The sequence below is a fragment of the Bifidobacterium moukalabense DSM 27321 genome (assembly GCF_000522505.1).
GTDB classification, from domain to species: Bacteria; Actinomycetota; Actinomycetes; order Actinomycetales; family Bifidobacteriaceae; genus Bifidobacterium; species Bifidobacterium moukalabense.
Window position 1 is genome coordinate 346,030 of sequence record NZ_AZMV01000002.1, and the last position, 54,050, is coordinate 400,079.

Here is a 54,050-nt window from a genome sequence, read left to right on the forward strand (position 1 = left end):
AGGCGTTGATGCAGCCGGAGGCGGAGTAGCCCACACCGCCGACCACGGCACCGGCCTCGTCGGTGATGATGTCGCCGAACAGATTGTCGGTCAGGATCACGTCGAAGCGGGACGGATCCGACACCATGAAGATGGTGGTCGCGTCGATGTGCAGGTAATCGTGGCTGACTTCCGGATACTCCTCGGCCACCTTGTCGACGATGCGCTGCCACATGTCGCCCGCGTTGACGAGCACGTTCTTCTTGTGCACGAGCGTCACATGCTTCTTGCGCTTCATGGCCAGCCGGAAAGCGTAACGCACCACGCGCTCGACACCGTAGGCGGTGTTGATGGACACCTCGGTGGCCACTTCGTTCGGGGTGCCGCGGCGAACCGCTCCGCCGGCGCCGCAGTACAGGCCTTCGGTGCCTTCGCGCACCACCACGAAGTCGATGTCGCCGGGATCGGCGAGCGGCGAGGTCACACCCCTGTACAGCTTGGACGGTCGCAGATTCACGTACTGATCAAGATCGAAGCGGAGTTTCAGGAGCAGGCCGCGTTCCAGAATGCCGGCCTTGATGCGCGGATCGCCGACGGCACCCAGCAGAATCGCATCGGTCTGCTTGATGCGATCCTCTTCCTCTTCCGGAAGGATCGCGCCGTCACGCAGGTAGCGTTCCGCACCCAGATCGAAGTGCTCATACTCGAATTCGGCGACGCCTTCGGCCGCCTTCTCCAGAGCCTTCTGGGCCCATGGGGTCACTTCCTTGCCAATGCCATCGCCCGGGATGACGGCGATGGTGTACTTCTTCGTTGTTTCACTCATAGCACGCGACTCTACTCAGCGATTCATTCTTCGAGCCAAAGCCGCTCAGCAAGTGGACACCCCATCCGTCACGGGGCGAATCCTGGTGCCGATCCGAGTGCGGGCTGGCCTGCGATCAGCTGGTGATCCCCATCACGCTCAGGCACCAGGCGTTCTCGTACGAGACCTCCTCCCACTGCTTGTAGCGCCCGGAGGTGCCGCCATGACCGGCCTCCACCTCGATTCTCGCCACGGCGTCCACGCCGGCATGCTGCAGACGGGCGAGCCATTTCATCGGCTCCACGTACAGCACGCGCGTATCGTTCATCGACGTGGTGATGAAGATCTTCGGGAACACCGCCACGCGCACGTCGTCCGCGGACTCCGGCGCATTCTCATACGGCGTATACCCCTTCATGTACCGGTACACATCCGCATTGTGCAGCGGATCGCCCCACTCATCCCATTCGGTGACGGTCAACGGCAGCGACGGATCAAGAATCGATGTCAGCGCATCCACGAACGGCACGTCCGCCTCTATGCCCGCATAGCATTCCGGCGCCATATTGGCCACTGCGCCCATCAGCAGGCCGCCGGCCGATCCGCCGTTCGCCACGGTACGCGCCGGCGAAGCCAGGCCCGCCCGTTGCAAAGCCTGCGTGGCATCCACGAAATCCTCGAAGGAATGCTTCTTGTTGAGCAGATGCCCCTGCTCGTACCAGGCGCGCCCCATTTCGCCACCGCCGCGGATATGCGGCACGACATACAGCACGCCCCTGTCAAGCATGCTGATGCGCGACACCGCAAAGCCCGGATCGGAGCTGATCTCGTACGCACCATAGCTGGTGATGAACATGGCCGAATCGCAGGTCGGCACGTCGCGCCTCCACACGAGCGATACCGGAATGCGTTCGCCGTCACGTGCGGTGATCCATACGCGGCGCTCCATATAGTCCCGCGGATCGAAACCGCCCAACACGGTGGCGCGTTTCAGAAGCCGGTCCTCGCCGGTGGCGGGGTCGATATCGTGCAGTTCGCCCGGCCTCGTATAGCTGGAGAAGGAGTAGCGCACGCGCGGCGCATCGTACGAAGGGTTGCCGCCCACACCGATCGAATACAGCCTGCGGGTCTCCCCCGGCATGTCATCGGCCGTCGCGCCGTCGGAAGACGTCATGGCCTTGCGTGAGATGCCGTGCACTGCGGACCCCTCGCCCTGCGCCGCCTGCAGAACATCGGCATGCCCGTGCAGATTGCGTGCATGGGGGCCAGCGGTATCGTCGGCATCCATGATGTCGGTGCCATAATCCCGGTCCAGCGCGGCCCATACTTCGGCACGCTCCTCGTTGACCTCATCCACGGATTCGTCCACATCCCAATCGTCTTCGAGCGCATGCGGCACGAGCTCGGTGAAGCGCCACGGCCGACCGGCCAGAAAATCCTCGGCAGCGGCGGTCTTGGTCATCACGGCCACATGCGGCAGACTTTCCGCGCGGTATTGCAGCGCCACAAAATGCCGATGGATCGCGATGCCTTCAATGCCGAGGCCATGCGCACCCTGCAGGATGGCGGGGTTGCACGGGTTCGAATATGCGGTGCCGATCGGCCGTGCGGAGGCTCCCGGTTCGACGTCGTCGCCACGCTCGCAGCCGTACGGCGATCCGACGGCCACGCACACGCCCTCGCCCAGGCGATAGGGCGGTTCATGCGAACGCATGTCGATCACGTCGATCTCGAAATTCGGATTCAACGCATTGTGGTACACCACGGCAAGCGGAATGTCCTCGCCATGCTCGCCGGCTCCCTCGAAGCATGCGAAGCTCACGTCGTATTCCACATCGGCTTCACGCGGAATGAACGCCCGGAATTCGCCTTCGGGCGTATCGGTGGGCAGCAGCAGCACTTCCGTGGTGGTCTTGGAGCCGGTGCCGATCACGATGTTGCGTTCGTCGAATGACAGCCCGATGCCCACCCAGAAGCGCTCATCGGCCTCGCGGAACACTTCCACATCGTCGGCGACCGGCGTTCCCACATGGTGACGCATAATCGCGCACGGGCGCCATGCGTCGTCAAGCAGGGTGTAGAAGACCCATTGCGCATCCGGCGTGAAGCATGCCCCGGCGATCCCTTCGAACACCTCCGGCAGCTCCTCTCCGGTTTCAAGATCGCGTATGCGGAAATCGTAGCGTTCGTCTCCACGGGTATCGACACCGTAAAGCAGCCAACGGCCGTCCTTGGAAATATCCATGCCGCCGATCCGGAAAAAATCGTGACCCTTCGCCTCGACGTTGGTATCGAACACGATTTGTTCGCCGTCGATCGGCACACCGGCCTCAATGTGCGGCGGATCCCAATCGTCGTCGCCTCGGATAGGCAGACGGCATTGCACACCATATTGTTCGCCCTGCTTGGTGCGTGTGAAATACCAGTAGCCGTCCATGCGCGTCGGCACCGACATGTCGGTCTCCTGCACATGCGACTTGAATTCCTCGAACAGCGTGGTGCGCAACGTTTTCAACGGTTCCATGCGCATTGCGCAATACCGGTTCTGTGCGGCCACATATTCCCGTACTTCCGCAGAATCCTTGTCGCGTAGCCACTCGTAGTCGTCAACGAACGTATCACCATGGAACACGCGCTCCTGCGGCACTCGCTTGGCCACCGGCGCACCGGCGTCAACGCCGTTTTCAAATTCAGTCATGAACGCGATTATACCGTTCCGCAGCCACGGCACAGACCGTAGACCGCATGGCACAGGCCGTGGGCCGACCGCAGCCACACCCACCCTCTTCACCCCGATCCTCTCTCACCCAAACCACCGACACTCACGGCCCCTCAATGTCGGCAGATTGGGAGGGAAGGGAAGCCTACTGGTCGAGCTGCTGCTTCAGGTATGGCATCATGGTTTTCATCAGATTGGACCCGGTGGTGCCGGCGAAGATGGGCACGTCGGTGACCGGCATCGGCTGCGTGGCCGCAAACCCCGCCACGGTGCCCAAGCCTCCCGCGGATTCGCGCGGCGAAAGCTGCCTGATGCCTACCGCAAGCACGCGTCCCGGGTACCGCTTGGCGATGGTCGCGTACGTGGTCGGGTCCTTCTGGCCGTCATCGCCGATGAGAATGAACTTCATATCGGGGAAATCGGCCATCAGTTGTTCCGCATACTCAAGCTTGTGCTGTACGCCGGAAGGAATGAAGGTCTTCGGCCGCGGGTCGAGATCGCGCAGCAACAGCGGTCCCTCCGGGAATCCGTGGTAGGTGATGAAATGCCGGATCGAGCTTTCCACATTCCATGGCGACGTCGACAGGTAGAAGAACGGCGCATCCGGGAACATGTCGGCGATGCGGTTGAACAGCAGGTTCATGCCCGGCACCGGCACTTTTTTCTTGGGATCGAGCAGCAGCAGATTGTAGGCCGCCTTCATCAGGCTCGGCGCCTGCGTGACCATGATGGTGTCGTCGACGTCGGAGATCACGCCGACCTTCGTGCCGCTCGGTATCGTGAAAAGACTTGCGGTGACCGGCTTGCGGCTGCGCACCCGGTACGACACGTTGTGGATGCCCGGTTCCAGCGAATGTTCGGCGACCAGATCAAGGTAGCCTGCGGAGTCGGATGCCGCGAATTCGCTGGAGACGTCACGGGACCTGTCGACCTGGTCGTACACTTCGGAGATGCCTACCTGCACCGTTTCCAACGGCACGTCGTCGATGGCGATGCGCACTTTCGTATGCGGCGACGGAATGGTGAGCATACCGCGGATACCGCGGGTCAATCGTCCGGCCTGACGTTTGAACGGGCCGAAAACGGTACGGCAGATCAGTCGCGAATAGTGTTCGGTTCCGTAGCCGACATACGGTTCGACGCGCGGGTACCAGTTGAGGCGTCGCACCAATGCGGTGGAAAAGCGCAGCCAGATGCCGAAGCCATGCGTGATGGCACGGCGGCAGAACCGAATCAGTGGCGGCTTGATTTCGATGCGTTCATGCCGTGAGGCGGCATCGAAGGTGGTGACGACCTTGCGTGCGGGAATCGGCACGGTGGGCATGTCATCACTATCGTCCGCATCGATCTGACGCTGTGGCAGTGGCTGTGGCTCGTTCATATCCCCACTATAAAAGGCTCGGGAGAACAAACCATTACCCTAACGCGAAAATCAGGGAACTTTCAGGGTACTTTAAGCCTGGCGCATCGGCAAAAAACGACGGCCGACGCTCAACTATTCGGTAACGATTTTCGCGTATTCCTCGGGGCCGAGCAGATCCGGTTCGTCATCCTCGAGTTCGATCTTGAAGATCCAGCCTTCGCCGTACGGATCATTCGTGATGATGCTCGGATCATCCGATGCCTCGGTGTTCACGTAACGGATCGTTCCCGCCACCGGGCATACCAGAGGGGTCACGGCCTTGGCGGATTCCAGCTCCGCCACTTCATCGCCCGCTTCGACCTGAACGCCTACCTCCGGCAGATCCACATACACGAGCTCACCGAACTGTTCGGTGGCGTATTCGGTGATGCCCGCCATGGCCGGTTCGACGGAGGCATCGATCCATACGTGCTCTTCGGAGTATTCGAGGTGTGCAGGCACTTCGAGGTTCAGCTTGTTGTCGTTATCTTCGCTCATGTGCCTAGCGTACCGCACCGGACGGCATGTCGCCCACCACCTGCACGACTGTGCCCTCAGGGCAATTGTCGTAGATCCACTTGGCGTCCGCCTCGTACATGTTCACGCAGCCATGCGAACCGTAGTGCACCGGATCGCCGTGCGCGATGCCATAGTCGTTCCAGCTTGCCGTATGGAATCCCTCGCCGCCGTTGAAGTAGCCGACCCATTTCACATCCTTGGAAAGGTAGCGCGAGCCGTCATCGTTCAGACCGGTCATATCCTGCACACTGTACTTCAGATAGATGTAGTAGGTGCCCAGATCGGTTTCATGCTTGCCGGCGGTTCCCGTGCATACCAGGAAGGTCTTGACCGCCTGACCATTTCGGTACACGGTGGCGGTCTGCGAAGCGCGGTCCACCACGATGCGATATTCCGACTTCTTCTGCACGGTATCGAACGCGTCCACGTCGCTGTCGACGGGAATCGTCGCACCTTGGCCGCTTTGCAGGGCGCTCACCACCTTCGGCGTAAGGGCGGCCACGTTCTTGACCTTCACCCCGTCCACGCCCTTGACCATGGTCACCAGCACCGTACCGTCGCTGTCGACGGCGTCTTCCTGCGAGACCTTGTCCTGATTGAGCTGATTCGGCACTTCCTGACCAAGATATTTTCCGATGGCCTGTTCGTCGTAGGTCAGGGAGATCGTGCCCTTGTCCAGGTCGGCGTTCGGCTTGATCCAGGAGGCGACGGCGTCGACCGGCAGTTCGAAGGTCTTGCCGTTGCCGTTGTCGAGTACGATCTTGTTGTTCAGCCGGATGTTCGCCTCGTTGGCGGCCTGCCGTGCCGCACTCACGCTGACCGGCATATCGACGTTCTTGTAGCTGATGGATGCGGTGTTGTTGCCGCCCGGCACATTGATGGCGTCCCGTACGGCGGCCAGCACCTTGCTGGTTTCAGGAGCCCGCCCTTCCTGGCCCTTCACGGTGGTGAAGGCCTGCTCGTCGGCATCGTAGGTGATGGTGGAGGCGACCGCACGCTCATCCTCGTCCACGAACTTGTCGGTTACATACGTGGCGAGATCAAGCTCGTTGGTTTGCGCCGCAAGCGACACATTGCTTCTGTCGAATGGGTTCACGGCATTGATGTAGCCGAGTTCGCCGCCATCGTCATGCTTGGCGGCAAGCAGATTGGAGACGGTTTTGTTGACGTCGACGGTCACGCCGAGATCGGTGAGCTTCGCCGCGGCGGTGTTGCCGTCATTGTCCGTGATGGTGATGGTGGTGCCCTTCACCGCATTGGTGACGGTGTCCTTCAGCTGTTCCTTGGTCTGCCCTGCAACGCTGGACCCGGCGAAGGTCACGCCCGGGGCGGCCTTGTCCTGAAAATACCAGCGAGCGGCAAAGAATCCGGCGACCGCAGCGACCAGCAACACCCCTATCAGGCTAAGGGTGAGGATCAGAGGCCACCTGCTTTTCTTCTTCGCTTCCGGCATGACGAACTCTTCGATGGGAGTGAACACCGCCGGTGTTACCGGAAGCGGTGCGCTCACGACGGTATCGTCTCCCGCCAGGGCTTGCTCACGCTCGTCAGACATGCTGCTGTTCCTTATGGTCTTCTTCCCCTATCACAACAACCCCCAACTATACGCCGTGCGATGACCAATTGCGGCGGCACGTTCACGGCAGCTCATGTCCGAGCCATTCCTCGATCATATACCTTGCGATTGTTGCCTTGCCGGGGGCCTCCATACGACCTGCAATCAGTTCGTTCATGTATTCGTCACGGGTCACCCAACGTGCGGAGAGCGTCTCCTCACCATCCACCCGTATATCGGTGGTCACGGCAAGCCCTTTGAACGCCATCATCAGCGATGAGGGGAACGGCCATGGCTGGGAGCCGAGATACCGCAGCTCCCCCACTTCGATGCCGACCTCTTCCTTGGCTTCACGGCGGCAGGCATGCTCCAGATTCTCGCCGGATTCCACGAATCCCGCGGAGACGGAGTACAGTCCGGCATTGCCCCACGCGCTGTTGTGCTGCAACAGCAGACGGTCCGTGTGGTCGATGATCGCCGTGATCACGGCCGGTTCCACACGGGGAAACAGCAATCGCCTGCCGTCCGTCTCGTTGGTGCAGCGTTGGGCCCAGCCTCCGAGTGCCGGTTCGGTCGATGCGCCGCAGGTCGGGCAATGACGCTGGCGCGTATGCCACATGCCCAGCGATATGGCGGTGGTCGCCTGCCCTGCCTCACGGGCGTTGGCATGTGGTGCGAAGGCACGCAGATCAACCCAGTCGAAACGTTCCGCGGCGGATTCAAGCAGTGATGGCCCGGTAGCGGCCGTTTCGGCGGCATCGCCTTCATCGAAGGCGTCATCGGCACCTTCGTGGGCGCTGTCGGCCACGGGGGTCTCAGCCGCATGCACGCGGGTCACGTCAACGGCCACCACATGTTCGTCGCGCCGGCCTCCGTACGAGCCGAGGAAGATGGCGAGCGCCGCCGGATGCGAGCGCAGTTCGGCCGCGACGTAGCCTCCCGGCAGCTGTGCGAGCCGCATGTTCACGTTGGTGTAGCCGGCGATTGCGCCTTGTCCGTGCGGCACCGCCACTTTGCCGTCCTTGATGAGGATGACTTTCGTGGCCGGCTCCGACAGTATGTTCGCGAATAGGTCGGGCTCGCCCCTGCGGCTCACCTCATAGTCGATGTCACCTTGTGCCAGTGGCAGGAACGGCAGTGCCTGCGTCAATGCCAAAGGAGAAAACACGCTCATCGCTTTCCCTTCTCCGATCACGCTATCCTACGAACGAGCTGCCGCAGCGCCTCGGCCACCGCTTCGGGATGCTCATACGCACTGAAGTGCCCGCAATCGCCGATGATGGTGAAGTCCACGTTCGTGCCGGTCATCGCGTCCGCCACCGGACCCATCACTTCGGGCGGGCTAGACGGATCCTTGTCGCCGCAGATCACCGCGCTTGGCGTGCTTACCTTCGCCAGCACATCGTTGAGATCCGGGCGCCCTGCGGCCATGCGTTCGCGCCAGGCGATGCCGTCGGCCGGCTGCTCGTTGATCCACAGTGTGAATTGGCGGGCGTATTCGGCGGATTGCTTGATGCTGGAGTCTGTCTCGTTGGCCACGGCGAATCCCATCACCGGATCATGCGTACCGGTGGCTTCGCATTCCTCGGCGATGGCGACGCGTCTGCCACGCGTTGCCGTCGAATCCGCATCGGCTTTCGTGTCGCACAGGGCAAGGCCGGCCACCGCTTCGGGATGCAGTCGCTGAATGTCGAGTATCAGGTAGCCTCCCATGGAGAGGCCCACCCAGATGGCCTTTTCGTAGCCGGCATCATGAATCAGGTCCACGTATGCGTCCGCCATGCGGTCAAGGGCATGGGGGAACGTGCCGTCCGCATCCCTGCCTCCGCTGGCCTCATCGCTCGGAATCGGGCCTTCGCCCGCACCGGGCATGTCCGGAGCCCAAATCGGAAAGCGTGCCATGCCGTGCTCGTCTCCGATCCGTGCAAGTTCGGCGGCGCACCGGTCCCACATGCGGTGATCCACCGGGAACCCGTGCACCAGCACCACGGGAATCCCCTTCCCTTCGCGATATACGGTGTTCTTCAGTTCGATTCCCATTGCATACTCCAATCCGTCTCGCCCGTCGGCGTCTCAGCCGTCACCGGCCGGCCCAGGCCAGCGCCTGCCTCACAATCGTTCCATATCCGTTGCCCATCTGCCCGATGAACGTGTCAAGCATCGCACCGTTCGGATCGACCCATTCCACGTCCAACGTCTCGTCCTGCGGCTTGCAATCGCCCGCGATCGGCACCACGTAGCACAACGCAATCGCATGCTGCCGGGCATCGAAGAAATCCGAGATGCCGGGGGTGGGGAAGAATTCCGCCACCGTGAACGGCTGCAGGCTGGTCGGCAATACCGGCAGGGCGATGTCTCCCAGATCCTTGGCGACGTTACGGGCGATCGCCTCGCGAATCGACTCATGGTAGAGCACACGTCCGGCGATCAGCGTCCGTTCGACGCTGCCGTCATCGGAGACTCGCAGCAACGATCCGACCTGTGCCACGCGACCGAGCTCATCGGTGCGCACCGGCACGATCTGCACGTAGGGAATCGGCATTTCGCCGCGCATGCGGTTGATTTCGTCGGAGCTGAGCCATCCGGGCGGATTGCCCATTCCACGGATGAAATCCTCCGGCGTGATGTCGTCGAATTCACCGCGCCTACGTCCGGCATCGAAATCGCCCTCGTCGGGCACCTCATCATTCATCACTGGCATGCCTCCCATTATCGCGCACCCCGCGTAACGTTCAAGCGTTTTGCCGTTCCTCCCATAGCGGACAATGGAATGCATGGCGAATGCCGCGGGTTATATACTGCACACACACGAATGTAAGGAGCAGCTATGGCAACGCATGCAGTCACCTCTGAGAACTTCAACGAGGTCATCGAAGGCAATGATCTCGTGTTCGTGGATTTCTGGGCCACCTGGTGCGGTCCGTGCCGCGCGTTCGGCCCAACCTTCGAGAAGGCGAGCGAGGCGAATCCCGACATCTACTTCGCCAAGGTGGACATCGACCAGAATCCCGATCTTGCGCAGGCGGCCAAGGTGCAGGCCGTTCCGACGCTGATGGTCGTCAAGAAGCAGCAGATCGTGTTCCAGCAGGCCGGTGCCCTGCGCGCCTCCGATCTGGACGATCTGATCGGCCAGGCCAAGGCGTTGGATGTGAGTGCCGGCTCCGATTCCTGATGATCGAGCGCTTGGGGTAAAATGCTCTTTTAGATGTGCGCATTCCGGCGAAGCCCTTGCGGCCGCGCGCAGAATCCGAATTCGTCGAGGCACATGAAGTCGCTTTTTAGGAGCAGAATGGCTAACCACAGCAAGCATGGCCGTCCGTTTACCCTGAGCCTGCCGAACAGGTCCCAGTGCGTGAAGATCGTCGCAACGGTTGCGGCGGTGGGGCTGCTGGCTACCGGTGGCATTGTTTCGCATAATTTCTATGCGTCATCCACCCAGGCGGAACCGACCGCACGCGTCACCGCCTACTCCGCCACCGATGCCGAGGCGTCCCGCGGCAACGCCCGTGAGGCGCTTGGCGGCGACACCTCATATGTCACCGTGAAGATCAACGGCAAGTCCCGCGTGGTGCCGGGCACCAACTTCACCAATGTCAAGTCCGTGCTGGAAGCCGGCAACATCACGCTTGAACCGGAAGACACGGTCTCCCCGTCGCTGACCACCAAGGTCGACGAGAAGACCGTGATCACCGTCAACCGTGCAGGCGCCTCCGTCGAGGTCGCCGACTCGTCGATCGCGTTCAATGTCGTAAAGAAGGAGACCTCCTCACTGCCGAAGGGTCAGGAGAAGGTCGAGACCGAGGGCGAAGAGGGCGTGATGGAATCCACGAACCTCGTGACCCGTTCCGGTGACACCGTCGTCTCCTCGAACATGATCAGCTCGTATGTGAAGAAGGCCCCGGTCGACAAGGTGGTGCTCGTCGGCACCGGCTCCACGTCCACATCATCGTCGTCGTCCTCCTCTTCGTCCAGCAGCACCGCTTCGGTCGGCACCACCGTACCGGCCGGCGACATGCAGCAGTGGGCTCATGACTATCTGATTTCCAACGGCTATACCGAAGCCGATTTCACCGCGACCGTGTACATCATCTCGCATGAATCCGGCTGGAACGTGTCCGCCACGAACCCGAGTTCCGGCGCATACGGCCTGCCGCAGGCGTTGCCCGGCAGCAAGATGGTCAGCGCCGGTTCCGACTGGGCCACCAACTATCAGACCCAGCTCAAGTGGTTCTGGGGTTATTGCGCCTCACGCTACGGTTCCATTCAGGGAGCCTACAGCTACTGGCTCGCCCACAAGTGCTACTGATTCGGAACCCGTGTGGCGCATGGAACCATACGTCACACGGGTTCCGATCTCAAAAAAGCGCAAGTCCCGTACGTCCGCGCGTACGGGACTTTTCGTATACCGGCCACGGATCCGGTCACCTTACGTCAAGCGGCATGATCCCACGGTTACTCGGAAATGCCTGTCGCGCTGAATTCGTCAATGGCCTTCTGAAGCATCTTAAGCTGATTGATGTATACGTTCGGATCGGCGGAAGCGGACGTGGTCGCCGTCTGCTGGGCATCGTTCAACGCCGCGAACAAATCCTGGCGGGCGTTCAGGTCGTTGGAATGCACGGTACCGAGCACGTTCTGGCCATCATTGACCTTGTTGACCAGCTCGGCCTTCGCCACGGCGACATCGCGGGCGTTTTTTGAACGCTCCACTGCGGTCTTGGCACTCAGAATGGCTTCGACCTTGTCCCCCAACTTGCGGGTGGCCTCGGTGATGCTTTCATCGCTGGCCTGGTTGTCCTCGGCTGAGGCTGACGCGTCGCAGCCGGCGGTGAGCTTGGTCTTTTCATTGCCCTTGTCGACTGCGGCGCGCAGGTCAGCCACTGTCTGTGGATCCTGTACCTGGTTCTTTGCGATCAACAGATCGTCGGCCGCGCCGTCGATGGTCTTCTTCAAACGTTCCGTATTGGAATGATAGATATCGACGGACTGTTGGCAGGAGCTCAGCACCTCCTGGCTGTCGACATGTTGACGGAAGTTGAGCGCAAGGCCCGTCACCACCGTGGCGACCACGGCGATCGCAGCGGTACCGACCAGCTCGCGGCGATGCCGGTATACGAATCCCTTCGGCTTCACTTCTGCTATTGAACCTCCGATATTACCAACCGAGAGTCCCCTGGAAACGTCCTCTTCGGCGAGCCGGTCCTCTTCGGTTAGGGGAAAATCATAAGTCCTCGCGGTACCCGCACCGTGATTTCCACTTGGAGCATGCACTTCTGGCCATTCCCCGAACTCATTTCCCGACATACTCCGGTATTCCCTTCTAAAATTTCCACTGTCCTCTCGCACATTATACGGATGCCGTGCCACAAAGGGGGAGACCAGTAAACATCCGACGGACATATTTAGGGGAGCGGGCAAGTATGTTTAGGGGAGAGACAGACGTGCCTGGATAAGAGTATTATACGTATGTGAGAGGGTGTTGGCACCACCCTAACGTATGTGGGTTTCAGAAAACAATTCGAGGGGAAAGCATGATCACGGCCAAGAAGAAGCTGCTCATAGTCCAAGAGGCTATGGGCGGTTGCGGTCGTAACGTCGTGGATATCGTCAACGGCATCGACCACGACAGGTTCGACGTGACGGTCGCCTACGGGACAGACCGACTTGATGATTATTACCGCAAGGCCCTGCCCGAGATGGAAAAGCATGCGACACTCATCCCCATCCCCGAACTGACCCGGGATATTTCCGCATCGAACGACATCAGAGCATGGTTGCGCGTACATGAGCTCATCAAGCAGATCAAGCCCGATATTCTGCACTGCCATAGCTCGAAAGCGGGCATCATCGGCCGCTCCGCAATCATTGGCAGCCATGTGGCGAAGGTATTCTACACACCTCACGCCTACTCATTCCAGGCTTGGGAATTTTCCGAGTCCAAAAAACTGCTGTTCGTGATGCTCGAGCGAATGTTCAGCCACCTGCTCACCACCCGTACGTTCAACGTTTCCGCCGGCGAGTGTGATATCGCATTGAGGTATGGGATCGACAATCCGAATAAGTTCAAGGTCGTCTATAACGGCATTCCCGATATTGAATTGCCTTCGCACGATGAAGCGTTGCGGGCGCTGGGATTGTCCGGCTTGCCGCAGGACTCGATCGTAGTCGGTTCGACCGTGCGCCTGGCCGCGCAGAAGGACCCGATGACATTTGTGAAGGTCGCCAAGATGGTGGTCGAGCATAATCCGCGCGTGCATTTCGTTTGCGTGGGTGATGGAGACCTGCAGGATGATGTGGCGAGGTTCGTCGAAAGCAACGGCCTTGCCGACCACGTGCACCTGCTCGGCTACCGTGATGATGCGGAACGTATCGTCACGGCGTTCGACGTATACCTGCTGACCTCACTGTATGAAGGACTGCCGTATTCATTGGTCGAGTCATTGCGTGCGGGTGTGCCGATCGTGGCGACGAATGTGACCGGCAGCAACGAAGTGGTAAGACCTGGCGTGAACGGCTACCTGTTCGAGGTGGGGGATGTGGAGGACGGCGCACGCCAGGTGGAACGCATCATCTCCGAGCGATCCCGTGGTGGTGGGTTTTCCCCTGATGCCGTTCGTGGCACCTATCTCGACAGGTTCACATCGGCATGCATGCTTGACAGCGTACAGCAAAGCTATCTGAACTGAAACGGCGAACGGCGCACCGTACGGATAGGGTTAATATACAACCCTCATCAACGAAAACAAGCAATGCGGCAATCCCTCCAGTTCCGCCATATCCGAGAGGATATCCCCGCAAAGGACTTGTCTCCCCTGACCCCTTATAATTCCCCTTAGCAGCAAAAAGAGAGGACCACAGATGCAGAGCATCTGCAAAGAGGGGCGCGCCGTGATTCAGACCAAAACTGACTTGCAGCGATTCCTATCCCTGGAAAAAACCGCGTACCTATATGGCGACCGCCGCGACACGCTCATCGCATACCTCACCAACGACCCAAGAGTTCAGATCTGGCGATACCAGAAGCGACTGCGTATATGCGAATACCGATATAACAACCGCCACAAGACGCCACTGCATTTTCTTGCCTTTCTTTTGGCACGCAGAAAGAAGAACTATTTAGGAAGCCGACTCGGCATTTGAAATCTCCGAAAATGTTTTCGACGAAGGACTTCGCATCTACCATTACGGCAACATCGTCGTGAATGGAGATTCACGCATCGGTAAGAACTGCGTATTGCACGGTGCCAATTGCATTGGCAACGCGGCGACGGATTTTACCGCTCCCCAGCTGGGCGACAATATCGACATCGGCGTTGGCGCGTCGGTCATTGGCAATGTAACCATCGCCGATGGAACTCGAATCGGAGCGGGAGCCGTCGTCACACGTTCGATCCTGGAAAAAAAATACCACCATTGCTGGCATACCAGCCAAGACGCTACATTAAGCCATATCGGAGAACACATGACTTTCACCAAAGTTTCAGCCCTTACGCCGCACAAGCGGATGCTTGTATGCGCACTGGCCAATGCATGTATCGCGGTCATGGCCGTTCTTCTACTCGATGTTTTTTCCCCGCTATATCCCGCAAATCTACGCTTGATGCCTGATCAGGATTTCTTCCAGCTCGTCGGCAAGGTGTGGGCAGAGGGTGGCGTGCCCTACCGAGATATCTGGGATCAAAAGGGGCCGTTCATTTTCTTCGTCAACATGCTTGGTTGGAAACTTACCGGCAACGGCTATGGCATCGTCATTATCGAATGCGTCTTCATACTCGCCACGATGTGGCTTCTCTGGTTGATCATCGGCACAGTGAATGGTCATGAGCACCATCCCGGCAATCGCAAACCCATCTATTCATACATTATCAGCATGCTGGTGCTGTGGATCTGCGTGCTATGGATTGCGATATGTCTGCCAGGATCATGGAATATGACCGAGTTGTTCTGCCTGCCGTTCCTGGCTGCAAGCGCATGGCTGCTGTTGCGTTCCCTGTTCGCCTATCAGGGCCATCCCACGGGCCAAGGTGCTTGGCGGGTCCCCAGTTCATGGGCATATGTCCATGGATTGGCATTTGGTGTGTGTTTTATGACCCGTCTCAGTAACGCCGTAGGCGTATGCGTGGGTCTGCTGGTATTGACCGCACTATTGATCATACGGCGTCTTTGGAACAATCTAGGCATTTGCATTCTGGGATTCCTGGCCGGGGTGGCGACGTTCTTCATACCGTTTGCCGTGTATTTTGCCGCACATGACGTATTCTACGAGTTCATGTACGGCACGATACTGTACAACCTGCACTATGCAGGTGGCCTGGCCGCCGCAGGCATTCCCAATCTTTCAACCCTTGTCTTGGTGTTCGCAGTGCCGTTCGCCATGTTGCTGGCAGGCATCATTCGCCTGATCCGACATGCATCAATCACCTGCTACTCGATCTTCCTTGTGCTTTGTGCGATGATGTTCGCTGCTTTGTTCTTCAAGATGTTCACCATCCAGACCGGGTCCTATCTCCATTACACGGTAATCGATGTGGTTTTTCTTCCCTCCGTGCTGATACCGGCCGCAGCCTTTCTACGTAATAAGGTGTCACGCATCGTGGCACTGGTATGCGTGACGGCCGTATTACTGGGTTATGCCGGCATGCGCACCTATCAGGTCACGACCTGGTCGGAATTCGACAACACTTGGGTCGCTCGATTGGTAAAGCAATCCCAAGGATCCATAGCGTTCTACAACATGAATGCGATGGCATACACACTCAACGATGTGAAACCTGCCTACCCCTATGCGGTTTTTCAGGACTGGCAGGCCGAGTTCAGCGATGATCTGCGAGCCACAATCATTGATTCCTACGCACAGCCTCGTACCGAGATGCTCGTGGTGCAGCAGTATGGCACTCTGACGCCAATAATCGACGACATACTTGACACGAAATATCAATTTGTTCGTTCTGTAACGGATGCCTCCGGCACCTATGATATCTATCGATGCAGGCACTCGGTCTAAGGCAGTTTCCCCCACCTCAAGAAAACATCATGGGAGACGTTGGGCGCGCCTCCCAATGCATCATCTGACATCGAAATTCCACATATTGTCAACGCGGCGGGATACCCGTTGCATGAGTGAAGAGCGCATCACCAATCCGGTGATCGGAGTCACCAGAACGGTATTGATCATCATAGACAGCACTGTTAGGACAATGAACAACACAATGACGGACACTCCATTGACTGCTATCATCGCCGGACCGGTCACCGATGGGATGCACAAGTTCACCGCATACCAGAACGTCGCGGCAAAAACCTGATTGCCATGCAACAAGTAGACTCCGAACATTGCAGGAGCAATCAACGGCGCCAGCCTTCGCATATCACAAGATCTTGAAGGCCGTCGCACCACAGCGTAAAATATGCACGTTGCGACAGCCATGGGAAGGACAGGAACACCTCCGAGCATAGAGTGTCCAGACCATTTAAACCATTGCGCTACAAAACCTTTGGACACATACTCCATTGAGAAAAGCAACAGCAATAACACCGCGCCGCCAATCACACAACTCATTTTTTAATCTTATGTGAGACACTTGAATACGATCCGCGTATAAACGAATCCAAGCACCGATCATATAGATAACTACCACATACAGCAGATTATTCCAATACGCCGAAAATTTGGAGAACAATTGCCATATACTTACTGCTGTAAGACCAAGAATTACCATCATATGCTGACGAGCACTAAAAACGAGAAATAAGAATATTTAGCACTGGAGAAATAAACAACAGGAATATATAAGCCGTAGCAAACCAATACACAGAATTCCATACAGGAAACACAGATTGGAAGATAGTGGTAATCTCAGGCAAGCCTTTCCAATGCGAAATAATAGAAACGGGGAACGCTTGCATAAACATCAATAAGTAGTAACTTATACATAATAATAAACTATAGACAATAACTTGAATATCGGTTTTAATTACACGAGACAACCTAAATGATTTATCGACCATGAAGTAGCCAGTGATGAGCAGAAAACAACAAACACCAGTCTGACCGGTTATCTTATCAGCCCAATACACTAAAATGCGAAGGAAACTTCCAGTGCATTCAGAACAATTATAGTATAGATAATGACAAAAAAAATATCAAAAATAGCGAGAATATACGCAGTATCTCAATATTTATATTTCGTTCAACTTTTTTTTATTTCGGCACCCATACCCTCATCGCCTTTTTTCATTATTTTTTTACAATAAATTCATTGCAATTAAATAAACATCAGGTTACAAAAACTCGCTTGATACGCAGAATTCAACAGCATGACTTTCCACAAGAAACTTCAAGCCCTTAACTCTCTCCCAAGTGTGCTTTTCCCTACATAGCCTACTCCATGGATAATACATATGACACGAACACTTAATCCACATTCCTCGCCTAAAACACCGTAAATTCAGTCAAGCATGTAACGTGTCGCAGTTCATCCTACCGTATAATAAATAACGGTATTATCGAGATTAGCTACGGCGCGACCGGCATAATTTGCCATCACCAGTCCGCATCGTGGTGCAGTTGGCCAGCAACACCTATGAACAAAAACAAGCAATTCGTCATCAACCTTACAGCCTCTCTGGTGAACTTCGTCGTCAACATGGGCATCGGATTCGCCATTACGCCGTTCATCGTCGGCAGGGTGGGAGCCGAAGCCTATGGCTTTACAGGATTGGCCAACACCATGGTGGGGTATGCGACATTATTTACCATAGCGTTGAACTCCGTTGCGGGCCGCTTCATCACCGTGGCCTACCATCAGGGAGATAAACGCAAGGCGGATGCCTATTTCTCTTCGGCTCTAGCCGCAAATCTCGTCATGACCTTGGTGCCGACCGCGATTGCCATCCCGTTGATCATCAATCTTGAACACGTCATTCGTATTTCCCCCCATCTGGTAACCGATGTCAAATGGCTATTCTGCTTTGTCTACCTCAACTACGTAGTGGCCACAATGTCATCCGTGCTATCAGTGGCAACGTTCATCAAAAACAAGCTGTATCTGTCCAGTTTGGCTAACATCGCGTTCTCCGTGGTCAGAATCACCGTCATGGTGGTGTGCTTCGCTTTGTTCCCTACCTACGTGCTGTTCGTTGGACTCGGCACCTGTTTGGCACAGCTCACGTTGGCCATATTGAATTACATGTTCACCATTCGTCTCACGCCTGAGCTGCGCATCAGATGGAAGGCCATTTCACTTCGTGCCACATGGACGATGCTGTCCAGTGGCATATGGAATACCGTGATCAAACTGCAACAGATCCTGCAAAACGGGCTCAGCCTTCTTATCGCGAATCTAGCCATCAGTCCATTGCATATGGGCTACCTATCCATCGCCCAGGTCGTTCCCAATGCCCTCATAACTCTTACAAACACCATTTCCGGTTTGTTCTCTCCCGAACAGACCAGACTCTACGCGCAAGGCGACCACAATGCATTGCTGGATGAACTCAAAACAGGAATGCGCATCACAGGATTGTTCACGAACGTTATCGTGGTGACCCTGCTGATCAACGGCTCGGCTTTCATCGCCCTATGGCAGCCTAGTCAGGACACCCACATGATCTATATGCTCATGATGTTGACTTTGAGCGGTTTTTTTCTTCACCGGCATAGCGAGTACGTTGCAGGCGGTGCCTTTGTTGGTGAATCGGTTGCGCAATTACTCTCTCAGCTGGTTGGCATGTGGCATCATCTCGCTTGTCGTCACATTGGTGTGTGTCAAATTCTCCAATTGGGGCATCTATGCCGTCGCAGCCGTACCACAATTCATCGATATACTTGCGAACATCACCGTTGTACCCGTATATGCCTCTATCTGTCTACGGCTGTCTTGGCTGCGATTCTACCCCGTATATGCGCAATATCTCGCTTCCACCATGCTGGCGATTATTCTCAGCAGCTTCGCCAATACCATGCTGAATATTCCGCAAACCAATTGGATTGGTTTACTACTAGCATGTGCAGTAACCGCATTGCTCACATTCGCATCAGACCTGCTTCTTCTGCTCGGAGAACGGGAAAGAATGGTACTTCTGCACAAACTGATGCAATGGAAAAAAACTCCAAGACTCTCGATGAATCTTCATTGCGCATCCTCTTCCACGACGCTCTTGCCGCCGTATGTCTTGCGTTTCCAGAACAGGAATGGGCAGATGCGCGTCCCTATATAGTTGACCTGGTCCTTAAGGGGCAGGTATCGTATGATGCTCCATGGAATTGTGCGGAACAGCCGGAACAGTGCTTTCAATCTCATACGTACCTGCTTGTCCGACCAATCTAACTGTCTTGCCCGATATATCGAGTCCTTGAGCTGGCTGAAAAATACAGGGACCAAATCGGTAACGCCCTCGGCCAACAGAAAACGCACTTTACCGATCAATGCCTCGATGATATCGAGGGATCGCAGGGTGTATTTCGTATGCATGATACTGCCTGCACGCTCAACATAGTGGTACAGACGATCCGGCAACAGTACCGCAATACCCACACGAGCGAGGATTCTATAGGTCACGAACTCGTCCTCATGCAATTTTCCCAGGGGATATCGGATGTCTTCCCACAACGAGCGGCGGTACAGCTTGTTCCAAGCCACTACATTATCCGCACCATTTTCATCGCCGCGTTGTCTCATGCAATCCATACCCGGGCATGTTCTTCGTACATCCGTCACCGGCGCATATTCCCTGCGATGAACGGGAACCATCTGGGCAATGGCATTGCCATCAGCATCCTCATGGAATACGGAGCACATGGCAAGATCAGCGTGGACATCCTGCACGGCACCAATCATGGTGGAAACATACTCCGGATCCACATAATCATCACCATCCACGAATGCGATGAACTCGCCACCAGCCACGTCCAACCCAGCGTTACGAGCGGAGGAAAGACCCCCATTGGACTTATGAATCACTCGAATACGCGGGTCTCTGCCGGCCCACGTATCGCATATCGCCGGACACCGGTCCATACTGCCATCATCCACCAGAATAATCTCCAGATGACGATACGACTGATTCACCACGCTACGAACGCATCGGTCAAGATACTGCTCCACCCCATATACGGGCACAATGACACTCACCAAATCCATCGCATACTCCCTCATCACAGATATCACTTCCATAGCAACGTCATATTGGCAGCGGATACGTTCTAATGAAACGCTTCATAGCCACACGTCCGAATTCATGCAGATATACATCCCTGCATGGTGAGGCAACTGGCGCAATGCTATGGAATACGGTCACGCTCTCTTTCCGTTCCTCATATAGAATTCCTGCAATTGGGCAGCCACGTCGAACATTTCATATCCTGCGGCCTTCACTTCGGCACTCCGGTCTCTCCGCTCAGCCGCATGGCTGATCATGTCATCCAATCGTTCCGCCCAAACCTCTGGCCCACTTTCCAACCGTTCGAAGCTCATGAGCTCACACACCCGGGCGGATTCCGGCACCACGGCGGCGGAACCGAGACAAGGCAGACCGGCACATTGCGCTTCGACGTACACAATGCCCAACCCTTCAGCCACCGAAGGCAGTACGAAAGCGTCCATGGCCTGGTAGAGTTCAGCAATATCAGTGCGCTGGCCAAGCAGTCGCACACAGCCATCCAGTTCCCTGTCGGCAATCCGCCGTTCGATGTCATCGCGCAAAAAGCCCTCACCAACCAGAATCAGCGCGGAATCCGGATTGATCGCGTGATACCGCTCAAATACTTCCAGCAGAAACAACGGATTCTTCTGCGGTCGCAAACCCCCGCAGAATCCGATGACCGAGGTATGGTCCGCGAATCCCAACTCACGGCGTAGTCGTTCCCGAGTGGCGGCGTCATAGGCGAATCGCTCAGTGTCAATGCCATTACGAACCCAAGTGTATGGCTTACTTGGAAACATGAAATTCGCCGCCATATCCGAGCAGGCGAAATAATGCGTGGGATATCGGTCGATGTCTCGGGCGATGGCGCGACCGCGCATATCCCACAGCAACGCCCGCAACGGGTTTTCGCGATGCTGGTATTCCTCGATGTTATGGGAATGCAGAATACGTAACCCGATACCGGCACGTTGAGCGTATTTCAACGGCAACGCGTAGGGGAAATTCGCATGCATATGCACCCCCGCGATCTCCGGGTGGTGCCGGAAAAAACGCGGTAGACACGTGCGCGATCGAATCAAGGAATCCCGTTGCGGCACCAGAACGCGGTATATGGTTCCTCCCATGGATTGGATCTCATCCTCAAAATGCAGCGGACCGTCATGATAACCCTGCAAGAAATCAAACTGCACCTTGGTCCGGTCCATGTGCCGGTACACATTCATGACAAAAGTCTCAATACCACCCAAGCCGGTTGTCATACCCCATTGGAGAATGTGAATGGGCCGTGGTCCCATAATCATGCCTCCCCTGCACTATCAATCAGCGAATACAGTCGTTGCATCTGACTTTCATAGTCGAATCGTTCGTTGCGCAGATTGGCGGTCAAGGTGCCACGCAAAACCGGATCTCCAAGCAATCGGCTGATTCCTTCCGCCAATGCGGTTTCGTCAAGGTGGACCAGGATTCCATTACGTCCGTCGATAATCTGCTCTCGAGAGCTCGGCACATCAGACGCGACAATCGGCTTGGCTACAAGCCGCGCCTCCTGCAACGCAAGGCTATACCCCTCGTATCGGGATGGCTGCACATAGACGTCAGCCGCCTTGATGTAGGGGTAGGGGTTATCCACACGCCCCTTAAGAACAAAGCATTGCTCAAGTCCATATGAATGAATCATCGCTTCCAGTTCGGCCCGTTGAGCGCCTTCGCCAAACACCAGCCAAATGAAATCCACTCCCTGCTGCCGCAGCCGCGCAGCGGCTTTCACCGCGATATCGATGCCCTTCTGTGAATGAAGGCGCCCCAATGTGACCAGTTTGTTGGAATGCTTGGCAAAATCGTCGGGCAACGCTTGGGAGGCCTTGCGCCTGATGCAATCTGCGTCCAACACGTTATACAGCACCTCGGCCTTGTCCGCATATGCGGGCGCCAGCTCATCGAATCTACGCTTCACTGATTCGGATACACAGAATACCTTGTCATAGCATTTCAGATACGGCATGGCCAACGGCAGCCACTCCATACGTTCGTCATGCATCCAGATCGCATGGAAGTCCGCATCCAATTGAGCTCCAATGGTGGTAGTCAATGATCCGTAACCCCGAAAATCAAATACCGCATCGAAATGTTCCTTCGGCAAATCGTCAATATGGGAAACGGCACAGTCATATACCAGATTGCGTCGTTCATCACTGCCAAGCGTCAGCAGCTTACGTCCGAATCGATATGTGACACGTTGAATCGCAGTGCAGTCGGAAAAATCATTGAGTCCGATGCCGTACGCAAAATCTGAGGTGAAATGGCAGTGGCGGACCGTGACCTGATCCGGAATCATCCTCAATAGAGGACCCTCACGTTCAGGAGTCAACAAAGTCACTGAAAACCGACCGTAGTCCAATCCGCGCAGCAGACGCACCAGAGCAATCTCCATGCCGCCATCTCCAAGACCACACAAAAAAAACGATGCGTTTAAGAGATGCCTCAGTCAAAGCGTCCTCCCTTCATACGCTTCCAGACAGGGTAAAACAACGACGGGCACAAGGCTCCGCCGAGGATACGCACCCAATATCGTGGTGACCGCTGTCTCTTCAATGCATGCCACCAGTATTTGCGCAGAATCGTCCCGCATTCGTCACGATGTGTCGCATCGCTGACGTCATAGGTACGTAGCAACAACTCCTCCGCCAGAATGGCGTAGGATGCCCCCACCGAAGACCTTGATTCCTGCGGGACTATCGCCATCATGCGCTCATGCGCTTCCAGACAGGTCGCCATGGACTCCAGATCCACCCTATGAGAGACGGACTCGGGGTTATTTCGGTAGTTGTACAGGCACCGGTCAGTACTTACCGTCACTGTGGGCAGCAGCGCATATTCCACATTGAACAGCAGGTCTTCGCACATGCTGATCCTCGAATCGAACTGAAGATCTCCCTGTTCAATTAGTGCACGCGAGAAAAATTTATTCCACACGTACCCTTTCACCCCGGAATATGCAAGAATGCAATCCAATACATCCTTCCTGGAAAGAATTCCGGCCTTGATCCGATAGTCGGCCGACCGCCCCTGCACAGTGTCGGGAGTATCCTCAACAGATACGCTCCGGTAGTTGAATATGGCCATCTGCGCATGTTTGTCGTGAACCAATCCAAGCAGTTCCGCGACGGTTCCCGCTTCAAGCCAGTCATCCGAGTCCACAAACTCCAGCCAATCCCCATCCGCCGCATTGATGCCGGCATTTCTCGCCATGGAGACGCCAACGTTAGTTTGGTGAATCACCATGACACGGGAGTCCTTGTCGGCCCACGCATTGCATAAGTCGGCACTGCCATCGGTGGAACCGTCATCCACCAGAATTACTTGGATGTTGGCATATGTCTGCCGAAGCAGACTGTTGACGCAGACATTCAGATAATCGCCAGCGTTATACACAGGCACGATAAGGCTGACCAAAGGATTGCCCGCACTCATGAACGGTCTCCGACCACTCGCTGCAGCATGCGGTATGACATAGGCGCCAAGGACAACAGTGTATGTTTGATTTTTCTTGAGACCGGAACCGTCCCGTCGTGCAATACCGGCCAGAGGTGCCGTCTCATGTCACGTGCGATCCGTCGATATACCTCATGCGAGGCATCACTCTGAAAGATGTTGAACAGCACATCAGCACGCCCTTGCAGGCGGAAGTAATTCAAAGCTTTCCGGTTGCGGTATCCATGCCTGGCCAGGTAGTCACAGCACAGGTCGGCAATTTGAATTTCATCACATGAATGGTCATTGAACGAGTCCATATGCACGATGGAGCCTTGCCGGATGCGGTAATGATATAGCGGTTCCACCCGCACGAAGATCTTATTCATTTGCAGGAAGACCTGCGCGAGCACATAGTAGTCCTCACTGTTCAATCCTTCATGGAAGCGAACGCCTTGGTTTTTGAAAAAACGAGCGTCGAACATTTTGCCCCATACCGGCCCCGCCAATGACAGATGATAAAGGAACTGAATCAGGGCCTCTTCACTGTCCACATCCCCTTCAGGCGTACTCCGCTTGTCGGCAACGATACTGCCATCCTCCAAATCATGCATGCATGAGCACATCACCACATCCGCGCCGCTTTGCTTGTGCCAATGCAGCAGTTCGGATACATAGTTCGGCTCCACATAGTCATCGCTGTCCACAAATGTGACCACGTCGCCAACGATGACGTCCAGTCCCGCATTCCTTGCCGATGCCAGGCCGCCGTTCTTCTTATGAACCACACGAATGCGGGAGTCACGTGCAGCCCACTCGTCGCACATCCGGGGACAGTCGTCCGGTGAACCATCATCCACCAAAACGATATCCAATAATTCGTAGTCCTGCCCCACCACGCTCCGTATGCAATGGTCGAGGTACGGTTCCACTCCATAGACGGGAATGACCACAGATACCACTGTCTGATCCGTCATCAGTCAGATCCTCCTTCGTTCAAATCGAATGAACGCAACAGCCGCCGCCAACCATCAAGAACCGTCGCCATATCATACCGTTCAGCATTGCTGCCACTCATGGCCGAATATTCGATACGTCTGGTCCTGTCGTCAATCAGCTTGTTGATGGCTGTGACCATGGCATCGGTATCCCCCAACGGTACGACCGTACCGTTGATGCCATCTTCAATGATTTCCGACGGTCCGGTCGGGCAATCGAAACTTATCAACGGCAAACGATGCGCCTTGGCTTCGAGCAACACCATTGGCAACCCCTCGAAACGGGATGTCATCACGAACATGGCGGACTGCCGGTAATACGAATCCATGTCGTCAACCCGTCCCTTGAGAACCAGCCGGTCATCCAGGTTCGCCTCGTGAATCCTTCGCTCCAGGATCGGCCTATCCTCACCTTCTCCGAGAATCACCCACCGCCAATCCGGATGGTTCGGCAAGACCTTGCCTGCGACCTCGACCAGCAAATCGAAGCCTTTTTGATATGTCAGCCGCCCGGAGCTGAGAATCAGGTGGGAATCAGCATCGTAGGAGGCCTCGGTCGGAGGCAGTATGGGATTCGCGATAGCCATGATCGGGCATTTCAGCTTGAGATTGCTTTCATAAAGCTTTCTGTCGGTTTCAGTCAATGTCACGATGGCATCCGCACGATGTGCCGCCCACCGACGGGTCAGTTTGCGGTAAGGTACGCCGGGATTCTGCAGGTAGTTGAAATGTTCCCATGACACCACCTTCACGCCGGTACGACGCTTGATCGGCAGCGAGTACATATCCAGGATGCCGTCGATATCAACCAGCACATCGACATGCTGGCCATCAACGATATTCCGCAATCGCTGGCAGGTATCAAAATAATGCTGAATGCCATGTGTGGCCGTAGGGTATATTTTGAATCGGCGAATATTCGGATCAATCGAGAAGAACGGACTATCATGCTCCTCGAACAGGCTAACGAATGAGATCTCATAATCGGTTTTTGCCGAAAGCTCGTTGGCGATCATGATGGACACGTTTTCAGTGCCACCCGATCGAGTAATGTCACCGGAGAAAAACTCGATATGCATCAGGCCTCCATCTTTCCGACCACATTCGCATGCCTGCCGATGCGTCCCTTGATCCTATCGACGTCTCGTTTCCACTGTGCCAGCTGCTGATTGCGAGAGAACACCAGTAGGTGCAACACCGGGAAGGTGGCCGCCTCGTGGCGAACCCACGAACCAAAATCCGGTTCGAACAGCGCGGATGCGAGCACATAGCCCAGGAAAATCGAAATGGCCAGAAACTGCGTTTCATCCTCAATCTCGTCGAGTTTGCCGAACAGGTGCGCCAAGTATACGGTCACAGCGACCTGGAAGCAGAAGAACGGTAGATATTGCACGCCCTTGATCGCCAGTTCGAACGGAATCATCATGCGGACCGCATTGATCAGATAATTCAGCAGGAACAGTGGCAGATTCGTGGAATTATCTCCACCAACCCAGTTCTTGATAATGGTGACGCTGTCGACGTCACCCTCTCGACTGCTCAGACTGTAGTCGCGGATACCCATAATCTGTTCGTATTCACTGTGCATGGCTACACTCGCCACCACCATCATCACGCACACCAACAGATACATCGTTACCGTCGTGATGACGATCTTAACCGCAGGAGGAAGCCTATGATTCCTGCGGAACACTGCCAGAATACAGTAAATGGCAAGCACGAGTGCGGCGATTAATACATAATACGAGCGGAATACCTTACTTTCGAAATACAGGATTATCGCCGCACAGGCAATCTTTACAGCGGAGCTTTTGATTGGCATCAATAACACCAGATACACCGCCATGAAGAACAGGAACTGAATAGCATCCTTGCCGATGTTGAACACATAGATATTCAGCAAGCCAACGCAGGCCAGCAGAAAGATGGTCTGCACCATGTCGAGTTCAGGAAGCCTGAGCACCATAAAAAACACGACTAAGGTCAGCAGCATGCCAAGGAACCAGCTCCACTGGCTGATGGAGGTGAAACCGAAGATATTGATAGCCCTGAAGAAGTTCGCCGCGACAACATAGGAACCACCCCAAGCCTCCATGCTCATGTCTTCATTGACCATGCCGACGATGCGGTTATTGTCGTAGAAGTACTTTGCCGGAAGCATCATGGTCAGCAGTTTGGCCGCCAACATCACAACGAAGATAAGGGCCAATACAGCGTTTTTGTTACGGTTCTCCCACCAATCGCCCTTATTCCCAAGCTCAAGCTCATTGCTCATGAATCGTGATCACCTCAAACGCATGCGGATTCGGCCAACGCGTCCATATAGAACCTTTGCAGCCATTCGGCATTGGCCTTGATGTCGAATCCCGCCTTGGTCACCATGCCCGCACCTTCCGTGCGATCGGTTCCGGCATATTCGGCATGCTGGTCCAGAATCCGTTTGGCCCATTCCTCAGGGGTGTCATTCAGCCCGACTGCCTGCACATTCCCCGTCACATCGCACTGCAGGGGAACGCGATCGGAAATGGTGCAGGGCAGGCCGGACGCCTGCGCCTCGATCATGGTCACCGGCAAGCCCTCATACAGGCTCGGCAGTACGAAAGAATCCATGCCTTGGAGCAATCGATTCACATCGGTGCGCACGCCAAGGAACGTCACGGCATCGGCCAGACCAAGTTCATTCACCTTGGCTGTGATCTGGTTCTTCAACTCGTCGTTCAGCTCGCCGCCGCCCACGAGCCACAGCACGCTGTTCGGATGCCGTTTATGCACTTCGGCGAAAATATCGATCAGAAACGTATGATTCTTCTGTGGAAAGAACCGCCCCACATGGCCGAGTACGAAGGTACTCGGATCGGTGACGCCGAATTGCTCGCGCACCTGCGCGGCGATGGCCGAATCATACCTGTAGGCCGCCGTGTCGATGGCGTTGCGCTGCTGAATTACCTTGCCACGGTTCTTCTCGTTGAACAGCCAATCCCCCGCTTCCGTGCCGCATGCGAACATGTGCGTCACATACTTCGGCAGGCGCATGCGGAAGTATTCGCGGAAGATGGATTTCAGGTTGAAACCGACCGGACGGTTATGCGCGTGCGCAATACGGACCGGAATGCCCTTTTCGGCCGCGATCCGCAACGGAAAATAGCTACGTTCCTCGAGGTTCGAATGGATGAGCCGGTATTCCGGATGTTGTTCCAGGAAATTGCGGAATTCACGCTTGTAACGTTCGAAATACTGCGGGTACATCGGGCACATGCGGTAGATGCGCCCGCCAAGCGCTTCGATCTCATCCTCGTAGGCCGCACGGTAGTCGCGGTTTACCAGGAAATCATAGATGACCTTGCTGCGATCAAAATGGCGCAGATAGTTCATCATCATGGTTTCGGCACCGCCACGGTCCATCACCGTGTCAAGCACCAGCACTCGAAGCGGGGTATCCTCAGCCATGACGGACCTCTTCCTTGATCAGCCGCTGGTCCAAACGGACCACGGTATCGGAGGGAACGTTCTCGGCTATCACACATCCGGCGCCGATCACACAGTTGTCTCCAATGGTGGCGCCCTTGAGAATCGTCACGTTGCTGCCGATCCAGCAATGCTCGCCGATTACCACCGGTGCGGTGGAATAGCCTTGGCCCTTGATGGCTTCCTCCTCGTCGGCGAAACGGTGGTTGTGATCGTACACGCGTACGTTCTCACCGAAAATCGTTTCGCTGCCGATATGGATCTCCTCGATGGCATGCACCGCACAATCGTTGTTAAAGAAGACATGGTCTCCGATGGTGATGGTGCCGCCCATCTCGGCGGTCAGCTGCAGTCCTTTACGGAAGTGCAATGATTTGCCCCAGCGGATGGATTTGCCGTAAATGACCTTATAGAGGAACTTCAACAGTACCCCGGTAAACCGGTACCATAGCTTCACCACCACCATCGGAATCCCCTTACTACGCAGATACGGGCCAGTTATGCAAACTGCTCTTATTTCTTGGAGTGAGTGGCACGCGACTTGGACTTCTTCTTGGAGGAAGGGCCATCTTCGTGGGCTTCGTAGTAGTAATGGTCGGAACGGCCGGCGTTGTCCATTGAAACCATATTCAATACCACGCCACGGATGGCGGTCTTGGACATACGGAATTCCTTCACCACTTCACGCAATGCCTTCTTCTGTGCGACGCCCTGGCCCACGACCAATAGCAGCATGCCACCCCGTTCCGCGAATACGGCGGCGTCGTTGGCTACGGTCATGGGAGCGGTATCGATGATGACATAGTCGTAACGTTCGGCGGCCTGCTCAATCAGCTGACGCATGGCATCGGATCCCAGAATGATGCCGGACGGTGTCTTCTGCTCCTCCGAGGGCAACACATGCAGGAAGGATTTCCAGTACGGCTGGATGGCTTCCTTGGCGGAAACCTCGCCGGCCAGCAGTGAGACCAGACCAATACCGCTGTTCAGCCCCAAGGCGGAGGCCAAGGATGGATGACGCACATCAGCGCCGATAAGCAGCACGCTCTTGCCCTTTTCGGCGAACGAAGCAGCTATGTTCACCGATATCGTGGTCTTGCCCTCTCGAGGGCTGGCGGAGGTGACGATGATGACATTCGACTGGTTCAAATCCTTCGGAGTGACGAAGGAAATATTCGTGGTCAGACGGCGGATTTCCTCTGCCGCACGATCCCGGGGCTTGGTGATGACGGCAGGAGCGCCATCGGACATTATGTGAGTCTTCGGCACGGAGGCAAGCACAGGATTACGAACGATGGATTGCACATCAGCAACGCCATTGACGCCTTTATCAAGCATTTCACGGATAATGGCACCCAACATCGCGATGACCAATCCTGCGACAATGCCGATGGCGAGGTTCGCCTTCACGTTCGGGGAGGAGGCGGAGCTAGGCTCCACTGGCGCCTGGATAACAGCAAAGGAGACATTCGCATCGGTACCTGCCATCGTATCGGCTTGCTTCTTCAGCTGCTTCACCAGCTCATTGACGATACGCACGGCTTGTTTCGGATCGGAATCCGTGGCATAGACATAGACGATGGACGAGGTATCGCTAGACACCGCCGAAACGTTGGAGCGCAACTGCGATGTCGTGGTATGGAGTCCCAGGTTGTCTATGGTGGATTGCAATACTTCATCGGACTGTACAAGATTCGGGTACAGGCTGGTCAACGACGTGTCGTTCGAGTACTGCTGTCCCGTGGTGGCCGTGTCTTCGCTGGACAGCGAAGAACCACGTTGCGCCAATACCTCAGTGCTCGCCGTATATACCGGTATGGTGGTGAACGTCTTCCCCGCGACAACACCCACCACCGCGCAGAACAGTACTATTTCCACAACCCAGTGCTTCTTGATGGCTCTCAGCACGTCCGATATAGTCATGTTCCCTCTCATTCTCACACCGAAGCGGTCAATCCACCCTATTCGCCGAGAGACGCTCAGTCCTTCGTAGGCTATCTTACCGACAACTCTGACAAGAGCAGACCCCTATCTAAAGATCGAAAATCCCCCTCATTCATCTCTTTAGTATGCACCCTTATGGCTGAGCACGGCACCGACGGTGCGGAACAACAGCACCACGTCACCCAGCACGGACCAGTTCTGCACGTAACTCACATCCAACGCCTCGGATTCCTCGGCGCTCAAGTCGGAACGGCCGGATACCTGCCACGGTCCGGTGATGCCGGGTTTGACAAGCATCCGTGTGGCATACAGCTGGTTGTAACGCTCGTACTCCTCCGGTAACGGCGGACGCGGCCCGACCACGCTCATGTCGCCTACGAACACGTTGAGGAACTGCGGCAGCTCGTCGATGGAAAAGCGTCGGATGAAATGGCCGACTTTCGTGATTCTTGGATCATCCTTCATCTTGAAGATGAAGCGATCCTCCTGACCGGTCTGTTCGGCCAGCTTGGCCTTCAGCTCATCGGCATTCGTGACCATGGAACGGAATTTGATCATCCTGAACGGCTTGCTACGCCGGCCGATGCGCGTCTGCGTGTAGAAAATCGGTCCGCCGTCAGTCAGTTTGATGGCGACAGCCACCGGCACAGTGATGATCAGCGACAACAGAATCGCGATGAAGGAGACGACCAGGTCGAATGCGCGTTTGGCGATGTGCATTGCCGGTGTGTACTGCGGCAGCCGCATGGTGATCACGGTGTTGCCCTGGATGGAGCGCACTGTGGTCTCGTGGCCTGCGGTGTCGGCCGCGGACGCAATCAGGGCGATCTCCAATCCCAGCGATTCCATGCGTACCGAGAATGTATTGAAATTGTCCGATGAACGGTACAGCACATCCGAGATCATCACCGTCTGCGCGCCCATATCCACCATGATTTCAGCCAGATAGCGGTCACTGTACTGAATGACCGGAATGTTCTCCTGCCAATTGTCTTCGATCTGCCGCCGCATCGCATCCGCGTCGGAATCGGCGACGATACGGCCATCCTGGTCCATACGAATCGGGCATACCGCCACCGGACGGTAGTTGAGCTGCTGGCGCTTGCGCAGGAAGCGCAACGTCCTGCCGATGCCTTCCGGCGAACCGACCAGCACGGTGCCGTACGAATACGCGCCTTTGCGCCGCCCCTGTGTGATCAGCGCACGCGAGACCACACGCTCCACCATGGTGAACAGCCAGCCGACGAGCACCGTCAATGTCAGGCCGCCAAGCGTCAGGTTCAGTTTGATTACGAAATTCACCGCGCATAGTACAATCCAGCTGAACACCATGCCTTTGAACAACAGCAGGTTCAGCTGGTAGCCGTCGCCCATCACATGACGGTGATACACGCCCGCGTAGTACAGGCCGATGATCCACGCCAGCGCCGCGCCCACCATGTACAGCATGTCATTGATGATGCCGTCGAACTGAAAATCCAGGCGATCGGCTTGCAGATGGCCCATCTCGCCACGCATGTTCAACACGGCGACACCGGCTAGGATGAACATCACCGCGTCGCACAGCATCAGACCCAGGTTGAGGAAGAAACGCCAATACAGCACCCGCGACAATTGGCTTTGTCTCAGATCGTTCATCTGTCTCTGCGTTCTCACGCCCACAGCAACACTCAAGATGGCCCCTCCTCTCCCCGTACGACACCTTTTCTCTACCCTATCTCATAAATCATTTCGGGATACGGCAAGCATGTAACGATTATTATCGTACACACACATCCCCCCGAAAATAAGATATATCCACAAGGCAGGGTGAAAATAATGAATCACCCGTCATTTCTCCGTTTGAAGAGTGGAAATCATAATTACGTCGCTTCCGGCGCCTTATTTGCGCCGCAAAACGTCTAAAAAAGTAAATCGAGTCGCACCCGATATGCCATGACCCGTTTTTCGGTCCGGCACTGTCGGGCTACGACTCGATCCAGTAAGGCTCCGTCGCCAAAGACGTTTCGGCTGTCAGATAATCAGACAGCGAAATCGAACGTCAGGCTTCCTCCGATTCGGCCTTCTTGCGGCCACGCTTCTTCATCACACCCGCCTTGGCATCAGCCACGGAGAACATCGCCACGCGTTCCTCGGAATAGAAGGTGCCCTGCATGGACTGGTAGGCCACCTGCCCCTCCTGAACCTCGTCGAAGTTGAAATACTTGAGCACGGAGTCAAGAACCACGGCGTCTTTGATGTTCACGGAGGCGGTCTGCTTGCCTTCCGGTTTGCTGAACTTCACGGCATTGGCGTCGGACTGCTTGCACGGCTTGACGGCGAACTGCCTGGTCTTGTCGTTGATCAGCAACTTGACATACGCCGGGTATCCGAGCGCGATCGCAGTCGCCTTGTTGAAACGTACCACATCATTGGTGACCAGCATGGTAAGCTTGCCGCGCGGCGCAGTCATATTGACTTCCTCAAACCCTTGTAATACCGACATGTTTTACTCCTATTCGAAAAAACAGTTGCAAACAAATTTCATATTCAGTGTACTGCTTGATAACGGTAATTCAAATTCGAATAGGATTTATTTTTAGACCTAATACGATCCCGTTCCACGGAACACCACCAGCACCGTTTTTGCGAGAATGGCCAGATCACCCGTAATGGACCAATTCTCGATGTAGGAGACATCCAAATACTCGCTTTGCTCCTGGGAAAGATCGGAACGCCCGGAAACCTGCCACGGTCCGGTGATGCCGGGCTTGACCAGCAGTCGCGCCGAATACAGCGATCCGTAACGCGCCACTTCCTCGGGCAGTGCGAGGCGCGGCCCCACCAGCGACATGTCTCCCTTCAGGACGTTGAAGAATTGGGGAAATTCATCCAGCGAGGTCTTTCGAATAAAATGACCGACTCGGGTGATGCGCGGATCGTTCTTCATTTTGAAAATAAAACGATCGGACTGGCCATTTTCTTCCGCAAGCTTTTGCTTCAACACTTCGGCGTTGGTAACCATGGAACGGAATTTATACATCTTGAACGGCCGACCATGCACCCCGATACGGGTCTGCGAGAACAATACCGGACCTCCGTCATCCAATTTGATGGCGATGGCCACGCCCAGCATCAACGGGGAGAACACGACCAGTGCAACCACCGAGCAAATGATGTCAAGCACGCGTTTAATCACGTATGCGGAATTGGTGTACTACGGCAGACTCGCCAGCAGCACGGGCTGTTCCGCGGTATTGCGCAGGTAGAGACGATGGCAGCTGATGTCGGCCAACGATACTGACAACGCCAATTCCATACCCAAGGATTCGATGGCCAGAGACATGCCATGCAGCATCTCGGAATCACGTGATAGCACGTCGGCGATATACACCTCCTGCGCACTGAGGCTTTCAGACGCGTGAGTGGAAGAACTTATTCACTCTGCTCGGAAGTACCCCCTTTGGGTGTGTCAGTGGACACGCCTGGTTTCGGCTGTTCGCTGGAGCCCGAAAGTTGGTTATTCGTCGTCTCGTTATCCGTCGGCGTTTTGGTGGCGCTTGGCGAAGGCGATTCGGATTCGGTGGTTTTGGGTGACGACGGATCAGGCACGGTCGTGGTAGATCCACGCCTGTAGGTATTCGTGCCACCATTCGTATTGGTATTGGTCTGCGACTGGGCGTTGGCCTGGTTCTGTGCGGCGATGGAGGCGTTCACGCCATCGGAGGCGGTGGTTATGCCGCTGACGGCGTTCTGCATGGCCTTGGTGTCCGTGCTGTTGCCATCGATCAGTGCCTGTGCGGTGCTGATGGCGTTTTCCAATGCCACGCGCGTGGCATTGTCGGCCACCTTGTACAGGCTGCCATCCAGCAGTTCCTGTGCGGTATCGATGGCATTCCGCAGATTCGTGCGTGCTTGGTCGATGGCGTCCTGCTTCGTTTTGGCGGCCTTGCTGTCGGTCACGGCCGTGGTTGCCGAAGTCAACGCTTTGGTGTTCTCCTTGATGCCGCTGAGTTGCTTGCTCATCGAACGGGCATGCTGGCGCAATACCGAGTCGGACTGTGACGCCTCGCAGCCGCCTACGGTCTTCATGTTTTACGCATCGGCGATCGCATCATTGAGCTTCGTCAGCGTCTGTGCATCCATCACCTGACTGGCGGTAGTATCCTGCAATGCGGTCGCCTTCTTCAGTGCCGCAGCCATGCTTGTATTGGCAGAATCATACTTTTTCTCAGCCCGCTCGCATGTGGTGACGGCCGCACGACGTTCCTGTGAGGTCTGGCGGTTGTGCCACAGGAGCAGACCGATCACCGCCACCACCACAACGATCGCCGCGACCACTCCTGCGATGATTTGCTTGGTATGGGATTCTTTCGGCGTGGCCGGAACGAGTTTCAACGGATCATGTTCCGGATCCTTGGAGATGTCTTCGATGGGGTCGGCCACCTTGGTCGCGGCATCCGCGGTGTTGCTGACGGACGGCATATCGAACAGCGGAATGGTGGATGGTGCGTCCACGATGCTGCGCAGATTCGCCAACGGCACGGTTTCGGAAGCATCCGCAGTACCGGCAACGCCCGCGGTTTCAGCGGCGGGAGGCGCAGCGGTCAGAACGGCCGTATCTCCGGCGCTCGTGTCAGATTCGTCTTTGCCGCTGGAGGAAACAACCCTTCTGCCTGTGGGGAATGGCTCTTCGGCAATGGGCTCCGACTCGGGAAAGCTCAGCGGCGGAATATCCCAGAGGGTATCGACGATATCACGGGAGCCGCTGTCCAATATGCCCTCGACGGGCTTGGAGTCATGCTCATCGTTTCCCATGTATCCTCAATTCTGCATATATACCGACTATTGGCTGCAAACTTGCCGGGTTCTAAAGTCACTAGTCTATATTCCGCCATTCCCAATACGCTAGGGAGGAACATGAAAAATCTCCCGCCGATCGGCGGGAGATTGAACAACGTTCGGTCAGTGCCTTTTGCCCTTGCGGTACGACAACCTGCTGAGCGTTAGTGTCCTCTGCAGAAACCACTGAACTCTTCATCTTATGCGTGTAAATCAAAGTCCCATTTAGAGCACCCCTCGAATTCGGGGCAAATTCACCGTTTGTCGATGTTGGGCACGAGCATGATCTCACCGTCGGCGATGCCTTGCAGATGCTGGCCGTACGGGCTCTTGCCGTAACGCTCGGCGGATTCCATGAGCTGTTCGCGGCTGATCCACCCGTTTTCGTAGGCGATCTCCTCCACGATGGCAATCGGCAGACCCTGCGCATGCTGGACCGTACGTACGAACTCACCCGCTTCGAACAGCGAATCCATCGTGCCCGTGTCCAACCATGCATATCCGCGGCCCAGCGTACGCACGTTCAATGCGCCCGCATCAAGATACATGCGGTTCAAATCCGTGATTTCCAGTTCGCCACGGGAGCTCGGCCTGACCTGTTTAGCGAAATCGACCACGCGTTCGTCGTAGAAGTACAGGCCCGTCACCGCGTAATGCGATTTCGGCCGGGCCGGCTTCTCCTCAATCGAGATGGCCTTCTTGTTCTCGTCGAACTCGACCACGCCGTAACGTTCCGGATCGTCCACATAGTAGCCGAACACGCTTGCGCCCTCACCGGACTCCGCCTTGCGTACCGCGCCACGCAACGTGGCACCCAGACCGTTGCCGTAGAAGATGTTGTCTCCCAGCACGAGCGCACACGGTTCACCGTCGATGAACTCCTCCCCCAGCAGGAACGCCTGTGCCAGGCCGTCCGGGCTGGGTTGCACCTTGTAGGAGAAGTTCACGCCGTAATGCGAGCCGTCTCCCAAGAGCTTTTCGAAATTCGGCAGATCCTTCGGCGTGGAGATGATCAGGATATCGCGGATGCCCGCCATCATGAGCACGCTGAGCGGATAGTAAATCATCGGCTTGTCGTACACCGGCAGCAGCTGCTTCGATGTAACCGTGGTAAGCGGGTATAGACGGGTTCCGGAACCGCCCGCCAGAATGATACCCTTCATGACTTTCTCCTCACGTATATATATGGTGCGCCCTCTGACGAGGGCTGTTCTTCACTTCCGCAGTTCCCTGGCGACGTAGGCCTTCAGGGATTCCTCCCAGTCCGGCACGTTCAGACCGGTCCGCTCGATCTTCGTAAGGTCCAGCGCCGAATTGGTCGGGCGGGGGCTCACCGGATTCTTCGCATTCGCGAAATACTGATCGGTCGAAATCGGCTTGACCTGGCCACCGTTGCCGTTCGTCTCGTCGAACACCGCCTTGGCGATATCCGCCCAGGATTTCACCGCTCCTGAACCGGTCAGGTTATAGGTTCCGTACTCGGCGTCCGCATCCAGCAGATGGAAGATCGCCTCGGCCATGTCTTTGGTGAACGTGAGTCGGCCGTACTGGTCGTTCACCACGGTCACTTCGTTGAGCTGGTCGCTCGGGTCGGCCACGCGGTTGGAGAGCATCATCATGGTCTTCACGAAGTTATGTCCTTCCCCGATCACCCACGAGCTGCGCACAATGTAATGGCGGGGCACGTTCGCCACAGCGATGTCGCCCGCGGCCTTCGTCTGCCCGTATACGCCGAGCGGGGCGAAGCTTTCCGTTTCGGTGTGCTCCTTCTCAACGCCGTCGAACACGTAGTCCGAACTCACGTGCACAAGCGTGATGTTGTGCTCCTTGGCGATCCTGGCCAGCAGGGCCGGGCCTTGTGCATTCGCCTTCCATGCGATAGGGCGGCCTTCGCCGGTTTCGGCCTTGTCCACGGCCGTGTAGGCGCCGGCGTTGATGATCGTGCCGTACAGGCTCCAATCGAACTGGTCGTATTGGCTCGGATCGGAGAAGTCGAACGTGTCGATGTCGTTGAATTCGAAGCCTTGCAGACCATGGGTCCCCACGTAGTCGCGAATCGCATGGCCGAGCTGGCCGTTGCAGCCGGTCACCATCGTGCGGCGCGGTGCCATGGGTTTGGCGTCCTTGAGCATCGGATGATGCAGGTCGGCTTCGCTTCGTTCGGATTCCTCAAGCGGAATCGGCCACTGAATGTTCAGCTCCGGGTCGGCGAGGTTCACGAAGGTGTAGGTCTTCTTCTGCTCAAGACTCCAGTGCGCGTTCACCAGATACGTGTATGCGGTGCCGTCTTCGAGGGCCTGGAAGCTGTTGCCCACGCCACGAGGCACGTAGATCGCCTTCGACGGGTCCAGTCGGGTCGTGTACACCTGGCCGAAGCTCTCGCCGGGGCGCAGGTCCACCCACGCACCGAAGATCTCGCCCGTCGCGATGGAGATGTACTTGTCCCACGGCTCGGCGTGAATGCCACGCGTCACGCCCTTCTTCGCGTTGAAGCTGATGTTGTTCTGCACCGGTCCGAAATCCGGCAGACCCAATTTCAGCATCTTCGCCCGCTGCCAGTTCTCCTTGAACCAACCGCGATTGTCGCCATGCACCGGCAGGTCGAACACCAGCAGACCCGGAATGTTCGTTTCCGTGACCTTCAATTCCTTCTCAAAATCCATATTTCCCATCTTCTTCATCAGTCCATTCGAATGCGGATGCCAACATCCAATCCATGCCCGGTCTCACTGACCTTGGGCCTTGTAGCGCGCTTCGGTCGCGGCCTTGGTCTTCTCCCACCACTGGCGGTTCTCGGTGTACCAGTCAATCGTCTGCCTGAGACCCGATTCGAAATCCGTGTGCGTAGGGGTCCAGCCCAGTTCCGTCTGCAGCTTCGTCGAGTCAATCGCGTAACGACGGTCATGGCCCGGTCGGTCCTTCACCCAGTCGAACGCATCCTCGTTCTGGCCCATCATCTTCAGGATCATGCGCAGCACGGTGATGTTGTTTTTCTCGCCGTTCGCACCGATCAGATACGTCTCGCCGATACGGCCCTTAGTCAGAATCGTCCACACACCGGAGGAATGGTCTTCGGTATGGATCCAGTCGCGCACGTTCTCGCCCTTGCCATACAGCTTGGGGCGGATGCCTTCCAGGATGTTCGTGATCTGGCGCGGGATGAATTTCTCGACATGCTGGTACGGACCATAGTTGTTTGAGCAGTTCGAGATGGTTGTGCGCAATCCATACGTACGCGTCCATGCGCGCACCAGCAGGTCGGACGCCGCCTTCGTCGACGAATACGGCGAACTTGGATGATACGGCGTGGATTCGGTGAACTTCGCCGGATCGTCCAGCGCCAGATCGCCATACACTTCGTCGGTGCTCACATGATGGTAGCGGATGCCGTATTTGCGCACCGCCTCGAGCAGGCGGAACGTACCTTCCACGTTGGTATGCAGGAACGGCTCGGGATCGGCGATGGAGTTGTCGTTGTGCGATTCCGCCGCATAATGCACGATTGCGTCATGCCCCGGCACGATACGATCAAGCAGATCCGCATCGCAGATATCGCCCACGACCAGCTCCACGCGGTCTTCGGGAAGTCCCGCGATGTTCTCCGGATTGCCCGCATACGTCAGCTTGTCCAACACGGTAACGTGCACATCCGGATGATTGTTGACCACATAATGTACGAAATTCGATCCGATGAAGCCGCAGCCACCGGTCACGATGATGTTCTTGGGAATAAAGGTCTCTTCGGTCATGCCCCGATTCTACAGCTCCCCATCACCACGCCACCCTACTGATATTTCATGATGAGGCTGGCTCTTATGCAAATCGGCAAAAGCGGTATTTCATTCCGTTCGATCGGGTCTCTGAAGGAGCGGTAATCACATAGTGACATGAAAAGAAGTTCCCACCCCAGTATGAAACGACATCATCATCGCCATGCCCGCAAAATCGTCCGTTCTCATTCGGAACAATGTTAATTCACATGCCCCGTACTACCCCCTATAGTAGAATTCCACTCGGGAGAACGGACTAGGAGAGAATCATGAATGGGAACAATCAAAGCATGGAAAGCAATGGCACGCGTGTCAGGCATGCAGATCCGACCCATTCCCGAATCCCAGATGAGGTGTCACAGGTGAGAAAGCCACCGGTTCTGTTCTTGGTGATTCCTTGCTACCGCGAACAGGAACAACTGCCCATAACCACGCCCATATTGGAACGCAAGATGGGTTCCCTGATTGACGCGAAGATGATTTCGCAGTCCAGTCGCATCCTGTTTGTCGACGACGGGTCCCAAGACCATACCTGGCAGGTCATCGAGGGTCTCCACCGTGATAATCCCATACTTTTCCATGCCATCAGGCTTGCCCATAACCGCGGTCACCAGAACGCACTTCTGGCGGGCCTCATGACCGCCCTCGAACAAGGCTGCGACGTTGCCGCAAGCATGGATGCCGATTTGCAAGATGACGTCGACGCCCTCGACCGCATGCTCGACGAGCATGCCAAAGGTGCGCAAATCGTTTACGGCGTGCGATCCAGCCGTGACAAGGACACTTGGTTCAAACGCACCACCGCCGAGGCGTTTTACTCCGTCCAAGCATGGATGGGAGCCGAGACCATCCGAGACCACGCGGACTACAGGCTCATGGACCGTCAAGCCTTGGAAGCACTTTCCCAATATCACGAGGTCAATCTATTCCTGCGCGGTATCGTTCCCGACTTGGGCTTCACCACCGCCGTTGTGGAATACAAGCGTGGCGAACGCGCCGCCGGCGAGAGTAAGTATCCGTTGAAGAAAATGATCTCCTTCGCCATTCAAGGCATCACCAGCTTTTCCGCCAAACCCCTCAAATTTGTCACTGGCGCGGGATTGCTGTCCACCCTCACCGGAATCGTCATGCTTGTTTACACACTCATATCACTTTTCACCGGCAACTCCACCGCAGGATGGGCATCCATCATGTGCAGTCTCTGGCTTATCGGCGGTATGCTCATGCTCAGCCTTGGCGTCCTTGGCGAATACATCGGCAAAATCTACCTCGAAACCAAACACAGGCCAAGATACAACATTCAACAAAGACTATAAATGACGCCGCTCTGGGCAGCTCACAGATGCACATTCCCATCATCAATCGCAACGAGCACAGACGATTCGACATCTACGCCACACAAAACCAAGAAAACAGCCATGGAACAACAACCGAACGCACAACACGAAGCCGCAGCGATACATCCCTTTAAGAACGTCAATACCACCCAGTTCCCTCATCTCATCAAGTTCCTTACACACAAATGGGACATCCTCACATGTCTGTTCATCGCGTTCATTCCGGTGTTGCTTATCTGCATATTTGCGATGCCGGCCTTTTCCACAATTGATGACGCCATACAGGCCATGTACCCGGAAGGCGTCTATTACGGGCAAACGTCATACCTCATGCTGTACACGCTTGCCCCCATCAGCGTACCCCTCGGAATACTAGGCAAGATATTCCCCGGTTTGCCGGTGTTCGCACTCTGCCAGTTGCTGCTCATAGTTCTCTCCACCGCAGCGATGCTCCATCTCGTATCCAAAGGAACCGACAGACCATCCATCAGAGTTTCCCACACGGCCATGCTCATAGCATGTGAGTCGTTCTTGACCACCTACTTGAACTACACAGCCGTTGCCTTTGTCGTCACGGCATCCGGTCTTTCGCTGCTCGTCGTCAACGCACTCAGCAAGCAAATACAGCATATAACGGGACAAGACGTTGCAGGTTTCTTCCTGGTCTTCCTAGGCACGAGCCTACGCCCCGAATCCGGATTCGCCACCTTTATCTTGTTCGTTCCCTTTATAATCTGGGTGCTCATCCACGAACGACATATGCCTTCCATTTTTCGAGGTATTGCCGCCGGCATCGCCGCAATCCTCGCATATGCAATCGGTATAGCCGCTTACCTCATCACGCCTGGATGGCAGCAACTTCCACGTGCGCTTAAGATCGGTCGTGCCATCACTGATACACAATCCGTCGATGCGAATACCATTCAAACCGTTGCCCCCAATCTCAGCAATAATGATGTCGATATGCTTTACGCCTGGTGGTTCGGCGATAAAAGTGTATTCAGCCTTGATACCTTCCAGAAAATCTCGGCCTTCGTACAGGAATACTCGCTATCCAACATTCTGCTCATTGGCAAACGCAATCTTTTGCTCACGGTCATGGCGATTATTTTGCTTTCCTTGCTTGCCGCATTCGTATCGCTCAATATGACCCGATTTGTCCGCTCAGTCGTCATTCTGCAGACAGGCATCATCCTTTGCGTCATAGCCACTCTTCTTGCTCTTGCGCTACGCAATCGTATGTTCGATCGGGTCACTTTCTCACTCGATATCATCGCTCTGTACGCCCTTCTCACTGCCTCATACAGCTTTGCCGACAAACCGACTCAGGAAACGACATCAGCACGGCGGAACATCACATCATCGAGACGATTGCCGTCATTTTTTTACCGTTCTGCTCAGCGTCATCTGCATCGTCTTAGCCTTTGCATTTCCCGTCAACCACGCTGAAAGCATCAAAGCAGATGCAGCCGAAACATCCATCATCCAAGACAATATCCGACAATATGCATCAAATCACCCTGAACAGATCTTCATCCTTAACGTTGTTTGCGATGAAGCTTACGTGAAAAGCCACAGCGTATTCGAAACTTTCAAGACTTGCCGATACGAAGACAACACCATCCCCCGCGGTGGTTGGGAGATATTCGCCGCACCCGACGACTATATTCTCGACAAACACGATCTTGATAAGGACCATCGGTATGGCAACCTCATTAATCGTTCCGATGTTCGACTCATTGGAGACAAGAGCACAGCCAACAGAATGCTGACATTCCTCCGTGAACATTATGATTCGAACGTCACCATGACGAAAGAGGTCTCCCTTACCGATAACGACGATCCCAATAATTCCATCGGTGTATACCGGTACAGCAAAACTGCCGACGGGCAATGAGCCAAACTTCGTAACATGAAGGGTAAGGCGGCACGGCAAGGCCCGAATTCCTGCGTATTTCGAGCCTTGTTTTTCGATGGACGGCTGGAAGCTTAATTCGCGAATAAATACCGTATGCAATTTCAGCGGCATGGCCGTATATCAGGAAAGGACTGATCCGACAACTCCAGGAGCATGGCATCCCCTCCGCACCGCTCGTGTCGATTTCAGTCACTGTTTCAACAGAGGAAACAGAATAAACCATGTACAAAAAAAAGTTTGGTGCAAATGCATTGGGATTATTTCCTCCTTTTGGAAAAAGACCTTATTACGATTGCTGAGACCATTGAGCTTTGCAAAGACAACAATAATGCCTATGGTCCTCACATAACGCAGCTTATTCTTTCGACCGGCAGTGAGCTTGATGTTGCTCTCAAGAGCTTTGCGACAGCTGTAAGCCCGAATTCCGAAGCCGTCTCGAAAAGACAGGCAAATATGGGTGACTATAGAAAAGTAATTGACGAAAAAACCTTGAAGCAATTTTCTACGGCACAGGTGAAAATCTTGCGATCTGAAATTCGCTTAGCTCCATGGAGTTACCTTAAGGATGGCGCTGAGAATACACTTCCTTGGTGGAAAGCCTACAACGAAATTAAACACCACAGAGCGGAATGCTATTCGAAAGGGACCCTGGAGGTAGCACTGAATTTGATTGCAGCGCTGTTCATCGTTGACGCTTATATTGCTGAAGCGTCACTCGAGACAACTGGATTCACTCAAATTATCGATTGGGATCATCATGTGCATATGCCTCAGCTTGATCGCTATTACGCAGCCGAGTAATCATCTACGTCAAAAATCATTGTGAGCAGCTGCCCTCGGTAGGATAACGCCCGAATTCTTGCACCTTTTTTTAGAGCCCGAGGCCGACAAGAGAGACATGGTCCGTATTCCACGCGTGATTCCTAGGTGCCATTAGAAATCATATCTGCTATGCATGTCGGCTTGATGAGCAATCGCACCCCGAACTGTTATTGCCGTAGGGCGCTGAGATCCAAATCGAAGATCATCGATTCCGGGCGACGCTCCGGTTCGAGGAACATGCTCATATACAGCGGAAGGTAGGTAATCCGACCATTCTGCCGAATGTTGCCGTTGCCCTCCAATGGTGGAACCGGCTCCTTGACGTTGTAGCAGGGCAAGGCCACACCAGCATCCGCCAACCATAGGAAGCTGCTGGCGCATAACGATTCTGACGAGCATTTTTAGAAAGATCCGCAAGCACGAATCGACGATTCTTGTCATCGAATTGGGACGGAATAGCATCAAAAATCGACCGAATCTTCGTCCTGTCCTTATCATCCGCATATTTGGCAATGTCAAGACGGTACAAAGCCAACAGGTCGGACTGCAAGGCGATTACTTGCGCAATATCGTGAGTGTCCACATACCTTTGGACCACATCAGGCATACCGCCCACCACAACATCCGCCTGGAACAGGCGCATCATGGTGTCATGCACCGAATCGCTGACGGGTTCGTTCCCAGTGAAGCGGTCTCGAAGCATATCAATGGTCGATTCCTGCACATTATCGGTCAAACAGAATTCCTCGAAATCCAATGGGTACATGCGTAGTTGCTCTTCAAATCCCAACGGAATCCGTGTTTACCAGTATATCGACTGCCACGTTTTCCGTAACGTTTTACACGGTTTTTAGGTGGCTTGCCGTCACGTTTTACGAGAATGGCCGCCGTTGGGGTGCTTGCATCTAGCGTTTTGACCGTCGTGCCCGGGTTCGGGTACGCTTGTTCGTATTCAATGAGAAAATAAAACGCACCTCTGACCGTTAGACCATTTTTATCTAACGGTCAGAGGTGCGATCTGTCATCCGAAGCTTTCCCTATATGAAGGTAAAAGCAACCAGATTACTTATTTTCGCGTCGCCTCATGAAGTATGCGATACCTCCTGCAAGTGCTGCCACGACTACCAGCACCGCCAGCACGACACCCGGCACGATCAGGCTCGAGCCCGTCGCCGCCATGGTCTTCTTCGCCGGCTTGTCCGGAGTCGACTTCGAAGGCGTCGCCGGCTTGTCAGGAGTTGGCTTGTCAGGGGTCGGCTTGACGGTGTTGGTCACCGTGAAGCCCGATGTCATGTCACCCGTGACCTCACCCGTATAGCCATCGACGGTACCGATCTCCTTGACCGTGTAGGCAACCGACTTGCCGGACTTTTTCTGGTATAGGCCGGTCCATGTGTTCGCCCAATGGTTCGCCCCGGACAATTCGACCGGTGCACCTTGGGCGGCGCCATCCGCATACAACTGCACCTTCACCGACTTCGGACGCCTGTGCTCCTTGTCATTCGAATCCTTCCAGACCTTGGACACAGACACCGACGTCCTGCCCGGCGTATACGAATTGGTCAGATCAAAGCCATCGACCTTGGTCGCATAGTCCTTGACCGCGTCCTCGCCGACGGTGTAGTCGTACCGGTGCCCATCATGCCGATCGTACTTGGGCAGGTTCTCGAACGCATATGTCCATGATCCGTCCGCACCCGCCGACACCTGGACGGCATCGACCTTTTTGCCATCGCGCAGCAGGTTGACCGTAATCGAATCCGGACGCACACCGTCACGGTTGCCGTCATCGTCCCAGGTCTTCGTACCGGCCACACGCGTGGTCTGCACATTCGTGTTGGTCACCGTGAAGCCCGATGCCATGTCACCCGTGACCTCGCCCGTATAGCCATCGACCGGATCCTCCGAAACGGTGTAGGCGATTTGCCTGCCATCCGCAGTGTACCTGCGAAGATCCGTAAACGCACCCTTCCAGTCGCCGGCCTCATCCAAGATCAGAGACTGGCCGGTATCCACACCATCGGCCAGCAAGTGCACGTTCACCGAACCACTCCGAGGACCAACCCACTTCTTAACGACCTTGACTTTAGTGGTGATAGGCTTGTCGGTCACTGTCTGAACGGCACCCTCCTTGGAGGAGGTAACTGTGAGCGTGTATTCCTTATCATTCAGCTTGTAACCAGTAGGGGCGACCTTTTCCTTGACCTTATAGGTGCCCTGTTCAAGGGTTCCAGAAGTGACGGTACCATCTGCACCGGTGGTCAATTCGAAAGTACTACCATCAGGTTTGGTAACGGTGAATACCGCGTTGGCAAGCTTGACGCTCTCATTACCTTCTTCGACCTTGACGAGCTTAATTTTGTTCGCTAAGTCTCCATCGCCGGTGCCGCCCGATTCGGCTGAACGGTAAGCGAACTCATACGACTTCGTATCCTCGTCGGAGGTCAACACCAGCTTGTTCTTCAATGTTTTACCTGACGTGTAAGTCGATTGGTATGTGAGGTAGTATTGATCGCCATTCACATCGCCCAGATTCAAAGTGAAGGAGTTACCACTGATGGTAAGTTTAGAGTCGATATTCACCGTTTCAAGAACGCGAGAAACGTCGCCATACTTGTTGAAAACGACCTTCTGCAACTCGAAACTTCCAGGAATATAGGATTGGGTCTGATCATCCAGAGTATCGGATATTACGACATTGTGAAGGGTGGACTTCATGTGGTTGATACGCGCATACCATTGTGCGTTATTAGGCTTCCCGTCCACTTTGCCAGCCCATTTATTGAGAACCTCATGTTCAATTTCGTGAGGGCCTACAACTGTAACTTCACCAGACTTATAGGTCGAACCTATCTGAACGGTAAAAGTATTCTTTTCGTTAAGGACAACTTTTTTTGGTGTTGAATTTGGCAACCAGATACATGGTGCCTTTTACATTGTATTTATTTTCCACCGTTTTAGTGAAAGTGGCACGAACGGTACCACCATTCTCGTCAGCTCCCGGAGTCACATGCGCCTTGGCTACCACGTTACCGTTCGGATCGAGGAGATCGAAATCCTGAGCAGTCACGCCATTGGGAAATTTAAATGTGTCAGGCAACGTGACATCAAAGTAATCTCCCTCATGTAAATTGATGCCGTAGGAACTGGCATCCCAATCCATCGACAACAGAAATGCTGACGTATGGTATATTTCATTGGCCTTTTTGTGATCAGTATTCTGAATCTCGAAATTTGTGAAATCAACATTCACGGCCTTCCCCTCAGGCGCGGCTTGTGCCACTGCCTGTGTGAATCCCATGAACATGCATAAGGCGAGCGATAGAATTATGCTTACCCATCTCTTTGCTCTTCTCATTGGAAAATCCTTGATCATTGCTGTTTTTTTCATTCAAAGGGCCAGTTCTCAAATGAGAATCAGCCACACGCTTTCATGGTAAAAGTTCACGAGACGCACTCCCCCTATTCTGAAAGAATGCCGATAGACGGTATTGTTCCGTCTCCATGCACTGAATCTTTTTTTTCGGGTGTAGAAAGGATGTATATATGGCTTGTCGTTTACCATCGCCTTTAAAGGATCGACACCCCTCTACTCGATAACAGTGGAAACGAAGCACATCACCTTGCCGCGGGCGGAGCATCGCTGGTTTTATCCGTGCCGCACGATGCGTTGGTTCCCGTCATGATTCACGGGAGCCGACGCATTGGCGCGGCACGGACCCCCAAACCAATCAGCAGGCCGGCGTCAGTGAGCCAGCAGCTCCTCGACGATCTGATCCTTGCTCAGGCTGGACGGATAGTACGTCGGCCAGTTGTCCATCTCCTTGAGGGTCTCCTCCCGGGAATCCCCCGCGAAGATGTGGAAGTGCACGGCCTTGCCCGGCGCGATGCCATGGTCGGAGAACTGCACGACCTTGGGAGCGCCGTCAGGTACATCGCCCACGGCGGTGAACAGGTAGCGCACGCCGCGGTTGCCCTTCTTGTAGTCGAGGATCTTGTACCCGTCGTACTTGTAGGTGGCGGTGGTGTCTGTGCCGTTGCGGGTGAAGGTGATTCGGTCGCCCTTGATGGTGATGCGTTCCACATCGGTCTTGTAGCCGGTGTCATAGTACTTCGTGTATTCTTCGGCGCTCATGGTGCCCTTCTTGGCCTTGGCTTCCATGACCTTCTTGAGGCTGCCGTCCTTCAGGTACGGGTAGACGGACTGCCACTCCCCCTCATAGTCGGCCATCGAACGGTCGGCGACATCCTGGGTGAGGAACCAGCCGTTGGTGGTATCGTTGGCCAGCGCCTGCTTGGCGATGGTGGTGAGCCAGCCCAGCAGCGTGGTCTGGTTCTCGGGCAGCTGTTCGGTGGCGGAGAGGATCGTCTTGTTGCTGCTCTTGGCGGCATCGTTGAGTTTTTCGGCGAAACCGTCCATCTCCTGCGGATTGACGACCAGCAGATCCACATCGGATCCGGAGACGAGGTCGAGGGTGGACTTGAGGTCGGCCGCGGAAGGCTCGCCCTCGCTGTTCATGGCGTTCGTATAGGATTCCGGCGTCTTGTCGGTGGCGCCAAGATAGTCGAGCAGGTAGCTGATGATCGATTCGGTGGCCACATACGAACGCTTCACACCGGCGGCACGGGCCTTGTTGACCATGGCGACGAATTCGGCATAATCCGCATTCCATGCGTTCGAATGACGCTGTGCGGTAGCTGCGGTGTCGGTGCCTTCACCGGCCTTGGCGGTATAGGCATCCGTGATGGCGGTCGCCGCCTTGAGCACTGCCTCGGGGCTGAACCACAGGTGCGGGTTCGTGGAGCCGTGATGATGGTGGTGACCGGACTCGTTGTCGTTGCCTTCATGCTCATGTTCGTGTTCCTCGGTGGCGGTGATGCCCATGAGGTCGCCCACGTTGACGATGGTCTGCTTGCTCTTGTCGAGCTGGGCCTTCTCCGCCCAGCCGTCATAACCGGCTCCGTTGATCACCACGATGTCGGCCTTGGAGAGCTTGGCCAGGTCGGCCGGCGTGGGCTCGTAGTCATGCGGTTCCACGGAGGTGGAGTTGATCAGGGATGTGACCTGCGCGCATTTGCCGCCAAGTTCCTGGGCAAGCGAACCCCACTGGTTGACGGAGGCGACCACGTTGAGCGTGGTGCTGCATGAATCGTTGGCGTCGCTGGCAGCGGAGGTCGAACCGTTGGCCGCATTGGCGGTGTTCCTGCCGGTTTTCGCATTGAGGAACGCGAATCCTCCGATAATAAGGCCGGAGATCAACGCGCCCACGACGAATGCGACGACGATGGCGACGATGCCTTTCCTGCCGACGCCGGTCGAATCTCCGGACGACCCGGATTCCATATTCTCCGGATTCCTGTTTTCGGGCTGGCTGAGACTGTTCTCGGTCATGCTCTTCTCTTTCTATCTATTCTTTATTTCCATTGATATGGCCGATCTCGTCGAATTCGACGAGTCGCGCCATCGCATTGTCGTCATGGGCATGCGTGCCAAGGACTCGGCAATGGGTGGACACGTCGGTAACTATATCATAATGATAATCATTATCAATAAAGAGGTGCGAAAAAGAGACCGGTTATGCGGCATCAAGCATTGCCATCATTGGGAAACGCCGAAGCGAAGCGAATGCGGCCGCGAGCGCGGCAACGGACTCGCCTAATCCATCATCACGACGGAATCGTCTTCCTCGCTATTCCCTATGACATGGCCCTTCTCATCCCAGGGGCATGAATAGGTGACGCAAGGCGTCGTTGGCGGATGGTTGACGAAATCATAGATCAGTTCCATCTGCCGGCGTGAAATGCCGATGCGTGAATCCGGCGAGATAAGCAATAGCGGCGATGCCAGTTTCGTGTGGATGAGCGCGGTGATGGTGCGATTATTGATGGCCCCGTCATCCACCCAGATGATCGCATGGGCGTCATATCCCCGTTCGACACGTTCGCGCTGCTTGCCGATCTCGTTCATGATCAGATCGAGCTTCTGCATGACCCTGCCCTCATGGGTGTTGGGGTCATGCCAGAACACGCTGGATACGACGGAATCATCCCATCCCAAACGATCGCCAAGCATCTCCGTATACGGCTGCCATGTGGACAGCCAGCGCAGATCCAGCATTCCGTCCCTCGCCAAGGCGTACAGCTTGCCGGCCAGCTCATCGGACCAATGCAGCTCATGGAAACCACGCCGTCCGAAATCTATGACCGCCGTCTTATCCAGGGGGAACGCCCTTTTCGCCGAGTACAGGTCCGTGCGGTACCCGTCCGGATCGGGCACCAGCTCCACGTGCCCCACATCGGAATAATTGACGATTCCAGTGTTGGGGAACGCGTTCAGGACGCCGTCGAAATCCAAGTACATCACCGGTCTGTTCATGTGGCCCGTCTCTGCGCCACGATTCGCCCCGCGAACAATCTTGATCATCTTCCTCATGACCGCTCCTCTCGTTGAACTTGCATGGTGAATGGCATCAGTCAGTTTCCGGAATCACCCTGTCTCCAGATTTGCTCATCCTTGATGAGTTGGGTGCCGTAACGCATCTTGAGCTGGGATACCAACTCATCGATATGCTGCTGCGCCTCGATGATCTCGGAACTGTACATCTGCATTCTCGTCTGATTGAAGGCGATGCCGGTCTCATCGGGCATTTCGCCGACCACATGAGGTTTCTCGCCGGACATCGCATACTCAGCCGCCTCATCCATCAGCTTCCGATCGCCGCTCCACCTGCTGATGCAGCGTTCGATGCGCTTCGCGCCGATCAGTTCGAGCGGCATTCCCACACTGGAGAAAATCTGATAAGGGCGCAATCCACGCATATACCAGTACATGCAGTACACCTGAAATTCATGGGAATAGGTGATCCGTTTGCTCGTCGCATGGGTGATCGCCGGCAGTGATTCAAGGTAGCAGACCTCTTCCAGCGTGAATTCGACGTTGGTCATACCCCATCATTCCTAACGTAAGTGAGCGATCATCTTACGGATGCGCTCCTGCAGCGTGATGATCGTTCTGTTGAGCTCCTGTATTTCCGACAGGCTTGAAAGGATGATCTCATCACGCATGGCGGGCTTGCGCCCCTCTTCGTCGAGCTGTCGGACCTCGGCCATGAGCTGGGGGTTGCTCTTCCACCTGCTGATGCACCGTTCGATGCGCTTCGGCCCGATCAGTCGCGACGGGAGCCCCGCATTGGAGAAGATGACGCTCGGCCGCGTGCCATGCACATACTGGTACATGCAGTACACCTGGAACGCGTGCGAGTAGGTGATGCGACTCGCAGTCGCATGTTCCACGACCGCCAAGGATTCAAGTTCCTCGATTTCCTGATCAGTAAATTTTTTGCTGTTCCGCATATGGTTCCCCGTATCCGTTCTTGCATCGGCAGATGCCGATTTTGAATTTTTCCGTATGGTCATGCGTCGTCGCAGACCTTCAGATGCCTACATTCCTTTCGATAATTCGCCTCACTATACTCTGTTCGGAAGGGAAATCGGCAGAACGGGGAAACCTCTCCCCCTATAAGCAAATCGGCACTCTTCAATCCCCTTACATACCCTTGAAACAAGCGGTGCAAAAAACGACACACCACCCATCACGCTGAGAGCATAACGGGTGGTTGTCTCTCTATCCCGGGGGTTATGCCTTGGTCAGCTTCTTGCGCTTGAGATTCAGCACGACATCGGCGGCATCGGCCACACGCTCGGAATGCGTGACCACGATGACGCACTTACCCAGCTGGTGCGCGGCATCCCGAAGCAGGCCGATCACATCACCCGTCGTCTTCGGGTCCAAGCTACCGGTCGGTTCATCCGCCAGAATCGCGGACCCCGGAGACACCAGGGCGCGGCCGACCGCCACTCGTTGGCGCTGACCACCCGATAAGTGCATGATGTTGCGTTTCGCCTCCTCGCGGCTCAGACCCAAATCCTCAAGGACCTTCAGGTCGGCCTTGGGATTGACCAGGCGCAGGTTCTCCACCGGCGTGAGATAGTCGATCAGATTGTGGTCCTGGAACACCAGGGACACGTGTTCGCGACGATGCTTCGAATACCCCGTCTCGGCGATGTTCCCGCCTTCGAAACGAACCTCGCCCTTGGAAGGGGAATCCAGCCCCGCCAGCAACGACAGCAGGGTGGACTTGCCCGCACCGGACGGACCGGTTATCGCATACATCCTACCGGCCTCGAAATCCGCGCTGACATCCGACAGAACGCGTATCTTGGCCGCACCGTACGTGTAATCGACATGATCCAACTGTAGACAAACCGACATGATTATGACTCCTAACTCATGGAGGAAAGAATGGATTTGGGAGAACGCGCCAGCACCGAGGCGAGCGACACCACCAGGGCGATCGCAATGACCCCGCAGCCGAGCAGCAATATGAGCAGTGTTTGAGCAGGCGGCAAGGCATCCACCTGCAACGACGAAAGGGAGGCATCATCCGCATTGGCCAGCAACATGGACGAGACGAACCCCGACAACAAGGCGCCGGTGCCAAGCGAGCACAGGGCCGCAACCAACGCCATCAGGCAGGTCTCGACCACGAATTGCCCGATTATCCGGGCCTTGCCGATACCGATGGCCAGGAAGACGCCTATCTCATGAATCCGGGAACGAACCCAGAAGACCAGCACCATGCCCAGCACCAGCACGCCGACCAGGCAGACGACCGCCAGAATCAGACGCACCAGGTTACGTACCGTGTTCACGGCCTGCAGCACGCTGGAAAAACGGGATGAATTGTCCGTGACATCGTATTTCGACCCGGCCAACTTCTTGGCCCTTTGAATGGTCTGCGGCAGGGTCTGCGCGCTGGCCGACAGGCAACGTACCGTATCGATTCGCGATTCGCCGGTCAGCGTGGAGGCCACGTTCATTCCCGCATACAGCAGATTCTCCGAGGAATCCGACGGCATGGGGCTCTGCGACTGCGTTTTGCCGGAGAAGATTCCGGACACGCGCACGGTGGAGGCATGGTCACCCTGCTTCAGCGTGAAGGTCGACCCGACCGACAATCCGTTCTGCTTCGCGAAATCCTGGTGCACCAGCACGCCGTCGCCGTTTCCGGAGATGTGGCTCCCCTGTTCGAGGCGGTACAGTCCGCTTTGGAATTCCGTGGACAGCGAGGAATCCGTGGTACCCAGCACGCTGACCTGCGCGGATACGCCGGCGTCCAGCCGCGGCCCCTGTTGGGGAACGACGGGCTGGGCGCCGTCCAGCTCCGCGAAGGTCTTGGTCTCATATGCGGCCTTTTTCACGCCATCAAGATGGGAGAACCGGTCGGCCTCCTTTGCGCTGATGGGGTCTTCGCGCGCCTCGACCGCAAATCCGATGCCCATGCTTCCACCGATTCGGTCGGCCACCTCCTGCAGGGCCGCCGAGACACCGGCCTGCGCCACCAGACCGGTGAAGACCAGCAGCATCAGCAGGCCGATGAGTCCGCTGCGAATCGGTTTGCGCACGATGGCCAGCACGGAGCGGCTCCATACGTTCACCTTCGTCATCGCTGCATCCCCAGCAGGTCACGCGGCGACTTGTACAGCGTCGGCATGCATGAGATGAGCACGCACACCAGCACCACACCCAAAAGCCCGAGGGAGACGGGAAGGATGGCGTTCACGTCGACCGACACCGCAAGCGTACTCAGCGAACGAGTCGCCATATTGGATTCGAGGTTGCCGCCGGCCTGGCCCATGCTGCTCAGCTCGCGGGCTGCGGAGGCATTGACCGAACGCAGCGTGGACGAGCCGAGCCATTGCGCCATGCCACGCGCGCACAGCCAGCCAAGTGCCAGGGATGGCAGGCCGACCAGAATCATCTCGCTGAAATACTGGGCGATCATGGATGGCTTGCCCACGCCGATCGATACCAGCACGCCCATTTCCCGACGGCGGTCATTCATCCACAGCAGCAGCACCAGGCACAGCACGAGGGCCGCGAAGATGAGCACGCCGATCAGGGTGCCGCGCATCATGGAACGCACGCCCTGCGCCGCACTCAGCATGCCGGCCGTGTACTGGTCGTTGCGGGTGATCTGGTAGTTGTTCCAATCCACCGGCAGCTTCTTCGCATCGTTCATGGTCTTTTCCACATCGACACCCTTGGCGAGGGTGAAGGTGGCGTCCTGATAGATCTCCTTGCCGGGCTTGTACTGGTACAGCTCACGCGTGGTGTCCAGATCCGTGTACACGGTGTTGGAGGTCAGCTCGGCGCGGGTGGCCACCTTTCTGTTGCTGTCGCCCTTGAAGATGCCCGCGATCGTGGTGGTGACGCTTGCCGTGGAGCCTGACTCGTTGTCGGCATCGTACGGATTGGCCTTGAGGGTGAGCGTATCGCCCACCTTGAGATTGTTGGCCTTGGCGAGATCCTCGTGAATCATCGACATATGCTTGTCCGAAGACTTCAGGTGGCGCCCCTGCGCGATATTGAGCGTATGCGATGCGAAGGCGTTGAGTTTGGACGAATCATTCGTGCCCTCGAGGTTCACGGCGTTGCCGAACTGCTGCTCCTTCGTCTTGTCGTAATCGTTGCCGTCGGGCAGCTTCATCGCATCGGCGTCGACCAGATCGGCGGTGACGTTCTGTCGGACCACATACGAGTCGATGCCGGAAAGCTTTGCGATGCGTTGCACGTCGGCCGGTTTCACCGTACCGGCGCCTCGCGGTGTTCCCGAATTGTGCTGCGGATTATTCGCCAATACGAAGCCGACGGTCGCCTGCTTCTCGATCTGTTCGGCCTCATGCTGCGCCGCATGCGATACGGCGATCGTGGCGAGCATGCTTGCGGCCACGATGGTCAGAATGACCAGCAGAACCAAGGTCCGTATTCGTTTTCTGAGTACATAGCGTCCCGCTCGTGAAATGAACGTCATGATTTCCTTTCCTGATGAGAAAACAAAAGGAGGGCCTTCGCTCAAGCATTCTGAAGGCCCTCCCGTATGAATGGAGGTGAATGGGCGTTACCTGCCGCCGCGTCGGCGCATGAACAGTGATACACCGCCCACAATCGCTGCCACGACTACCAGCACCGCCAGCACGACACCCGGCACGATCAGGCTCGAGCCCGTCGCCGCCATGGTCTTCTTCGCCGGCTTGTCCGGAGTCGACTTCGAAGGCGTCGCCGGCTTGTCAGGAGTTGGCTTGTCAGGGGTCGGCTTGACGGTGTTGGTCACCGTGAAGCCCGATGTCATGTCACCCGTGACCTCACCCGTATAGCCATCGACGGTACCGATCTCCTTGACCGTGTAGGCAACCGACTTGCCGGACTTTTTTCTGGTATAGGCCGGTCCATGTGTTCGCCCAATGGTTCGCCCCGGACAATTCGACCGGTGCACCTTGGGCGGCGCCATCCGCATACAACTGCACCTTCACCGACTT

The 54,050-nt window shown here is 55.8% G+C and carries 47 protein-coding genes and 2 pseudogenes (1 of these 49 running past the window's edge); 9 read left to right on the forward strand and 40 right to left on the reverse strand.

The window, feature by feature from the left end:
• The 8 genes from BMOU_RS03430 to BMOU_RS03465 all read right to left on the reverse strand — a co-directional run.
• Positions 1-805 carry the 5' portion of a 3-isopropylmalate dehydrogenase gene (locus BMOU_RS03430; RefSeq protein ID WP_034874889.1) on the reverse strand. Its footprint begins 236 nt before the window's first position, so only the first 805 of its 1,041 coding nucleotides appear in the window; the start codon lies at positions 803-805; the stop codon falls past the left edge of the window.
• A 115-nt stretch (positions 806-920) separates the two neighbouring features.
• Positions 921-3,482, reverse strand: a complete 2,562-nt coding sequence (locus tag BMOU_RS03435) for a S9 family peptidase (protein WP_034874891.1) — start codon at positions 3,480-3,482, stop codon at positions 921-923.
• Between the two features lie 166 nt (positions 3,483-3,648).
• Positions 3,649-4,884: an App1 family protein gene (locus BMOU_RS03440; RefSeq protein WP_034874893.1), complete on the reverse strand. Its 1,236-nt coding sequence runs from the start codon at positions 4,882-4,884 to the stop codon at positions 3,649-3,651.
• Positions 4,885-4,998: 114 nt separating this feature from the next.
• On the reverse strand, positions 4,999-5,403 hold the full coding sequence (gcvH, locus tag BMOU_RS03445; RefSeq protein WP_034874895.1) for a glycine cleavage system protein GcvH: 405 nt from the start codon (positions 5,401-5,403) through the stop codon (positions 4,999-5,001).
• 4 nt (positions 5,404-5,407) lie between these two features.
• Positions 5,408-6,979: a L,D-transpeptidase gene (locus tag BMOU_RS03450; RefSeq protein WP_034874896.1), complete on the reverse strand. Its 1,572-nt coding sequence runs from the start codon at positions 6,977-6,979 to the stop codon at positions 5,408-5,410.
• Between the two features lie 82 nt (positions 6,980-7,061).
• Positions 7,062-8,153: an NAD(+) diphosphatase gene (nudC, locus tag BMOU_RS03455; protein ID WP_034874898.1), complete on the reverse strand. Its 1,092-nt coding sequence runs from the start codon at positions 8,151-8,153 to the stop codon at positions 7,062-7,064.
• Between the two features lie 17 nt (positions 8,154-8,170).
• A complete protein-coding gene (locus BMOU_RS03460; protein ID WP_034874899.1) occupies positions 8,171-9,019 on the reverse strand; it encodes an alpha/beta fold hydrolase in 849 nt (282 codons plus the stop codon).
• Between the two features lie 40 nt (positions 9,020-9,059).
• Positions 9,060-9,680: an NUDIX hydrolase family protein gene (locus tag BMOU_RS03465; RefSeq protein WP_034874901.1), complete on the reverse strand. Its 621-nt coding sequence runs from the start codon at positions 9,678-9,680 to the stop codon at positions 9,060-9,062.
• Between the two features lie 126 nt (positions 9,681-9,806).
• Here BMOU_RS03465 and trxA point away from each other — a divergent pair, with 126 nt between their 5' ends.
• On the forward strand, positions 9,807-10,151 hold the full coding sequence (gene trxA, locus BMOU_RS03470; protein ID WP_034874903.1) for a thioredoxin: 345 nt from the start codon (positions 9,807-9,809) through the stop codon (positions 10,149-10,151).
• Between the two features lie 117 nt (positions 10,152-10,268).
• Positions 10,269-11,285, forward strand: coding sequence for an aggregation-promoting factor C-terminal-like domain-containing protein (locus tag BMOU_RS03475; protein WP_034874905.1), 1,017 nt, complete (start codon positions 10,269-10,271; stop codon positions 11,283-11,285).
• Between the two features lie 146 nt (positions 11,286-11,431).
• Here the strand turns inward: BMOU_RS03475 and BMOU_RS03480 are convergent, their stop codons facing one another.
• Positions 11,432-12,112, reverse strand: coding sequence for a hypothetical protein (locus BMOU_RS03480; protein ID WP_235143678.1), 681 nt, complete (start codon positions 12,110-12,112; stop codon positions 11,432-11,434).
• 398 nt (positions 12,113-12,510) lie between these two features.
• Here BMOU_RS03480 and BMOU_RS03485 point away from each other — a divergent pair, with 398 nt between their 5' ends.
• The 3 genes from BMOU_RS03485 (at position 12,511) to BMOU_RS03500 (ending at position 15,983) form a co-directional block, all read left to right on the forward strand.
• A complete protein-coding gene (locus tag BMOU_RS03485; RefSeq protein ID WP_034874909.1) occupies positions 12,511-13,665 on the forward strand; it encodes a glycosyltransferase in 1,155 nt (384 codons plus the stop codon).
• Positions 13,666-13,837: 172 nt separating this feature from the next.
• Positions 13,838-14,119, forward strand: coding sequence for a hypothetical protein (locus tag BMOU_RS03490; RefSeq protein WP_034874911.1), 282 nt, complete (start codon positions 13,838-13,840; stop codon positions 14,117-14,119).
• Positions 14,120-14,177: 58 nt separating this feature from the next.
• Positions 14,178-15,983 (forward strand): hypothetical protein, encoded by a 1,806-nt coding sequence (locus BMOU_RS03500; protein ID WP_235143679.1) that lies wholly within the window; start codon positions 14,178-14,180, stop codon positions 15,981-15,983.
• A gap of 60 nt (positions 15,984-16,043) precedes the next feature.
• Here the strand turns inward: BMOU_RS03500 and BMOU_RS11185 are convergent, their stop codons facing one another.
• The 19 genes and pseudogenes from BMOU_RS11185 to rfbB form a co-directional block, all read right to left on the reverse strand.
• Entirely contained in the window at positions 16,044-16,538 is a 495-nt protein-coding gene (locus BMOU_RS11185; protein ID WP_152535079.1) for a hypothetical protein, read from the reverse strand.
• Between the two features lie 2,572 nt (positions 16,539-19,110).
• Positions 19,111-20,121, reverse strand: a complete 1,011-nt coding sequence (locus BMOU_RS10930; protein WP_235143680.1) for a glycosyltransferase family 2 protein — start codon at positions 20,119-20,121, stop codon at positions 19,111-19,113.
• 153 nt (positions 20,122-20,274) lie between these two features.
• Positions 20,275-21,384 carry a glycosyltransferase gene (locus BMOU_RS03520; protein WP_235143681.1) on the reverse strand — a complete coding sequence of 370 codons (1,110 nt, stop codon included), beginning with the start codon at positions 21,382-21,384 and terminating at the stop codon, positions 20,275-20,277.
• A 38-nt stretch (positions 21,385-21,422) separates the two neighbouring features.
• Complete coding sequence (locus BMOU_RS11505) at positions 21,423-22,556, reverse strand: glycosyltransferase (RefSeq protein ID WP_081738474.1); 1,134 nt, start codon at positions 22,554-22,556, stop codon at positions 21,423-21,425.
• A 50-nt stretch (positions 22,557-22,606) separates the two neighbouring features.
• Entirely contained in the window at positions 22,607-23,596 is a 990-nt protein-coding gene (locus BMOU_RS03535; protein ID WP_034874920.1) for a glycosyltransferase, read from the reverse strand.
• Complete coding sequence (locus BMOU_RS03540; protein ID WP_034874922.1) at positions 23,593-24,573, reverse strand: glycosyltransferase family 2 protein; 981 nt, start codon at positions 24,571-24,573, stop codon at positions 23,593-23,595. The genes BMOU_RS03535 and BMOU_RS03540 overlap by 4 nt, the downstream gene beginning before the upstream one ends.
• Entirely contained in the window at positions 24,573-25,673 is a 1,101-nt protein-coding gene (locus tag BMOU_RS03545; protein ID WP_034874924.1) for a glycosyltransferase family 4 protein, read from the reverse strand. Before BMOU_RS03545 ends, BMOU_RS03540 begins: the two co-directional genes overlap by 1 nt.
• Positions 25,673-26,869, reverse strand: coding sequence for a hypothetical protein (locus tag BMOU_RS03550; RefSeq protein WP_034874925.1), 1,197 nt, complete (start codon positions 26,867-26,869; stop codon positions 25,673-25,675). Before BMOU_RS03550 ends, BMOU_RS03545 begins: the two co-directional genes overlap by 1 nt.
• Before the next feature lie 14 nt (positions 26,870-26,883).
• Positions 26,884-28,041 (reverse strand): glycosyltransferase family 1 protein, encoded by a 1,158-nt coding sequence (locus BMOU_RS03555; RefSeq protein WP_034874928.1) that lies wholly within the window; start codon positions 28,039-28,041, stop codon positions 26,884-26,886.
• Positions 28,034-28,525, reverse strand: coding sequence for an acyltransferase (locus BMOU_RS03560; protein WP_034874930.1), 492 nt, complete (start codon positions 28,523-28,525; stop codon positions 28,034-28,036). Before BMOU_RS03560 ends, BMOU_RS03555 begins: the two co-directional genes overlap by 8 nt.
• Before the next feature lie 47 nt (positions 28,526-28,572).
• Positions 28,573-29,982, reverse strand: coding sequence for a polysaccharide biosynthesis tyrosine autokinase (locus tag BMOU_RS03565; protein ID WP_235143682.1), 1,410 nt, complete (start codon positions 29,980-29,982; stop codon positions 28,573-28,575).
• Between the two features lie 141 nt (positions 29,983-30,123).
• Positions 30,124-31,641, reverse strand: coding sequence for a sugar transferase (locus BMOU_RS03570; RefSeq protein WP_034874934.1), 1,518 nt, complete (start codon positions 31,639-31,641; stop codon positions 30,124-30,126).
• A 403-nt stretch (positions 31,642-32,044) separates the two neighbouring features.
• Positions 32,045-32,488: a hypothetical protein gene (locus BMOU_RS03575; RefSeq protein ID WP_034874936.1), complete on the reverse strand. Its 444-nt coding sequence runs from the start codon at positions 32,486-32,488 to the stop codon at positions 32,045-32,047.
• A 99-nt stretch (positions 32,489-32,587) separates the two neighbouring features.
• Positions 32,588-33,385: pseudogene (locus BMOU_RS03580) on the reverse strand (sugar transferase); the annotation flags it as partial.
• A 32-nt stretch (positions 33,386-33,417) separates the two neighbouring features.
• Complete coding sequence (locus BMOU_RS11510) at positions 33,418-34,074, reverse strand: hypothetical protein (protein ID WP_235143683.1); 657 nt, start codon at positions 34,072-34,074, stop codon at positions 33,418-33,420.
• Positions 34,075-34,077: 3 nt separating this feature from the next.
• Entirely contained in the window at positions 34,078-34,800 is a 723-nt protein-coding gene (locus tag BMOU_RS11515; protein ID WP_235143684.1) for a hypothetical protein, read from the reverse strand.
• 278 nt (positions 34,801-35,078) lie between these two features.
• Entirely contained in the window at positions 35,079-35,987 is a 909-nt protein-coding gene (gene rfbA / locus BMOU_RS03590; protein ID WP_034874938.1) for a glucose-1-phosphate thymidylyltransferase RfbA, read from the reverse strand.
• Between the two features lie 51 nt (positions 35,988-36,038).
• Entirely contained in the window at positions 36,039-37,487 is a 1,449-nt protein-coding gene (locus BMOU_RS03595; RefSeq protein ID WP_034874940.1) for a sugar nucleotide-binding protein, read from the reverse strand.
• Between the two features lie 63 nt (positions 37,488-37,550).
• Positions 37,551-38,573, reverse strand: a complete 1,023-nt coding sequence (rfbB, locus tag BMOU_RS03600) for a dTDP-glucose 4,6-dehydratase (RefSeq protein ID WP_034874942.1) — start codon at positions 38,571-38,573, stop codon at positions 37,551-37,553.
• 311 nt (positions 38,574-38,884) lie between these two features.
• On the opposite strand from rfbB, the gene BMOU_RS03605 reads away from it, so the two are divergent.
• Both BMOU_RS03605 and BMOU_RS03610 read left to right on the forward strand, forming a co-directional pair.
• Positions 38,885-39,910, forward strand: a complete 1,026-nt coding sequence (locus BMOU_RS03605; RefSeq protein WP_081738479.1) for a glycosyltransferase family 2 protein — start codon at positions 38,885-38,887, stop codon at positions 39,908-39,910.
• 102 nt (positions 39,911-40,012) lie between these two features.
• Positions 40,013-41,380, forward strand: coding sequence for a hypothetical protein (locus BMOU_RS03610; RefSeq protein WP_034874944.1), 1,368 nt, complete (start codon positions 40,013-40,015; stop codon positions 41,378-41,380).
• Between the two features lie 61 nt (positions 41,381-41,441).
• Here the strand turns inward: BMOU_RS03610 and BMOU_RS03615 are convergent, their stop codons facing one another.
• Complete coding sequence (locus BMOU_RS03615) at positions 41,442-41,960, reverse strand: hypothetical protein (protein WP_034874946.1); 519 nt, start codon at positions 41,958-41,960, stop codon at positions 41,442-41,444.
• Between the two features lie 126 nt (positions 41,961-42,086).
• Here BMOU_RS03615 and BMOU_RS03620 point away from each other — a divergent pair, with 126 nt between their 5' ends.
• On the forward strand, positions 42,087-42,650 hold the full coding sequence (locus BMOU_RS03620; protein ID WP_152535080.1) for a hypothetical protein: 564 nt from the start codon (positions 42,087-42,089) through the stop codon (positions 42,648-42,650).
• Between the two features lie 262 nt (positions 42,651-42,912).
• Here the strand turns inward: BMOU_RS03620 and BMOU_RS03625 are convergent, their stop codons facing one another.
• From BMOU_RS03625 to BMOU_RS03635, 4 genes are all read right to left on the reverse strand, one after another.
• Positions 42,913-43,461 carry an ATP-binding protein gene (locus tag BMOU_RS03625; RefSeq protein WP_235143686.1) on the reverse strand — a complete coding sequence of 183 codons (549 nt, stop codon included), beginning with the start codon at positions 43,459-43,461 and terminating at the stop codon, positions 42,913-42,915.
• Between the two features lie 272 nt (positions 43,462-43,733).
• Positions 43,734-45,584 carry a Cna B-type domain-containing protein gene (locus tag BMOU_RS03630; protein WP_081738475.1) on the reverse strand — a complete coding sequence of 617 codons (1,851 nt, stop codon included), beginning with the start codon at positions 45,582-45,584 and terminating at the stop codon, positions 43,734-43,736.
• Complete coding sequence (locus BMOU_RS10660; protein WP_152535081.1) at positions 45,550-46,062, reverse strand: Ig-like domain-containing protein; 513 nt, start codon at positions 46,060-46,062, stop codon at positions 45,550-45,552. Before BMOU_RS10660 ends, BMOU_RS03630 begins: the two co-directional genes overlap by 35 nt.
• Positions 46,063-46,416: 354 nt before the next feature.
• Complete coding sequence (locus BMOU_RS03635) at positions 46,417-48,063, reverse strand: metal ABC transporter substrate-binding protein (protein WP_034874950.1); 1,647 nt, start codon at positions 48,061-48,063, stop codon at positions 46,417-46,419.
• A 37-nt stretch (positions 48,064-48,100) separates the two neighbouring features.
• On the opposite strand from BMOU_RS03635, the gene BMOU_RS03640 reads away from it, so the two are divergent.
• Positions 48,101-48,331 carry a hypothetical protein gene (locus BMOU_RS03640; RefSeq protein ID WP_152535082.1) on the forward strand — a complete coding sequence of 77 codons (231 nt, stop codon included), beginning with the start codon at positions 48,101-48,103 and terminating at the stop codon, positions 48,329-48,331.
• On the opposite strand, the gene BMOU_RS03645 is transcribed toward BMOU_RS03640, so the two are convergent.
• From BMOU_RS03645 to BMOU_RS11395, 7 genes and pseudogenes are all read right to left on the reverse strand, one after another.
• Positions 48,328-49,104, reverse strand: a complete 777-nt coding sequence (locus BMOU_RS03645; protein WP_034874954.1) for a hypothetical protein — start codon at positions 49,102-49,104, stop codon at positions 48,328-48,330. The genes BMOU_RS03640 and BMOU_RS03645 overlap by 4 nt on opposite strands.
• 41 nt (positions 49,105-49,145) lie before the next feature.
• Positions 49,146-49,616 (reverse strand): hypothetical protein, encoded by a 471-nt coding sequence (locus BMOU_RS03650; protein ID WP_034874956.1) that lies wholly within the window; start codon positions 49,614-49,616, stop codon positions 49,146-49,148.
• Between the two features lie 12 nt (positions 49,617-49,628).
• Positions 49,629-50,024 (reverse strand): hypothetical protein, encoded by a 396-nt coding sequence (locus BMOU_RS03655; protein WP_034875032.1) that lies wholly within the window; start codon positions 50,022-50,024, stop codon positions 49,629-49,631.
• 283 nt (positions 50,025-50,307) lie between these two features.
• Positions 50,308-50,943: an ABC transporter ATP-binding protein gene (locus tag BMOU_RS03660; protein ID WP_034874958.1), complete on the reverse strand. Its 636-nt coding sequence runs from the start codon at positions 50,941-50,943 to the stop codon at positions 50,308-50,310.
• Between the two features lie 11 nt (positions 50,944-50,954).
• Positions 50,955-52,178: an ABC transporter permease gene (locus BMOU_RS03665; RefSeq protein WP_034874960.1), complete on the reverse strand. Its 1,224-nt coding sequence runs from the start codon at positions 52,176-52,178 to the stop codon at positions 50,955-50,957.
• Positions 52,175-53,545 carry an ABC transporter permease gene (locus BMOU_RS03670; protein WP_034874962.1) on the reverse strand — a complete coding sequence of 457 codons (1,371 nt, stop codon included), beginning with the start codon at positions 53,543-53,545 and terminating at the stop codon, positions 52,175-52,177. Before BMOU_RS03670 ends, BMOU_RS03665 begins: the two co-directional genes overlap by 4 nt.
• Positions 53,546-53,632: 87 nt before the next feature.
• Positions 53,633-54,044 (reverse strand): annotated as a pseudogene (locus BMOU_RS11395) (Cna B-type domain-containing protein).
• Positions 54,045-54,050: the final 6 nt, after the last annotated feature.

Excerpts from the sequence above, each read along its gene's own strand:
- BMOU_RS03435 (WP_034874891.1), bottom strand. The coding sequence starts at position 3,482 with ATGACTGAATTTGAAAACGGCGTTGACGCCGGTGCGCCGGTGGCCAAG.
- BMOU_RS03440 (WP_034874893.1), bottom strand. The coding sequence starts at position 4,884 with ATGAACGAGCCACAGCCACTGCCACAGCGTCAGATCGATGCGGACGAT.
- gcvH (WP_034874895.1), bottom strand. The coding sequence starts at position 5,403 with ATGAGCGAAGATAACGACAACAAGCTGAACCTCGAAGTGCCTGCACAC.
- BMOU_RS03450 (WP_034874896.1), bottom strand. The coding sequence starts at position 6,979 with ATGTCTGACGAGCGTGAGCAAGCCCTGGCGGGAGACGATACCGTCGTG.
- nudC (WP_034874898.1), bottom strand. The coding sequence starts at position 8,153 with ATGAGCGTGTTTTCTCCTTTGGCATTGACGCAGGCACTGCCGTTCCTG.
- BMOU_RS03460 (WP_034874899.1), bottom strand. The coding sequence starts at position 9,019 with ATGGGAATCGAACTGAAGAACACCGTATATCGCGAAGGGAAGGGGATT.
- BMOU_RS03465 (WP_034874901.1), bottom strand. The coding sequence starts at position 9,680 with ATGCCAGTGATGAATGATGAGGTGCCCGACGAGGGCGATTTCGATGCC.
- trxA (WP_034874903.1), top strand. The coding sequence starts at position 9,807 with ATGGCAACGCATGCAGTCACCTCTGAGAACTTCAACGAGGTCATCGAA.
- BMOU_RS03475 (WP_034874905.1), top strand. The coding sequence starts at position 10,269 with ATGGCTAACCACAGCAAGCATGGCCGTCCGTTTACCCTGAGCCTGCCG.
- BMOU_RS03485 (WP_034874909.1), top strand. The coding sequence starts at position 12,511 with ATGATCACGGCCAAGAAGAAGCTGCTCATAGTCCAAGAGGCTATGGGC.
- BMOU_RS03490 (WP_034874911.1), top strand. The coding sequence starts at position 13,838 with ATGCAGAGCATCTGCAAAGAGGGGCGCGCCGTGATTCAGACCAAAACT.
- BMOU_RS11185 (WP_152535079.1), bottom strand. The coding sequence starts at position 16,538 with ATGAGTTGTGTGATTGGCGGCGCGGTGTTATTGCTGTTGCTTTTCTCA.
- BMOU_RS10930 (WP_235143680.1), bottom strand. The coding sequence starts at position 20,121 with ATGGATTTGGTGAGTGTCATTGTGCCCGTATATGGGGTGGAGCAGTAT.
- BMOU_RS03520 (WP_235143681.1), bottom strand. The coding sequence starts at position 21,384 with ATGACAACCGGCTTGGGTGGTATTGAGACTTTTGTCATGAATGTGTAC.
- BMOU_RS11505 (WP_081738474.1), bottom strand. The coding sequence starts at position 22,556 with ATGGAGATTGCTCTGGTGCGTCTGCTGCGCGGATTGGACTACGGTCGG.
- BMOU_RS03535 (WP_034874920.1), bottom strand. The coding sequence starts at position 23,596 with ATGAGTGCGGGCAATCCTTTGGTCAGCCTTATCGTGCCTGTGTATAAC.
- BMOU_RS03540 (WP_034874922.1), bottom strand. The coding sequence starts at position 24,573 with ATGACGGATCAGACAGTGGTATCTGTGGTCATTCCCGTCTATGGAGTG.
- BMOU_RS03545 (WP_034874924.1), bottom strand. The coding sequence starts at position 25,673 with ATGCATATCGAGTTTTTCTCCGGTGACATTACTCGATCGGGTGGCACT.
- BMOU_RS03550 (WP_034874925.1), bottom strand. The coding sequence starts at position 26,869 with ATGAGCAATGAGCTTGAGCTTGGGAATAAGGGCGATTGGTGGGAGAAC.
- BMOU_RS03555 (WP_034874928.1), bottom strand. The coding sequence starts at position 28,041 with ATGGCTGAGGATACCCCGCTTCGAGTGCTGGTGCTTGACACGGTGATG.
- BMOU_RS03560 (WP_034874930.1), bottom strand. The coding sequence starts at position 28,525 with ATGGTGGTGGTGAAGCTATGGTACCGGTTTACCGGGGTACTGTTGAAG.
- BMOU_RS03565 (WP_235143682.1), bottom strand. The coding sequence starts at position 29,982 with ATGACTATATCGGACGTGCTGAGAGCCATCAAGAAGCACTGGGTTGTG.
- BMOU_RS03570 (WP_034874934.1), bottom strand. The coding sequence starts at position 31,641 with ATGAACGATCTGAGACAAAGCCAATTGTCGCGGGTGCTGTATTGGCGT.
- BMOU_RS03575 (WP_034874936.1), bottom strand. The coding sequence starts at position 32,488 with ATGTCGGTATTACAAGGGTTTGAGGAAGTCAATATGACTGCGCCGCGC.
- BMOU_RS11510 (WP_235143683.1), bottom strand. The coding sequence starts at position 34,074 with ATGAAGACCGTAGGCGGCTGCGAGGCGTCACAGTCCGACTCGGTATTG.
- BMOU_RS11515 (WP_235143684.1), bottom strand. The coding sequence starts at position 34,800 with ATGGGAAACGATGAGCATGACTCCAAGCCCGTCGAGGGCATATTGGAC.
- rfbA (WP_034874938.1), bottom strand. The coding sequence starts at position 35,987 with ATGAAGGGTATCATTCTGGCGGGCGGTTCCGGAACCCGTCTATACCCG.
- BMOU_RS03595 (WP_034874940.1), bottom strand. The coding sequence starts at position 37,487 with ATGGATTTTGAGAAGGAATTGAAGGTCACGGAAACGAACATTCCGGGT.
- rfbB (WP_034874942.1), bottom strand. The coding sequence starts at position 38,573 with ATGACCGAAGAGACCTTTATTCCCAAGAACATCATCGTGACCGGTGGC.
- BMOU_RS03605 (WP_081738479.1), top strand. The coding sequence starts at position 38,885 with ATGGAAAGCAATGGCACGCGTGTCAGGCATGCAGATCCGACCCATTCC.
- BMOU_RS03610 (WP_034874944.1), top strand. The coding sequence starts at position 40,013 with ATGGAACAACAACCGAACGCACAACACGAAGCCGCAGCGATACATCCC.
- BMOU_RS03615 (WP_034874946.1), bottom strand. The coding sequence starts at position 41,960 with ATGCCGCTGAAATTGCATACGGTATTTATTCGCGAATTAAGCTTCCAG.
- BMOU_RS10660 (WP_152535081.1), bottom strand. The coding sequence starts at position 46,062 with ATGAAAAAAACAGCAATGATCAAGGATTTTCCAATGAGAAGAGCAAAG.
- BMOU_RS03635 (WP_034874950.1), bottom strand. The coding sequence starts at position 48,063 with ATGACCGAGAACAGTCTCAGCCAGCCCGAAAACAGGAATCCGGAGAAT.
- BMOU_RS03640 (WP_152535082.1), top strand. The coding sequence starts at position 48,101 with ATGGCCGATCTCGTCGAATTCGACGAGTCGCGCCATCGCATTGTCGTC.
- BMOU_RS03645 (WP_034874954.1), bottom strand. The coding sequence starts at position 49,104 with ATGAGGAAGATGATCAAGATTGTTCGCGGGGCGAATCGTGGCGCAGAG.
- BMOU_RS03650 (WP_034874956.1), bottom strand. The coding sequence starts at position 49,616 with ATGACCAACGTCGAATTCACGCTGGAAGAGGTCTGCTACCTTGAATCA.
- BMOU_RS03655 (WP_034875032.1), bottom strand. The coding sequence starts at position 50,024 with ATGCGGAACAGCAAAAAATTTACTGATCAGGAAATCGAGGAACTTGAA.
- BMOU_RS03660 (WP_034874958.1), bottom strand. The coding sequence starts at position 50,943 with ATGTCGGTTTGTCTACAGTTGGATCATGTCGATTACACGTACGGTGCG.
- BMOU_RS03665 (WP_034874960.1), bottom strand. The coding sequence starts at position 52,178 with ATGACGAAGGTGAACGTATGGAGCCGCTCCGTGCTGGCCATCGTGCGC.
- BMOU_RS03670 (WP_034874962.1), bottom strand. The coding sequence starts at position 53,545 with ATGACGTTCATTTCACGAGCGGGACGCTATGTACTCAGAAAACGAATA.